Raw genomic sequence first — 57,207 nt, forward strand, 5'->3', positions numbered from 1 at the left:
GGTTCGTCGGGCTGCCCAGCGCACTGGCGGGCCCGCACCCGTAGCCCGGTCCGTCGGCGCTCAGTCCGTCGGCGCTCGGTCCGTCAGCGCTCAGTCCGTCAGCGTGATCCGGATGCCGACGGTGCCGCGCTCGCCGCGGCGCAGCCGGCTGCCGAGCAGGGTGAGCACGCCGAGCAGGCCGTACTTCTGGCGCAGCAGGGTGCGGTAGGCGGCGGTGCGCTCGGGGCCGAGGAGCTCGGCGGTGGCGGGGTACTGCTCGCCGGTCGGGCGGCCCTTGACGTCGCACGGGCCGACCAGCACGTCGGCGCGGTTGCGGATCCGCTTGACCTTCCAGGAGTCCGCGACGGTCCAGACCCCGAGCGCCTCCCCGTCGCGCACCACCCACACCGGGGTCGGCACGGTGGTGCCGTCCTTCCTGTACGTGGTGACGAGCAGGTAGCTCCCGGAGGAGAGCTGGACGATCCGGGCGAGCCGGTCCGCGGCGGAGGGGTCGGGCGTGGTCATGGCCGGAAGTCTAGAGGGCCCCGGGCACCATCCCGGGCAGCGGAGACGGGCGGTCACCAGAACTGCGCCAGCGCGCTCTCCTTGAAGGGTGTCGGGCTCACGCTGAGGTCCCCGGCGAAGGGTCGGTCCAGCACCAGGACCAGCAGCAGGCTGAACCCGATCAGCGCGGCCACCGAGCCGACGAACAGCAGCCGTACCTTCGGGCTGCGCAGCCCGTACAGCAGGGTCAGCGCGAGGATCACCAGCGCGCCGCCCACGATCAGCACCTGGAGCAGGACCGGCAGTTCGTTGCGGCTCTCGTTGATCCGGTCCCGGCGCTGCCCGACCGCGTCGTTGAGGCTGCCCAACGCCTCGGTGTAGAAGGCCTGTTCGGACTGGGACTGGGGCTCGTACTCGCGCAGCACCTGGTACATCCGGTCCACCTTGGTGGCCGTCACTGTGAAGTCGCCGCGGCCGGCCCTCATCAGCGGCCACTGCTGCTCGACCACGGCGTGCACGTAGTCGTGGATCGAGGCGTTCACGGCGGTCTGGACGTCGGGCGGGAAGGCCTTGGCGTCGCGGGCGATCTGGGAGATCGACGTCGCCTCGGTGGAGACCACCTTCTGGGTGTCCTGGAGCTCGGTCCACAGGTTGACGATGACGAAGGCGAGGATGATGCCGTAGATCGCCCCGAACATGCCGAGCACCACGCCGACCATGTCGTTGTTCTCGCCACCGGTGAGGGCGGGGAAGCGGCGGGTGGTGAGGAGGCTGCAGGCCACGGCCAGGACGACGAAGCCGCCGACGACCAGGAACGTGAGCTCGGTGGTGGAGAAGTGGTTCAGCAGCCAGAGTTCCACGGCCGTCCGTCCTCGCCGGTCAGTCGGGTGTGGTCCCGCGGGGCCCGCGGGTGGTACGGGGAGGCCCGCCGGTACGGGCGGTGCGGAGCAGGGTGCGGGCGCGGCGGGTGAGGCGGTGCCGGCCGTGGCCGCCGACGCCGGTGGCGCCGGTGGCGCCCCCGACGGCGGTCGCCCCGCCCCCGTCGTACGCCGGGGCGGACGCGGCGGACGCGGTGCGGCGGCGGGCGGTGACGCGGGCGGTGGCCCAGGCGGCGAGGGCGGTGGCGAGGACGGCGGCGGTCCAGACGGCGGGGGCGAGGCCCGAGCCGGAGCCGCTGGTCAGCGGCGGACGGGACCAGGGCGGCAACTGCTCGCCGGCCTCGGCCCCGCCAGCGGCGGCGGACGGCCCGGCGGGGGCGGGGGCGGCGGTGTCGTCGACCAGCTTGCCGACCGGCTGGACCTTCCCGGCGGCCGCGAAGCCCCAGTCGAGCAGGCTGGCGGCCTCGTCGTAGACCCTGCCCTGCGCGTCCGGGTGCATCACCGTCACCAGCAGGGTGCGGCCGTCGCGTTCGGCGGCGCCGGTGAAGGTGGCGCCCGCGTTGGTGGTGTAGCCGTTCTTGACGCCGATCAGGCCGGGGTACTTGCCGAGCAGCCGGTCGGTGTTGGCGATGTCGAAGCTGGTGCGCTGGCCGGTGAGCTTGTCCAGTCCGCCGGGGAAGCGCGCGGTGCGGGTGGCGCAGTAGGAGCGGAAGTCGGCGTTGCGCAGGCCGGCCCGGGCGAAGAGCGTGAGGTCGTAGGCGGAGGAGACCTGGCCGTCCATGTCGTAGCCGTCGGGGGAGACGACCTTGGTGTCGCGGGCCTGGAGCGCCCGGGCGCGCTCCTGCATCTCGGTGACGGTCTGCTGGATGCCGCCGTTCATGTGGGCGAGGACGTGGACGGCGTCGTTGCCGGAGCTGAGGAAGACGCCCCGCCAGAGGTCCTCGACCCGGTACGGCAGGTTCTCCTTGACGCCGACCAGGCTGCTGCCGGCGCCGAGGCTGGCGAGCTCGGTCGTGGTGACCTTGTGCTCGGTGGTGCGGTCGAGCTTGGGCAGCACGGTGTCCGCGAACAGCATCTTGAGGGTGCTGGCCGGGGGCAGCGGAAGGTGGGCGTCGCGGGCGGCGAGCACCTCGCCGGTGGCCGCGTCGGCGACCAGCCAGGAGCGGCCGGTCAGGTCGGACGGCAGCGCGGGCGCCCCGGCCAGCGGCGCGACCTGGACGGCCGGGCGGCCGAGCCGCTCCCCGCCGACGGCGGGGACGGAGTCCTGGGCGAGGGAGACCGGGGCGGTGACGGCGAGGACCAGGACGGCGCAGGCGGCGGCTCCGGCCGCGGTCACGGCGGCGGAGGGCGACTTCAGGGGTGTGCGGGTGGGGAACACACGGCGAACGTACCCGCGCCGCCGCCGGGCCGCCGGGCCTGCTGCTCCGTCCGGAGCCGGGCTGAGCCGTCCGGAGCCGTCCGGAGTCGGGCTGAGCCGTCCGGAGTCGGGCCGGGCGGTGAGGAACCGTCCGGAGCCGGGTCGGAGCCGCGTGGAAGGGACGACTTTGGTGGCGCCGGCCCGCACCGAAAGTCGGATGTCCGGCGGAGGGCCGGATTCCTAGGCTCGGGAGCATGAAGACCCTGCTCGGCTACCTCGGCTCCGTGTTGATCGTCGGCGGCGCCTCCGGCCTGCTGTCCACCTGGATCGAGGGCTTCCGGCTGTTCGGCTTCGTCCGGGTCCTGGTGCCGGCCGGCCACGAGATCGCCGGGTACTCCACCCTGGTGGTGCTGGGTGTCCTGCTGGCGCTCCCCGCCGCCCGGCACGGTTAGCGGATGCGCGGCAGGGCTGGAACGCGCCCGGCACGGTCAGCGCACGCCCGGATCGTCTGAGGGCGCCCCCGCCGCGATGCCGTCGAGCAGGACGGCGAGCCCGGCGCGGAAGGCCTCCCGGTGGCCGTCCTCGGGGGCGCCGCCGCCGGTGCTCTGCAGGGCGACGAGCAGGGGGAAGCGCTCCGCGAAGTCCGGTGCCAGCTCGGCGAGTCGGGCGGAGCGGGTGGCCCACCAGTCCTCGTCGGCGATCCCGGTGGCGGCGGCCGCGCCGCGCGCGTCGGCGGTGGTGGCGGCCAGGCCGCGGACGAACTGCCAGAGCGCGGCGACCGCCCCGCGCAGCCGCGCCGGCGCCAGGCCGGCCGGCCGCAGTGCGCGCAACAGCGCCTCCATCGCGGCGAGTTCGGCGGGGCCGAGGACCGGCCGGGCCTGTGAGACCTGGAGCACCCAGGGGTGGCGCAGGTAGCAGGCGTACAGGGCCTCGGCCCAGGCGGTGACGGCTTCCCGCCAGGTGTCGGCCACCGGGAGTCCGCCGGGGAATTCGGCGGGAACTCCCGAGGGGGGTTCGGTGGCGAGTTCGGCGAGCGCCCGGTCGTGCATCAGGTCGAGCAGTTCGGCCTTGCCGGGCACATAGGTGTAGAGCGCCATCGCGGTGCGGCCGAGCCGTTCGCCCACGGCGCGCATCGACAGCGCGGCCATGCCCTCGGCGTCGGCCACCGCGATTCCGGCGGACACGATCGCGTCGACGCTCAGGCCCGGCTTGGGGCCGCTGCGCCCGGCGCGCGGCTCCTCGGGCGCGCCCCAGAGCAGGGCGAGCGCGCGGTGGGCGTCGCCCTGTCCGGCGTAGACGGTCATCCGACATCTCCTTATGGCGTAAAGTATCGCTCCGACGGCAACTCTTTATGCCGTAAGGTTACCAATCGAAGGGGTTTCGCGATGACATTGCCCGTCACCTTCGTCGAGGTCGTCGAGGTCCGCCGGATCACGCCGCGCACCGCCCGGATCACCTTCGCCGCCGAGGAACTCCCCGACGCCGTCGGGACCGCCCCGGACCAGCAGCTGAAGCTCTGCTTCCCGCGCCCCGGGCAGCGCGAGCCGGTGCTGCCCGTCCGGCAGGACGACCCGATGGGCTGGTACCAGGCCTACCTGGCGATCCCCGAGGCCGAGCGCCCGCTGCTGCGCAGCTTCACCCTGCGCGGCCGGCGGCCCGGCACCCGGCTGGTCGAGATCGACTTCGTGCTGCACGGGGACTCCGGCCCGGCCGCCGCCTGGGCGGAGCGGGCCGCGCCGGGGGACCGGCTCGGGATGGTCGGCCCCTCCGCGCTGTACGCCCCGCAGGTCCCCTTCGTCGAGGCCGCCACGGAGGCCGACTGGGTGCTGCTGGCGGGCGACGAGACCGCGCTGCCGGCGCTCGCGACGCTGCTCGGGGTGCTGCCCGAGGGGGTGCGGGCGTACGTGTGGATCGAGGTCGCCGACCAGGCGGAACGCCAGGAGCTGGAGAGCCGCGCCGAGCTGGAGGTGGAGTGGCTGTACCGCGACGGCGCGGCCCCGGGCACCGTGCTGACCGAGGCGTTCCGGGACGGCGTGCTGCCGGGGGGTGAGCCCTTCGTCTGGCTGGCCGGGGAAGCGGGGGCGGTCCGGGAGGTCCGCCGGCTCCTGATCGAGGAGCAGGGGGTGCCGAAGGAGGACATCGACTTCACCGGCTACTGGCGCCACCGGCTGACGCAGGACGACGCGCCCACCGCCGAGGACCTGGCGGACGCTCAGGAGCGGCTGGCCGGCACCTGAGACCGGGCCGGGCGTCCCGCCGCGGCTCCCGCCGCGGGACGCCCGGGCGCGGTGGCGGCCGTTTCGCCGGGCGGCGGCGTGGGAAGGGAGTCCGCCGGGGCTCTCCCGTGCCGGCCGTCCGGATCCGGCAAGGGCCGATCGGCTGAAAGATGCGGATTCGACCCGATTTCCTCTCCGAATTTTACTGATTGATGGTCAACTTTACTTTCTGATGGGGATTTACCCCCTTGTCGTGATCCTCTCAGGTGCGTTGGAATGCGTCAGCTGTCCATCTGACGAGAGGATTTATATGATCGGCTGGCGGAAAACCCAGCTAGCGGCCGCCGTCACGGTGACCGCCGCGTCCATGGTCCTGAGCCTCGGGACCATCGCGACCGCGGCCCCGGCCCCCGAACCGCAGAACGCCCAGGCGGCGTCCACGGACGGGTCCCCGGTGCCGGTGATCGTCATCATGAAGGACCAGATCGCGGACGCCCCGGCCGACCACGGCCACCTCGGCGCCCGGCAGCAGAAGACCGCCGACGCACAGGCGCCGCTGCTGAACAAGGTCAAGGCCGGCGGCGGCACCGATATCAAGAGTTTCGTGGTCGGCAACGCCTTCTCGGCCACGGTCAGCCCCGCCCTGCGGGCCCAGCTCCAGGCCGACCCGGCCGTCTCCTCCGTGGTGGCGGACGCCCAGGTCCAGGTCGCCCCGCCGGCCGCCGCCAAGGCGAAGGCGGCCAAGGACACCGCCGCCGCCAAGGCGCCCAAGGCCGACGCCGCTCCGCAGGCCGTTTCGGGCAGTAACGGCCAGGGGGCGGAGGAGAACGCGACCAACACGGTCTGCCCCGCCGACCCGGCCAAGCCGCTGCTGGAGCCCGAGGGCCTCTACTCGACCCGGGCCGTCACCGGCAACGGCAAGCCCGGCGTGGAGGACCTCGCCACCGGCAAGGGCGTCAAGGTCGCCTACATCGCGGACGGCCTCGACCCGAACAACCCGGACTTCATCCGGGCCGACGGCTCGCACGCCGTGGTCGACTACCAGGACTTCGCGGGCGACGGCTGGGACGCGCCGACCGGCGCGGCCGAGGCCTTCGGCGACGCCTCGGCGGTCATCGCCCAGGGCCGCCAGGTCTACGACGTCTCCAAGTTCGTCAACTCCTCGCACCCGCTGCCGGCCGGCTGCAACATCCGCATCCGCGGCCTCGCCCCGGACGCCGACCTGGTCGCGCTGAAGGCCGGCGGCGAGATGATGTCCAACTCGTCGATCCTCCAGTCGATCGACTACGCGGTGCGGGTCGCCCACGTGGACGTGCTGAACGAGTCCTTCGGCGGCAACGTCACCCCGGACAGCGGCGCGCACGACACCATCTCGCTCTTCAACGAGCAGGCCGTCAAGGCCGGTGTCACCGTCGCGGTCTCCACCGGTGACGCCGGCCTCAGCGGCACGATCGGCACCCCGGCCACCGACCCGTCCGTGATCGCGGTCGGCGCCTCGACGGACAACCAGAACTACCAGCAGACCGGTTACGCGGCCTCCCAGTTCTCCAACAAGACCTGGAGCAACAGCCGCATCTCCGCGCTCTCCTCGGGCGGCTTCACCCAGGCCGGCCGGACCGTCGACCTGGTCGCGCCGGGCGAGTCGGACTGGGCGCTGTGCACGCCCGACACCAGCAAGTACACGGACTGCACGGGCTACAACGGGCAGCCCTCGCCGATCCAGCCGTTCGGCGGCACCAGCCAGTCGGCCCCGTTCGTCACCGGCGCCGCGGCCCTGGTCATCCAGGCCTACCGCGACACCCACGGCGGCGACTCGCCCGCCCCGGCGCTGGTGAAGAAGTTCCTCACCGGCACCGCCACCGACCTCGGCGTGCCGGCCGAGGAGCAGGGCGCCGGCCTGCTGAACGTCCGCGCCGCCGTCGAGGCCGCCCGCGGCTACGACGACGGGGACGGCACCGACGGTGCGAAGACCGTCGTGGTCAACACCGGCCAGGTCGACATCGCCGGCGCCCCCGGCTCGACCCACACCGCCGACGTGTCCGTCACCAACACCAGTGACAGCACCCAGACGGTGAGCGCCACGACGCGCGGCTTCGCGCCGCAGTCGAGCAACCGGCAGACCGTCCAGCTGGACCCGTCCTCGAAGGACACCTTCAAGTACGCGACCAACGGCGCGGACTGGGTGCAGAAGCAGGTCAAGTTCACCGTCCCGGCCGGCGCCGACCGCCTCGCGGCCTCGATCGCCTGGCAGGGCGCGCCCAACCCGGTCACCAACGGGCCGGTGGTCCGGATGACGCTGCTCGACCCCTCGGGCCGCTTCGAGACCAACACCCGTCCGCAGGGCGGCGCCACCCCGGCCAACTTCGGCCTGGTGGACGTCCCGCACCCGGTGGCCGGCGAGTGGACCGCCGTCCTCTACACCCCGGCCGGCCAGGCCGGCTACAACGGCGCCGTCGAGCTCGGCACCGCCACCCAGCGCGCGGTGCCGGCCGGCACCGTGAGCCCCGGCACGACCGACCTGAAGCCGGGCCAGACCAAGACCCTCAAGGTCCAGCTCACCACCCCGGCCACCAGCGGCGACTCCAGCGAGGCCGTCCTGGTCTCCGGTTCCAACGGCAACACCACCAGCGTCCCGGTCGTGCTGCGCAGCCTCGTCCCGGTCAACCAGGGCAAGGGCACCTTCACCGGCACCATCACCGGTGGCAACGGCCGCAGCGCCTCGCCGACGCAGAGCTTCTCGTACGCCTTCGACGTCCCGAAGGGCCAGAAGGACCTGCGGGTCGGACTGACCGTCGGCAAGGACCCGAAGCTGCTCATGCAGGGCGCGCTGATCAGCCCGAACGGCACCCCGGTCGACATCGAGGGCAACGGGCAGTTCGACGCCCAGGGCAACCTGGCGGGCACCGGCAACGGCGTCTCGGCCACCGCCGTCAACCCGGCCGCCGGCCGCTGGCGGTTCGTCCTGAACGTGCTCGGCCCGGTCAGCGGCCAGGAGCTCGCCCAGGACTTCACCGGCACCATCGCGTTCAACCAGAACCAGGCCACCGCGGCCGGTCTGCCGAACGACGTCCGCACCAGGCTGGCGGCCGGCAAGCCGGTCACCGTCCAGGTGAACTACACCAACAACACCGTCGCGACCCAGCGGATCGCGGCCGACGGCCGGCTGGACCGCCGGGTGGACGTGCCGCTGGTGCCGCAGGGCACCTCGGCGACCGTCACCCTGCCGCTGAGCCTCAGCTCCGCGGTGCCGTCCTTCCTGGTGCCGCCGGGCACCGACCGGCTCAAGGCCGTGGCGGCGTCCTCGACGCCGGCGCAGATCGAGCTGAGCGCCACCACCGGCTCGCCGGACCTGTTCGGCGACCTGAAGAAGGCCCAGGACGGCTCCACCGTCTCGGTCGTCACCGACAACGGCACCGCCGAGCAGCCGGTCGTCCCCGGCACCTGGAGCACCTTCGTCCAGCAGATCGGCCCGTTCGGCACCGGCGGCGCGCCGGCCGGCACCTCCACCATCACGGCCACCGCGCACACCCAGGCCTTCGACCCGGCGCTGACCTCCAGCACCGGTGACCCGTACGCCGCCTCGGTGAACGCCTCGGCCGCGGCCGCCACCCCGGTGACCGTCGCCCCCGGTGCCACCGGCACGCTCCAGGTGACGCTGACCCCGACCGGCCCGAAGGGCAGCACCGTCAAGGGCGTGCTGTACCTGGTGTCCGGCCCGACCGGCGTGGCCACCGCCAACAACGCCCTGAACACCACCGGTTCGGTGCTCGCGGCGATCCCGTACAGCTACACCGTGAACTGACGCAACGTCAGCCAACGTCAGGCCGAGGCCGTCCCGGAGTTCCGGGGCGGCCTCGGCCGCGTTCGGTCACCGGGTTTCCGGCCTCGGTCGCGTTCGGTCACCGGGATTCCCGGGGCGGCCGACTGGGCAGGGTCGGGAGTGAACGGATGTTGTCACCGGATGTTGTCACCGGATGGGGAGTTGCGAGTTGAACGACGCGATCAAGCACGGCGAGGTCGTGGTGAACGGCGTACGGCTGCACTACGCGGAGCAGGGCGAGGGGCCGCTGGTCCTGCTGCTGCACGGCTTCCCGGAGAGCTGGTACTCCTGGCGCCACCAGTTCGCGCCGCTCGCCGAGGCCGGCTACCGGGTCGTCGCGCCGGACCAGCGCGGGTACGCCCGCAGCGAGCAGCCCGAGCGGATCGACGCCTACACCCTGCTGCACCTGGTCGGCGACGTGACGGCGCTGATCGCCGCGCTCGGCGAGGAGAAGGCCGTCGTGGTCGGGCACGACTGGGGCGCGCCGGTGGCCTGGGCCGCCGCGGCGCTGCGGCCGGACCTGGTGCGCGGAGTGGCCGGGCTGAGCGTGCCGCCGCTGCCGGCCGGGCCCGGCACCCTGTCCGCGGCCCGGGAGAACTTCGGCGAGGGCTTCTACCAGATCTACTTCCAGGAGCCGGGCCGCGCCGACGCCGAGCTGGCGGCCGACGTCAAGTCCAGCCTGCGCCGCATCCTCTGCGGCATCCAGCCCGACGGCGAGCCGCGACCGTGGATCGTCCCCGAGGGAAAGAAGCTGCTGGACACCGTCCCGGAGCCGGAGAGCCTGCCGGACTGGCTCACCGACGAGGATCTCGACGTGTTCGCCGCCGACTACGCCCGGCACGGCGAGAACGCCTTCACCGGGGGCCTCAACTGGTACCGCAACATCGACCGGAACAGCGAGCTGATGACGGCGTTCGTCGGCCAGCGGATCGACGTGCCCGCGCTGTTCGTGGTCGGCGAGCGGGACCTGGTGAACGCGATGATCGCCCCGGAGGCGGTCCAGTACCTGCTGACGCACCTGACGCCCCGGCTGCACCGGCACGTCCGGCTGCCGGACACCGGCCACTGGACGCAGCAGGAGCGCCCGGCCGAGGTCACCGAGGCTCTGCTGGACTTCCTGGCGCACCTGGACAAGTAGCCGGCGGGAGCACCGGGCGCGGCCTCGGGGGCCGCGCCCGGTGTCAGACCGGCAGGAGGCGGGCGATCAGCTCGCCGAGGCGGCGGGCGTTGCGGCAGGAGTGCATCTCCACCACGCCCGCGTAGACGAGGGCGGCGGAGTCGCCGGTCGGCCAGAGCGAGGGCTGTTCGGGGTTGAGCCAGAACACCCGGCGGGCCCGGGCGGCGATCCGGCGCAGCGCGTCCGGGTTGGGGTCGCGGTGGTTGTTCCTGGCGTCGCCGAGGACCAGGACGCAGGTGCGCGGGCCGACGGCGTCCAGGTGCCGCTCGGCGAACTCCCCGAGTGCGGAGCCGTAGTCGCTGTTGCCGTGGTAGCCCGTGACCTCGGCCTCGGCGAGGATCCGGGCGGCCAGGCGTGCCGGGTCGTCGCCGCCGCGCAGCAGGCCGGTCACCTCGGCGGTGCGGTTGACGAAGGCGAACACCCGGACCTTGCTGAACTGTTCGCCCATCGCCTGCACCAGCAGCATGGTGAAGTCGGCGAAGCCCGCCACCGAGCCGGAGACGTCGCACAGCAGCACCAGCTCCGGGCGGGCCGGGCGGCGCCGCCGGTACGCGGGGCGCAGCGGCACCCCACCGGTGCCCAGCGAGCGGCGCAGGGTGCGGCGCAGGTCGATCTCGCCGCGGGCGGCGCGGCGGCGCCGGGCGGCCAGCCGGGTGGCCAGTTTGCGGGCCAACGGGTGGACGGTGCGGCGCAGTTCGGCGAGCTGGTCGCGGCCGGCGTAGAGGAATTCGACCCGGTCGGCGGTGGGGGCGACGGCGCGTTCGGCGATCCGCTCGGGGCCGCGCAGCTCGGCGACCCGGCGGCGGGCCTCGCCGGCGGCCATGGCGCGGAAGTCCCGGATGCGGCGGCGGATCTCGTCGGCGAGTACCCGGTCGGAGAGGTCCTGGTCGGCGGGGCCCCGGTCGCCGGGCCGTTCGCGCAGGGCGGCCAGGACGCGGGCGAGCAGCGTCTCGGGGGCGAGCCGGCCGAGCGCCTGCTGGGCGGACCAGCCGCCGGAGCCGGGGGAGCCCCCGCTGCCGGGGGAGCCTCCGGTGCCGTACCGGCCGAAGGCCTCGATCAGCTCGCCGGCCAGCCGGGCCTGGGCGGCGCGGTCGTCGGCGGCCAGCGCGGCGGCGAGGCGCTCGCGCAGCTGCTCGCGCAGCGGGTCGGGGCGGCCGAAGCGCGGCGGTTCGGGGTCGTCGGGGACGGGCGGCGGGTCGGCCCGGACGGCCTCCGGGGTGCCGACACCGAGCGGGAAGAACAGGTCGAAGGCGGCGTCGTAGACGGTCCGTTGGGCCTCCGAGCGGAGCAGGGCGGCGGCCAGGCCGGCCCGCATCTGCTCGCGGTCGGCGAAGCCGAGGACGTCCAGGACGGCGGCGGCGTCCACCGTCTCGGCCGGGCCGATCCGCAGGCCGTGCCCGCGCAGGGCGCGGACCAGGCCGGTGAGGCGGGCGGCGGTGTCGGCCTCCCGGGGCGTCGTCATGCGAGGGTGAGCTTCTGGGCGGCCTTGCGGACGTCGTCCTGGTGCTTGAGGATCACGCCGAGGGTGTCCCGGACGACCGTCTCGTCCAGGGTGCCGGCGCCGAGCGCCAGCAGGGTGCGGGCCCAGTCGATGGTCTCGGCGACGGACGGGGCCTTGCGCAGCTCCATCGCGCGCAGCGCGCCGACCACCCGGACCAGCGACTCGGCCAGCGTCTCGTCCAGTCCGGGCACCTTGAGCCGGACGATGCGGCGCTCCAACTCGGCCTCGGGGTAGTCGAGGTGGAGGAAGAGGCAGCGGCGGCGCAGCGCCTCGGAGAGCTCGCGGGTGGCGTTCGAGGTGAGCAGCACGAAGGGGCGGCGCTCGGCGGTGATGGTGCCCAGCTCGGGGACGGTGACCTGGAAGTCGCTGAGCACCTCCAGCAGCAGCGCCTCCACCTCGACGTCGGCCTTGTCCATCTCGTCGATCAGCAGCACGGTCGGCTCCTCGCCGCGGATCGCGGTGAGCAGCGGGCGGGCGAGCAGGAACTCCTCGCCGAAGATGTCGGTGCGGGCCTCCTGCCAGCCCTCGTCGCGGCCGGCGGTGATCCGCAGCAGCTGCTTGGCGTGGTTCCACTCGTAGAGCGCGCGGGCCTCGTCGATGCCCTCGTAGCACTGGAGCCGGACCAGCCGGGCGCGGCCGATCGCCGCCACCGCCTTGGCGAGTTCGGTCTTGCCGACCCCGGCCGGGCCCTCGACCAGCAGCGGCTTGCCGAGCCGGTCGGCGAGGAAGACGGTGGTGGCCACGGAGGTGGAGGCCAGGTAGCCGGTGGCGGCCAACTGCTCGGCGGCGTCCGCCACCGAGGTGAAGAAGCCCGTGCCGTGCCCGCCGTTGTCGCTCATCCGTCTGCCCCGTTCCGGTTCGCCGTCTCCGTGCGGCGCCACCCTACCGGCCGGTCACTTCGCTGTCTCGGGGGCGGGCGTCCGGGGTCGGGGGCGGGCGTTCCGGTTCGGGGACGGGTCCGGTGCAGCGGCGTACGGCCCGGTGAGGGTGCCGTACGCCGCCGTCGTCAGGACGGGCCGCGGGGGCCCCGGCGTCAGTTGACGAAGAGCGCCGGGCTGCCGGCGACGGAGCTGTCGAGGACCGGGCCGTAGGTGGCGCTGAAGTAGCCCGTCGAGAAGCACAGGCTCGGCCCGGACACCAGGGCGAACGGCTGGCCGGCGAAGCCGATGGTGTTGCCGGTGTTCGAGGTGGTGCCGTTGATCCCGGTGCTGTTCTGGTAGTTGCAGCTGATGCTGCCCAGGATGGTGTTGAGCACCACGGTGGTGCCCATCACGCCGGCCGCGCCGGGGGTGAGCTTGACCGGGTTGCCAGGGGCGTCGCTGACCGTGTTGGTGAACGGCAGGCTGGTGACCGTGACGCTCTTGACGCCGGTGACACCGATGACGTTGGAGGTGCAGGAGCCGAAGGTCTGGGTGTCGAGCCGCTCGACGGCGCTGCCCGGCGCGGCCGGGTTGGCGGTGACGGTCGCCGAGAAGGAGGAGGCGGCACACTTGACGCCGGTCGACCCGGTGGCGCTGTTGTTGAAGTTCGCGGTGGTACCGGAGACCAGGTTGGCGGTCAGCACGTCGCCGACGGCGACGTCCGGGCCGCTCGGACTTCCGGTGGTCAGGACCGCGCCGGCGGCCTGGGCGGGGGTCACGGCCGCGCCGGTGAGGGCGAGTGCGGCCAGGGCGGCGGTGGCGAGGGTGCGGCTGATGCGCATGAGGGTACCTCTCTCCGTCCGGTGGACGGGGGTGGGGGAAACCCGGCGTGCGGGTGTGGTGGTGTGCACGACGGGGGAGGGGCATGGCGGGTGCCGGAGGCTTCGCACCGGAGACGTCGTACCGTTCCCCGGGTCGCTCTCCGGGCCGCGCTCCGGTCTTCACACCGGATGCCTCGGCCCATGCCGAGGGCGGGCGGGCCCGGCGCCACGGGCCCGTCCGTGCGGTACGGCGGTGCGGACGTACGCGAGGGTGGGCGTACGGCGGTGCGGTGGAACTGCGGTGGTACGGCGGTGCGGTGGAGCTGCGGTGCGGCCTTGCGTGTGGCCTTGCGTACGGACGGCGGCGTGGAACACCGCGGCACCGCGCCGTTCGGTCGGGGACGTGCGGTGCCGTCGGGGCCCTCGACGACTGCCACCGTCGCGGTCCCGTCCCCGCCGTGGTCCCGTGGCCCGGGCTTTCGCCCCGGTCCGCGGAGCCCCCGGAGGTCCGGCCGGTGGGCGCCTGCTGGCCCGCCGGTTGGAAACCTGTCAGTGTTGTAAACCCGGTGTTCCATCAATGTCAATACAGGACACAGGAGTTGGTGATGGATCGGAAACACCTCCGCGGAGCCGACGTGGTCCTGCTGCCGGGTGCCCGGACCGGCCGCGATCCGGCCCGCTCGATCAAGCCGGGCCCGCGCCGGCTGCCCGCCGGCGTGGTCGCCGCGACCCAGCGCGATCGACTCCTGGACGGGCTGGTGCGGACCGTCGCCGAGCGCGGCTACCAGCACGCGACGATCAGCGACATCTGCCGCGCGGCGGGCGTGACCAGGCCGGTCTTCTACGAGCTGTTCAACGGCAAGGAGGACGCCTTCCTGGCCGCGCACCGGCACGGCACCGGCGTGGTGATCCGGCGGATGGCGGCGGCCTTCGCGGCCGAATCCGACTGGTGCCGGGGCATCCGGAAGGCGCTCGGCGTGATGCTGCAACTGCTGGCGGGGACACCGGCGTTCGCCACGATGGCGGTGATCGAGATCGAGGCGGTCGGTCCGGCCGGCCGCCGGGAGCGGGCCCAACTGCTGACCAGGTTCCGCTCGTTCTTCGCCGAGGTGCCCCAACTTCCGGGCGGGGTCGGGTCGAAGGAGATGGTGGACGCCGTGGTCGGCGGCGTCTACAGCGCGATCTACCGGCGGATCGACTCCGGCCGGACCGAACAACTACTGGAGCTCCTGCCGCTGTTGAGCCTGTTCTGCCTGTCGCCCTTCCTCGGCCCGGCGGAAGCGGCCGAGCGGCTGGGGGTGCGGGACTGGCCGAAGCGGGTCGCGGATTGGTGAAGATCCTTCGTGCACCTGTATTGACCCGGCCAATACCGGGCAGTAGCTTCCCAGTTACCTACCGGCGCCGACCGGTCCGCCCCGCTGCCGAGGGGCGGACAGCCCGGTCGGGCCGGGGAACGCTGTCCGCGCCAGGACAACGTGCCAAGTGCCTGCACACCCATTCCACCCACAGGGAGCACACACATGGCCATGTCCGAGGACGCCGCCACGGCGGCCGAGACCCCGCAGACGCCGAGCGGACCGAGAAGAGGACGGGTCCGGCTGAAGCGCAGCGCCCTGATGGCCGTACCGGCCATCGCGGCCGGTGGCGTCCTGATGGCGCTCACCGCCCAGGGCGTGCTCGCCGCCCAGTTCTCCATCTCCGGCATGCCGTTCACCATCACCGCCGACAAGCTGGACGGCGAGGGCTTCGCCCAGTTCGGCTCGCTGGACTCGATGATCCCCGACAGCCCCAACGCGGGCTCCACCGGCGGCCAGGTGCTGGTCGCGGTGTCGGCGATCAAGAAGGCCGAGATCACCAACCTGTGCCAGAGCGTCGACCTCGGCGGCATCAACCTGGTGATCCACGCGGGCGACGGCGGCACCCCCGTCACCGCCTCCGACCTCACCACCGACTCCGACATGCTGTCCGGCGACGCGGAGTTCAAGAACATCGAGATCGGCGGCGACGCCAGCACGTACACCAAGGCCGGCCCGGTCGGGAAGGGCAACCCCGGCGTGTTCGGCCAGCAGGCCGACCACGTCACGCTGACCCACCTGAACCAGCACAACTACGCGAGCACCGCCGTCGGGTTCAAACTGCCGAACCTGCGGCTGAGCTTCAGCTCCACGGGCTGCTGAGCATGGCGGAGTCCGTACCGGAGCCGGCCGGCACCGGCGAGGGCACCGCGGCACGGGCCGAGGGGGTGGCCGCCGAGGGGACGGCGGCCGCGCCCGCCCAGGCCGTGGCGGCCCCCGTCGCCGAGCCCGCCGCACGCCCGGTCACACGCGACTGGCGGGGCCGGCGACCGTTCTGGGGCGGGCTGCTGGTGACACTCGGCGGCGCCGAGGTCCTGTTCACCCTGAAGGCCCCGCTGCCCGTCATCCTGCACATCGGGATGCAGGGGCTGGCCGGGTACCTGGTGCCCGCGGTGATGCTGCTGTGCGGCCTGCTGATCCTGTTCAATCCGGCGCAGCGGCTGTTCTACTCCATCCTCGCCGTGCTGGCCTCGCTGGCCAGCTGGGTCACCTCCAACCTGGGCGGCTTCGTGATCGGGATGCTGCTCGGGGTGGTCGGTGCCTGTCTCACCTTCGGGTGGCTGCCCGACCAGCCGCTGCGCCAGGGCCGGCAGCGGCGGCTGGAGCGCCGTGAGGCGCGCCGGGCAGGGGTCTGACGACGGCGGTGCCCCGGGTCCTGGTGGTAGGAGAGCACCGGGGCGCGGGGCACCCTTCCGTCCTGCCCGCCCGTTCCGGGGGTGCGTGCGCGCGATGGGGCCCGTGCGCGGTGGGGGTGCGTGCGCGCGGTGGCCGAAAAGCGTCCCGGTCCGGACGTACCACCGCAAGGGGTCGTTGGTCCCGGGTCTCTCCGGGGCGATCGGCCCTTCTCGTGTCCGGCGGCCCGGCAGTTCACTGGGCGGGACATGGACAACAGCAGCAGCATGAGCACTGGCACCGCCACCGCCACCGCCGAGTACGACCGCCTGATCGCCCGCCATCACGCGATGCGCCTGCGACGCCAACTCCTCGCCCCCTCCACCTCGGCCGGCGGCGACCTCGGGTGCAACGCGTACGGGGAGGAGGGCGGCTACGACGGCGCCGCGGACCAGCACGTCATCCGGCGCGACCTCGACCTGATCTCCCCGCTCGCGGACCTGATCGACCACCTCTACGCGGTGATGTTCAGCCACCGCCCATACCTGCGACCGCTCTTCCCCGCCTCGATGGAGTTCCAGCAGCTCCACCTGGAACGGATCTTCCACCACCTGATCGACCACCTCGACCGCCCGGTCGAACTGGAGCAGACGCTCCGCCAACTCGGCCGCGACCACCGGAAACTGGGCGTCCGGCCGGTGCACTACGAGGCCTTCGAGGAGGCCCTGTGCGCGGCCGTCCGGCACCGGGCCGGCGAGCGCTGGACGGAGGAGCTGGAGGGCGCCTGGGTGCGGATGCTGCGCTTCGCCGTCGGCGCGATGGTGGCCGGCGCCGACTCCGCGCTCACCGAACCACCGTACTGGCACGCCGTGGTGACCGGCCACGAGCGCCGCCGCCCCGACCTCGCCGTGCTGCGGGTGCGCACCGGCGAACCGTACCCGTACCGGGCCGGGCAGTACGGCACCGTCGAACACCCGGCGCTGCCGCACACCTGGCGGCAGTACTCGATGGGCTGCGCCCCGCGCGCCGACAACGAGCTGGAGTTCCACGTCCGCCGCACCGCCCCCGGCGGGGTCAGCGCCGCCCTGGTCGAGCACACGGGCATCGGCGACCGGCTGCGCCTCGGTCCGCCGCGCGGCAGCCTGCTGCCCGACAGCGACGCCCGCGACCTGCTGCTGGTCGCGGGCGGCACCGGCCTCGCCCCGATGAAGGCGATCATCGAGCAGCAGACCGCCCACCGGCCGACCGGCCGCCGGGTCCACCTGTTCGTCGGCGCCCGGGACCGCCGGGACCTTTACGACTGGCAGTCGCTGTCCGAACTCGGCCTGCACAAGCCGTGGTTGACCGTCACCCCGGTCACCGTCGGCGAACTCGCCGACGCCGTCGCGACGGCCGGGGACTGGCGCGAGCACCTGGCCTGCGTCACCGGGCCGGCCGGCATGGTCGGCTCCGTCCGCACCCGGCTGACGGCGGCGGGGCTGCCGTCGGCGCAGGTGCGGTTCGACCAGGCGCTGTTCCGGTGACGCCCGCCTGACCGGTGACGCCTGCCCGTCCGGTCGGGTCGGCTCAGCTGGTGAGGACCGCTCAGCGGAAGCAGTAGGAGTCGGAGGAGGCGTCGCCGCCCGCCAGGTGGGTCTGGTGGACGCGCAGGCCCCGGAAGTCGGCGCCGTGCGGGAAGAAGCGCTCGTCGACGCTCAGCCCGCCGGCCTCCGGGTCGGCGTCCAGCTTGACCATCCAGGGCTCGATGCCGTCCGGGTAGAACTGGTCGTCCCAGGCGCCGTAGAGCGAGTTGGTGAGGTAGACCCGCCGGCCGTCCCGGCTGATCTCCACCATCTGCGGCGCCCCGCTCAGCGGACGGCCGGGCTCGGCCGGGTGCGGAGTGCGGGCGGTGATCCCGCCGAGCCGCACCGAGCCGGCCAGCCGGGGGTGGAACGGGTCCGAGACGTCGTACTGGAACAGCTCGCCGGTGCCCCAGGCCGACACGTACAGCCAGCGGTCGTCCACCGACAGGTTGATGTCGGTGACCAGCGGCGGCACCGCGCCGAACGGCCGCAGCGCGGGCGGCAGGTCCTCGGCCGCGGCCGGCTCGGCGGGGATCTCGATCACCTTGCGCGCGGTGAACGCCGGCCCGTCCCGGTACCAGAGCCAGACCGAGGAGGACAGGTCCTCGACGTTGGTGACCACCCCGGCGAACCCCCACTCCGCCTGCGGGTCGTGCGCCGGGCGCAGCTCCAGCACCATCTGGTACTGGTCGCCGAGGTCCACCCGCTGGAGGTGGCGGCCGGAGTCCAGCTCCCAGAAGTGCAGCGCGTGGCCGTACTTGCGCCCGAGCAGGAGCTCCGGCACCACCCCGCCCTCGACCATCGACGGGGTGCCCCACTCGCTGGTGATGCCCACGTTGGTGCCCAGGTGCCACCAGACGTCGTAGGCGAAGTGCTGCGGCCCGCGCTCGGTCTCCCAGGCGCGCAGCACCTCGAAGGTGGTGTGGTCGAGCAGCGCCACCCCGCCCGGGCCGTCGTCGCCCTCGGCGCCGCCCAGGCAGGACAGGAAGACGCCGTCGGGGCCGCAGTGCAGGGTGTGCGGGCGCGAGTAGCCCGCCTTGGCGGCGAGCTCCTTCGCCTCCACCGTCTTGACCAGCCGGGGGCGGACCGGGTCGGGGTAGGTGTCCATGACGTGCAGCCGGGAGGAGCGCAGCCCCGGCAGCAGCAGGTAGCGCCGCTCCGGGTTCTCGTGGCAGGCGTGGGCGAGGGCGCTGGAGCAGGCGTTCCAGCCGAAGTGGTGCAACTCGTCGCCGAGCGTGGGGAGTTCGGCGAAGTTCAGGACCTTCCCGTAGCTCGCCGAGTCCGGATCGGTGTCGACGCTCAGCAACGCGTCCGGCCGCCGCCCCGACCGGTCGAACCCGGCCACGTACGCCAGCCTCTCCGGCGGGGCGGCGATCGCCTCGGCGGCCGAACGGTAGAGCGACGGATCGGTGTGCCCGTGCTGCATGCAAACTCCCCAACTCGCCTGGTCTGTCCCGGAAGCGTTCCACAGAACCACCGGCGCACAGCAGGCGCACGAGGGGCGGGCGGCTACGCTCACGGGGTGCACAACAGCATTCGCGGGGGGACCTTCCACGCCCCGGTCGTCCAGGCGGACACGGCGCACGTCACGGTCACCGCGCGCCCGCCCACGATCGCGGGGCTGCCGCCGGTCACCTCCGCCTTCACCGGACGCGACCAGGACCTCGCCGAACTCCGCGCCCTGCTGGCCCCGGACGGCCCGTCGACGGTGACGGTCACCGGCCTCGGCGGCATCGGCAAGACCACCCTCGCGCTCGCCGCCGGCCACGCGCTGCTCGGCGAGGGCCACTACTCCGCCGCCCTCTTCGTCGACCTCCGAGGCTACGACGAGACCCCGGTCGAGGCCGGACAGGCCCTCGACACCCTGCTCCGGGCCCTCGGCGTCCCCGCCGAACACATCCCGCCGGAGCAGGAGAGCCGCGCCACCCTCTACCGCGCCCGACTGGAGCAGCACGGCGGCGGCGTGCTGGTCATCGCCGACAACGCCTCCGCCGCCGACCAGGTCCGCCCCCTCCAGCCACCGCCCGCCACCCGCCACCGCCTCCTGGTCACCTCCCGCGAAACCCTCCCCGGCCTCGGCGCCCGCCTCCACCGCCTCGGCGTCCTCGACGCCGAGGCGGCCGTCGCCCTCCTCGACACCGCCGTCCGGGCCGCCCGACCAGCGGACGGGCGCGTCGCCATCGACGCGGAGGGCGGCCGGCGCACCGCGAGACTCTGCGGCCACCTCCCTCTGGCACTGAGGCTCGCCGCCGCCCAACTGATCCTCGACCAGCACCTCGGGGCGGCCGAACTCGCCGACGACCTGGCCGGGGGGACGGGCCGCCTCGACCTCCTGCACGACGGCGAGACCGGCATCCGCCTCACCCTGGACCGCTCCTACCGTCGCCTCACCCCCGCGCAGGCCGAGCTCTTCCGGTTCCTCCCGGTCTGCGTCGGAAGCGACGTCTCGACCGAAGCCGGGGCGGCGCTCATCGGAAGGACGGTCCGCGAGACCCGGCCCCTGTTCGCCCAACTGGTCGGCGCCGCACTGATCGAGCAGAGCCCGTCGAAGGGCCGGTGGTACCTGCACGACCTGGTCCGGCTCTACGCCCTGGAACAGCTGGGGAAGGACCCGGAGCTGGGGGCGCGCGGGCTGAGCCGGTTGACGGAGTACTACGTGACGACCGCCCACGCCGCCAATCGGCGGGCCGCGTCATCGCCCGGGCGCTCGGACGCCGGCCCATTCCCGGAACGGGCCGCCGCACTGGCCTGGCTGGACCGCGAGCGCGCCAACATGGTGGCCATGATCCTGGGGCTGGCGGAGGTCGGAATCCACCGAGGGGTCGCGCGCCTCTCGCCCGTGGTGGTGCCGGGGCTGATCCACGGCGGCAGGGCCGATCTGGCGATCGCCGTCACGGAGGCGGCACTGAGGGCGGCCGACTCCATGGGGACCAGCGACGTCGAAGCGGAGGTCTGGAACAACCACGGGATCTCGCTCGGCCTCGCGAGCCGTTGCGAGGAGGCGGTGGAAGCCCATCGACGTGCCCTCGCCGTCGCGCGCAGCCGTCGTGACCGGGAGGGTGAGACGATCGCGCTGCTCAACCTCGGCGAGCGGCTGAGGGTCATGGGCCGCCTCGATGAAGCACTCGAGTTCCTCGAACGCGCCTGTGTGCTCTGCGAGGAGTGCGACGACCGGTTCTGCCAGGCCATGGCCTGGGAGAGCACGGGATCGGCTCTCCGGGCACTGGACCGGAACGACGAGGCGGCCCGGGCGCAGGGGCAGGCCCGCGGGATCTTCCGGGCCCTCGGGGTGGAGCGGGCGGACGCCAGGTGGCTGCGGGCCCCCGACACCACCCGGGCCGCCGCAGTGTGGATCCACGCATGACGGCCCACCGCCGAGCGGCCCGCGGCTACCGGCCGGTATGGTCGGGGATGGAACAGGCGGTCACCTGCCGGTACAGGCAGACAGAGCAGAGGACGGGTGCGGCAAGCAGATGGAGTTCCGTGAAGACATCCTGGGTGCCCCCTACGAGGCCGCCGAGCTGACGCTGCGGCCGGACGACGAGGGGCCGGTGTGCGCGACCCTCGTCCGGCGGCCGGTGCCCGGGGCGGAGCGCGCCGTGCTCTACATCCACGGGTACAACGACTACTTCTTCCAGACCAACCTCGCCGACCACTACGCCGCGCTCGGCTTCTCCTTCTACGCCCTCGACCTGCGCAAGTACGGCCGCTCCCTGCGCCCGCACCAGTCGCCGAACTTCGTCCGCGACCTCGCCGAGTACGACGAGGAGATCGACGAGGCGGTCCGGATCATCCGCGAGGTCGACGGGCACCGGCAGCTGCTGCTGAACGGGCACTCCACCGGCGGGCTGATCGGCGCGCTGTGGGCCGCCCGGCGCGCCGGGCGCGGCCTGGTGGACGGGCTGTTCCTCAACTCGCCGTTCCTGTCGATGCCGGCCGGGCCCGCCGTCCGCACCCTCGGCGGCCCCGCCGTCACGGCGCTCGGGCGGCTGGCGCCGACCCGCGTCCTGCCGTCCGCGCTCAACCCGCACTACACCCACAGCCTGCACAAGGACCACCAGGGCGAGTGGGACTTCGACCTCACCCTCAAGCGCCCCGAGAGCTTCCCGCTGTACGCGGGCTGGCTGTCCGCGATCCACCAGGGCCACCGGCGGCTGCACCGGGGACTGGGCATCGACGTGCCGGTGCTGCTGATGGCCTCGACCCGCTCCATCTCCACCACCAAGTGGCACAGCGCGCTGCACCACGCCGACGCCGTGCTGCGCGCCGACGACATCGCCGCGCAGGGGCCGCGGCTGGGCCGGCACGTCACCATCGTGCGGATCAAGGGCGGGATGCACGACCTGGTGCTCTCCGGGGAGGCCGCGCGCACCGAGGTGTTCGCCGAGCTGGACCACTGGCTCGCCGCGTACCTCGACGTCGAGCCCGTCGGAGAGCACGCGTGACCTCCGAGCACGATTCGCGGGACGAGCGGGACGAGCGGGACGAGCGGGACGAGCGGGACGAGCGGGACGAGCCGGTGCCGGTCGGGCGGCGGACCGACCTGGGCTTCGCCAAGCTCATGCCCGACCTCGACCGGGACGGCGGCTGGCTGCTCACCCTGGACGGCACCCCGCAGTCCTACGTCGACCTCGCCGACCCCACCCACCTGGAGTTCGAGTACACCCGGCGCCTCGGCCACCTCGCCGACGCCCTCGCCCCCGCCGGGCAGTCATTGGACGCGCTGCACCTCGGCGGCGGCGCGCTCACCCTGCCCCGCTACCTGGCCGCCACCCGGCCCGGCTCGCGGCAGCGGGTGGTGGAGGTCGACGGGCCGCTGCTGGAACTGGTCGCCGAACACCTGCCCTGGCAGGGCCCCGGCGCGGACATCACCGCGACCGTCGGCGACGCCCGGGCGGCCCTCGCCGAGACCCCGGCCGGCTCGCAGGACCTGGTGATCGCCGACGTCTTCCACGGCTCGCGGACCCCGGCGCACCTCACCTCGGTGGAGTTCCTGCGCCTGGCGGCCGCCGCGCTGCGCCCCGGCGGCTGCTACGCGGCGAACCTGGCGGACGGCCCGCCGCTGGCCTTCGCCAAGGCGCAGGCGGCGACGGTGCGCGCGGTGTTCCCGTACGTCTGCCTGGTGGCGGAGGCACCGGTGCTGCGCGGCCGCCGGTACGGCAACATCCTGCTGGCCGGCTCGACCGCGCCGCTACCGGTGGCCGAGCTGACCCGGCTGCTCGCGGGCGACATCTTCCCGGCCCGGCTCACCGACGGGGACGACCTGGCCGCCCTGGTCGGCCGGACCGCCCCGGTCACCGACGCCGAGGCCACCGACTCCCCGCCCCCGCCCGACGGCGCCTTCAGCATCGGCTGAGCCTCCCTCTGTCGGGGCGCATCGTCCCCGGCCCATGCGGCCACGTGCAGACGGCTCCGTTCGTAGGTGGTCGTCAGACGGCAGGGGTCTTGCCCGTAACGATCAGAGTTCCGATGTGCCCCTCGGCCGGGGCGTCGAGAACCGTCGCGTCAGCCGACTCGAATCCGCTCTGCCGAAGCAGATTGACCCACCTGCGGGACGTGTAGGAGTAGCGGTACGTGTACAGCGCCCTCCCGGCGAACCCCCCTTTGTACATGCCCTGTGGGCCGTAGGCGCCGGGGATGGCGGGGGGCTGCGAGAAGGCCAGGATGCCGCCGGGGTTCAGGCGGGAGGCGATGAGAGGAAGCAGCTTCAGGGGGTCCGTGAACCAGACCGCTCCGAACACCGAGTAGACGGCGTCCCACGTTTCGTCGGTGCCGCTCAGGTAGTCCAGGACCTCGGCGCAGTGGATCCGGACGCCGGAAAGCCCCCAGCGCGCCGAGACCTTGTCGACCATGACGGGCGAGAGGTCCACGCCGGTGGCCTTCACACCTTGCTCGGCCAGCGTGGCGAGTGCGCGGCCCGTGCCGCATCCGATCTCCAGTGCACTGGTAGGTGACCCGAGCAGTTCGGGGCCGGGCCCGTGGTCGGTGTACTGGGTCCAGCGGAAGACCGGCCCGGCGTCGAAGACGTCGTCCTTGATGCCGGCCGCGTAGGTGTCCCAGAGTTCGCGCTCGGATTCGATGTTGTGCTGTGCGGGCAACGGACGTCCCTTGCTGAAGAGTTGGCAGGCGGGTGCCCCTGCCCCAAGATACGAGGCAGGGGCACCCTGGTGTCCGGTCAGTGGCTGTGGGGGACCTTGTCGTCGCACGGGGAGCAGTTCGCCTCGTCGATCGCCCACAGCTCCTCGTCGGCGTCGAACCCGTTGCCGCGCAGGAACTCGGCGGTACGGACCACGGTGCCGTCGCTACGTCGCTACGTCGCTGGATCAGCGGGGCGTGGTGCTTGTACCGGCCGGCGTTGTACGCCTCGCAGACGGCGAAGTACACCGGCGTGTACAGAAGGAGCTGGTGCACCCCGATGTCCACGATCTTGCCGACGCCCAGGTGCACCTGCGGGTGTTCCATGGCGGTGATCGTGTACGCGATGGCGTTGTCGAGGATGCGCTCGGCCATGTTGCGGATCATGGTGTTGTCGCGGAGCAGGAGCGCGATCTCGCGGTCGTAAAGGTCGCCGGTGTTGCCGGGTCCCTCGAACACGTTGTACGTCAGCTCCTTGACGTACGGCCGGACCGCGATGAGGAGCGCGCGGGGATCGCGCAACTCGGTGTCCGCGGGCGCTTCCAGCGCAACGGTCATGGTTCGTTCCTCTCTTCTCGGTGGCGCACTGACTTGCGTGATAGACCGTAGGGAGGCGGCTACAGGCGGTGCCACAATCTTGCATCGTCTTGCACGGATTCACCCGAGCGCGTGGATTGCCTGCTCAATGAGGGTCCGAGCTTCACGGCCGTGCACTGCCATGCCGGAGAGGGCCTTGAACGCCTTCGAGTACGCGGCGATCTCGGTCGGCGTCGTGATCTTGACGACGGCGGTCAGCAACTCGGCGTCCACCTGCCGATCATCGAACATGTAGAAGGCTTCGAGCGGCCACATCACGCGAGGCGCCCGGAAGGGAATCACCCCGAGACTGACGCGCGGCAGGGCCATGACCTCCAGCAGGTGGCGCAGTTGATCCGCCATGGCCTCATCGTCGCCGAGCGGGTAGTAGAGGACCGTTTCCTCCAGGACGAACGCGTAGGTGCAGCTTCCCTGGTGGAGGTAGCGTCCGCGCTGGAGCCGGCTCTCGACGGCAGCCTCCACGTCGTTCGGAGTGTTCTGGAAGGCCGTGATGGTCTCCATCAGCGCACGCGCGTACTCACGGCGCTGAACGATCCCCGGCATGACGTTGGAGCAGTACATACGGATCTGCCGACTGTTCCTGAACAGGGGCAGGATGGCGTCCTGGGCGTGCTTCATCCCCGTGCGGTGGAGGCGCTTCCACTCGACGTACATCTCGTCGGCCGCCCGACTCGCGGCGACCAGGTCCGCGGCCTGGTCCTCCGCGCCGCAGGCTGCGCACCATCGTTGGATGTCGTCAGCTGACGGTGGGGTCTTGGCACCCGCGATGCGTGAGACCTTCGACTCGCTGAAGCCCGTTCGTAGGGCCAGATCATGCCCTGTGAGGCCGGCACCCTGCTGAAGTGCTTTCAACCTCTTGGCGATTGTCTCGCGGGCGCTCTGCGCACTGGAGGAGGGAGACAGGGACATGATCTGGCGGTCCTGCGTGCTGAATCAGACGGCGAACTTCTCGTGTTCCACTCCGCGCTCCCATACCGCTTCGAAGGCATTGGCGCAGAGCCCGACCACCACCGGATCCTCGGAGTACTGCGGGTCCAACGCGGCCCCGGGCCCGTCGAACAGGTTGAAGCGAACGGCGCGCCCGTCCACCAGCCAGAAGTCGTTGCCCGGCAGAGCAAGGCCCGACGCCTCACTCCGGGGCAGCCAGCGGACATCCTCCCCGATGGCCAGGTTCACGCTGGTGATGTGGTGCTCGTACCGCACGTAGTCCGTCACCGGCACCGAGACGACGCGGGCCCGGCGGACCTGGACGCCTCGGGCGACGGTGCGGCGTACGAGGTCGCTCCACCCGCTCCAGTACTCCGAGTCGGGGTCGACATCGACGGCTTCACCACGGTGCCACTTGGCGAGTTCGGCCGTCTCCTCGGCGACGCTGTACTGGTCACGCAGTTCCAGGTGCACCGCCGTGCTCCTCGCCGAGTTCAGCATCTCGACGAAGCTGGGAACGCTCTGCCTCATCACACGCCCTCCTGAGAATCGGCACCATTCGGGCCGGAATCCGAAACACTCCCTCGTGCGACGGGATCGTGTTCTCGTGGTCCGGACCGTGGCCGGCCGCGAGCACGCCGGCGATCGACGCCTCGTCGGCGACGTAGCTCTGGACCAGCAAGTCCCCGACCCCCTCGTCCACCCAGACGGTCGGCCTGTTCCCCTGACCGGTCTCCGGGTCGATACCAAAGAACCGTATCGCCGTGCCCACCCCTCCTGTCACTTCACTTGCGCTACCTTGCATGGCTGTTGGTGCAGGAACAGGATCGCGCGCGGGCCGGATGCCGTGTCAGGCGTTTCACTTTCTGATGAGCAGCCAGCTCAGCGACTTCGAGTCCAGCACTGCGGTAACAACCCTCGGCTCCAAGGCAAGGCCTCGTCCATACCGGCGCTCAAGAAGGAGCGACAGAATCCCGCGCATCGTTACCCAAAGTAGCCGATCGAATCCCTTCTCGACGGTGCCGACCTGTTCTCCGAGGCCGCTGACGCCCGGTGGCGACCTCTGCGGTCTTCTCCCGGGGCACAATGGCATGGTCCGGCAGGGGGAGGGGCCCATGGGGAAGGCGGACGGACCGCGGGACCGGCGCCCGTGGCGCGGGCCGACGGCGGGTCAGGTGCTGCGCGGGCTGATCGCCGTGCTGGGGCTGGCGATCGTGGTGTTCGGCTTCGTTCGCTACCACGACGCCTACGACGAGGGCGGGGCCTACCTCGACGCACCCGTCTGCGGTGCCACGGCCGACGGGGCGGCACAGGCGGACTGCCTGCGTCCCGAGAGCGGCCGGGTGGCGAAGAAGTGGGTGGACGCCAACAGTGACTCGACCTCGTACCGCCTCGCCGTTCTCCGGGAGGACGCGCCGGGCCGCACCTACACGGTCGACCAGTCGTTCTACGACGCGGTGGACGTCGGCTCGGCCGTGGAGCTGCGCTTCTGGCGGGGCCGGGTGGCCGAGATCATCCACCAGGGGCACCGAACCGACCCGCAGACCACCCCGTGGGCCCTGATGTTCCGGATCGGGCTGCTGGTCGTGGCGGGCACGGCGCTGTTGGCCGGCGGGCTGGCCGGGGCGTTCCTGGGGGCGTGGAGGATCCAGGCGGTGATCCTGGTCCCGCTGTTCCTCCTCACCTGGGGCGTCGGTGCGCGGCTGCTGGCCTGGCGCTGGCCGCAGGCCCTCACCGTGGGCCTGTCGGCGCTGGCCTGGCTGACCGCCGCCGCCCTGGCGACGGCGGTGGCCGTGGTGGCGGCGGAGGACTGAGCGGCCGGGGACCGATTCTGGGCGCAGCTGCGGGTGGGCATCGTGCTGGCCGAGCAGGCCTGGGCCGGGCCCGCTACGTCCTCCTGGCGCAGAACGGGGACAGGGGCAGCCGCAGGGGGTGGTCAGGGGCGGTCGAGCAGTAGCTCCACCCTGTCGAGTGCGGTCTGCGTGGACTCGATCAACTCGCTGTCCCCCTTGGCGATCCGCAGTCGCAGTGCCTCCTGCAGATGGGTCCGGGCCTGCGCGAGGTCACCGTGTTCCATCAGGTGTTTGCCGGTGTGCTGGAGTGCGAAGTCGAGGAGTTCCGGGTGCCGGGTTCGCGCGGTGTCCAGCGCGCTGCGGTAGAGCGCGTCCGCGGTCCGCACGTCACCGGCGTAGCGGTGTGCGTCGGCGAGGTTGAGTCCGGTGGCGACGACGGCCCGGGTGTTGCCCGTCTCCGCGGCGAGGTCGAGTGACTGGCGGAGGAGTGTACGGGCCTCCTCGTGGTGGCCCAGGCACAGGTGGCCGATGCCGATCCACCTGGTCAGGAGGCGGGCACGGGCGGGGTCGGTCCCCTCGGGCAGGGCCCGGAGTTCCTCGTGGAGACGGCCGACCGAGGTGGTCAGCTCGTTCCGGTTGGTGGGGACCATCCGCAGGTCGTGGTCGTGAGTGATGAGGTGCTCGAGCACGTGGCCCTCCGCCGTTCGGTTCTCCACCCCGTGGGGTGAGAAGTGCCCACGCGGGAGAACGAGTTCGCGCGCTCCAGGTCGCCTGGATGGCCCGGTCGATGGTTGGCGTCGTAGAGCTCCACCGGTCGGTCAGTCGGCGCGTCGGCGGGAGGGGAGGTGCGGACGGGGTGTCAGAATCGGCGGGTTCATGCCCATGACGGGAACACGGCGGGACCGCGACGGACCGCGACGGAACGCGTCGGACCGCGACGGGACCACGTCCGAAGGAGCGAGCGATGAGTGGCGGCGGGGAGCGGCCGGAGCTGGGGCAGGTGCCGGAGACGGCGCTGTGGACGCTGTGGCACCGGGCGGTGGAGGCGCGGCGGCCGGACACCGTGCTGCCGGACCCGAAGGCGGTCGAGCTGGTGGAGCGGATCGACTACCCGTTCGCGGCGCGGTTCGGGGAGAACGCTCTGGTGAGCCAGCTCCAGGCGCTGCGGGCCGCCTGCTTCGACCGCGAGGTGGCGGACTTCCTGACCCGCTGCCCGCGCGGCACCGTGGTCGGGCTCGGGGACGGCCTGGAGACCCAGGCCTGGCGTGTCGACAACGGGCGGGCGAGCTGGCTGTCGGTGGACCTGCCGGAGACGGTCGCGCTGCGGCGGCGGCTGCTGCCGCCGGACGAGCGGCACCGGATCGTCGCCCACTCGGCCACCGACCCGGGCTGGATGGACGAGGTGGACCCGTCGAACGGGGTGCTGATCAGCACCGAGGGCCTGCTGATGTACCTGCGGCCGCAGGCGGTCCGCGCGCTGATCGCGGCCTGCGCCGAGCGCTTCCCGGGCGGGGCGATGGTGCTGGACGCGGTGCCGCGCTGGTTCAGCCGGCGGGCCGTCGAGGGCAAGCTGCGGGACCGGTACTACCAGGCGCCGCCGATGCCGTTCGGGATGGACGCGGACGAGCGCGGCGAGCTGGCCACCGCGCACCCGGGGGTCACCGACGTGCGCGAGGTGTACCCGGAGGGCGGACGGTGGCCGGTGAGCGCCCTGTTGCCGTTCGCGCGCCGGATCAAGCAGCGCCCGTCCGTGGTCGCACTGCTTTTTGCCGAATCTTGAAGAAACGGTGGTCGAGCTGGAACCATGGCGCGGGGGCGTACGTCGTAACCACGGGTGATCGGCCGGGGGGACAGGCCGCCCGGCACGTTAGGCTCGTTTCCGGGGGAGCGGCCTGGGTGCCGCCATCGGACGAACTGCCGGGACGGGCACGCGGCTCCAGGGGGAGCGCGGCCGGTCCCGTCCTGCCACGGAGGGACTGGCCTTGCATATCGACGCCTGGATCGAGGGGATTCCGCCGACAGCGGTGTACGCCGTGGTCGGTCTGATCATCGGGCTGGAGTCGCTGGGCATTCCGCTGCCCGGCGAGATCGCCCTGGTCACGGCGTCTCTGATGGCGGTCAAGGGTGTGGTGAGCCCGTGGGGCGTCGCCATCTGCGCGATCGCCGGCGCGATCATCGGCGACTCGATCGGCTACTCGATCGGGCGCAAGGGAGGCAAGCCGCTCTTCGAGAAGCTGGGACGCAAGTTCCCCAAGCACTTCGGGCCCTCCCACCTGGCCACCGCCGAGCGCTCCTTCCAGAAGTGGGGCATGTGGGCGGTCTTCTTCGGCCGGTTCATCGCCCTGCTGCGCATCTTCGCCGGGCCGCTCGCGGGCGCGCTGAAGATGCCGTACTGGAAGTTCCTGATCGCCAACGTGCTGGGCGGCGTGGTCTGGGCCGGCGGCACGACGCTGCTGGTCTACAAGGTCGGCAAGAGCATCGAGCCCTGGCTGGCCCGGTTCTCCTGGGCGGGCCTGGCGGCGGCCCTGGTGATCGGCCTGCTCTCGGCCTGGATCATGAAGCGCCGCGCCGCCAAGACGCACGCCAAGATCGAGGCGGAAGAGGCCGCCAAGGCCGCCGCCGCGACCAAGGAGCCGGTCGCCGACTGACCTCCCGGACGGCCGGTCGTCCGACCGGCCGTCCACAACCACCGTCGTGGTGCCCTCGGGCCCTCGGAGTAGCATCGGCCGGGTAGCTGCCGATCTTGCACTCTGGAGGGCCCGATGTCTTCGCAGCCGACCTGGGACGCCGTGGACGCCTACTTCTCCGAGCAGCTGGTCGGGCACGACCCGGTGCTGGAGGGCGCCACCGCCGCCGCCGCCGCGGCCGGGCTGCCGAAGATCGCGGTCGCCCCCAACCAGGGCAAGCTGCTCCACCTGCTGGCAGTGACCCAGGGCGCGAAGCGGATCCTGGAGGTCGGCACGCTCGGCGGCTACAGCGCGATCTGGCTGGCCCGGGCGCTGCCCGCGGACGGCACCCTGCTCACCCTGGAGCTGGACCCCCGGCACGCCGAGGTCGCCCGGGGCAACCTGGCGGCCGCCGGGCTGGCCGGGGTCGCCGAGGTACGGGTCGGCCGGGCCGCCGACTCGCTGGCCGCGCTGGTCGAGCAGGGCGTGGAGCCCTTCGACCTGGTCTTCATCGACGCCGACAAGCCGAGCAACCCGGAGTACTTCCGCCGGGCGCTCCAGCTGACCAGGCCCGGCTCGCTGATCATCGTCGACAACGTGGTGCGCGGCGGCGCGGTCGCCGACGCGGACAGCACCGACCCGGCGGTGGTCGGCACCCGGGCGCTGCACGAGCTGATCGCGGCCGAGCCGACGGTCACCGCGACCTCGGTGCAGACGGTCGGCAGCAAGGGCTACGACGGCTTCACCCTGGCCCGCGTCCGGGGCTGACCCAGGGCGCGCGCCGCGAATCACGCGCCGCGAGCACGCGGCGGCGTCGCGACCATGCGGCGGCGTCGCGACGGAACACGAACGCGACGGAACACGGACGTCGCGACGGAACACGAAGGAAACGGAGACATCGTGCGGATCGGACTGCTGGGAACCGGCCCCTGGGCGGAGCGGGTGCACGCGCCCGTCCTGGCCGAGCACCCCGGGCTGGAGTTCACCGGCGTCTGGGGCCGCCGACCGGAGGCGGCCGAGGCGCTGGGCGCCGCGCACGGCGTGCCCGGGTACGCGGACCTGGACCGGCTGCTGGCCGAGGTGGACGCGGTCTCCATCGCGCTGCCCCCGACCGTGCAGGCGGGCCTCGCCGTGCGGGCCGCCGAGGCGGGCTGCCACCTGCTGCTGGACAAGCCGGTCGCGCTGACGGTGCCGGACGCCGAGGCCGTGGCCGAGGCGGTGCGCGAGCACAAGGTCGCCTCGGTGGTCTTCTTCACCGTGCGCTTCGGCGGCGAGCAGATCCCGTGGATCGAGCGGCAGGCGGAGCTCGGCGGCTGGTTCACCGGCCGCTCGGACTGGCTCGGCTCGGTGTTCGCGCCCGGCAGCACCAGCCCGTACGCGGCCTCGCCGTGGCGGGTCGAGAAGGGCGCGCTGTGGGACGTCGGCCCGCACGCGCTGTCCGTCCTGCTGCCGGTCCTGGGCGACGCGACGCACGTGACGGCGGCGGCCGGCCCGCTGGACACCGTCCACCTGGTGGTACGGCACGCCGGCGGCGCCTCCAGCACACTCGCGCTCAGCCTGACCGCACCGCTCGCGGCCGGCGGGACGGGCATGGAGCTGCGCGGCGAGCACGGCGTGGTGCAGCTGCCCCCGCGCGGCGAGGGACCGGCCGCGGCGCTGCACCGGGCGCTGGACGCCCTGCGGGCCTCGGCGGCCTCCGGCGAGCCGCACCCGTGCGGGGCGGACTTCGGCCTGCGAGTGGTGGAGATCCTGGTCGGCGCCGAGCGTTCGCTGGCGATCGGCGCCACGGTGGCCGTCTGAGGCCTGCTGTCGGGCAGGGCCCTGACAGTCCCTGACAGTAGGGAAGGACGCCGGGCGGGGCACCCACGTGCCCCGCCCGGCGTCGTCCGTCAGATGCCGAACGGCGCGGCGTAGCGGACGGTGCCCGCGGGCAGCGGGTGGCCGGCGTCCAGGGCGAGGGCCATCAGCGCCTCGTCCGGGACCTCGATGCTCAGGCCGATGCCGTGGGCGGAGGCGCGGGTGAAGCCGAACCGCGGGTAGTAGTCCGGGTGCCCCAGGACGACGACGTGGCGCTCGCCCAGGTCCCGTGCCGCGTCCAGTGCTGCGCGGACGGCGGCGGAGCCGGCGCCGGTGCGCTGGTACGCGGGGAGCACGGCGCACGGGGCCAGGCACAGGGCCGGGACGTCGCCGATGTGGCAGCGGGTCAGCAGGGCGTGGCCGACGGCGGTGCCGTGCTCACCAGTGCCCTGCTCGTCGGTGCCGTGCTCGGTGGTGGCGACGAGGGACAGGCCCTCGATCCAGGAGGCGTCGGCGCGCAGCGCGTCGACGAGGTCGGCCTCGGCGGGAGTTCCGAAGGCGGCGAGGTTGATGTCGCGGATGGTCGGGATGTCGGTGCCGGTCTCGGCACGCGTGATCCAGTTGCGCATGGTGGACGGAGATCCGTTCCTGAGGAGTGTTCGTGCGGGCCCCGCGGGCTCACGCCCCCGGCGAGGCGGGACAGGAGGAGGTCAGGCCGCGGCCCGGGACGTGAGGGAGACCCGGACGCTGCGCATGGCGGCCTTGAGCGCGGTCATCAACCCCACCTCCCTCTTCTTCCTCTGCTCCTGCGTGCTCCTGAACGGCACGTACTGCGGACGAGTGTACCCGGTCCGCCCGGGTCGGTCCCGTCCGCCCGCTCCGCCCGGTCGGTCTGGTCCGCCCGCTCAGGCGGGCGGCAGCGGTGGCAGCGGTGTCCCCGGCGGCGGGGTCGAGGACGGGCGGCGGTCGGTGGGGCGGCTCGGCGGGATGACGGGGGCGCGGAAGTCGCGCGGGCCGGTCCACAGCGCCGGGACGGCGTCGCTGCGCCGGGCCAGTTCGTACGCCAGCGCCTCGTAGTTGACCCGCCAGCCGTGGAAGTGCGCCCAGGCGTCCTCGACCGGGCGCTCGCGCGGGAACCCGGCCGCGGTGATCATCGCGACGGCGCCCAGGTACTCGGCGTAGGTCAGCCGGATCGGGATGTCCGGGTCCGGGTCCGCTTCGAAGTCGATCCGCAGCGAGCGGCCGATGTCGCGCATCGCGGTGAAGCCGGCCCGGATCACCAGCCGGGCCTCGGGTGGGGCCGAGCGCGGGCAGAGCGCCAGGTGCAGGGCGGCGGCGTCCATCACGGCGATCAGCCCGACCACCCAGCTGCGGTGGGGCTGCGGGGAGCGGAAGGAGAGCAGCACCGGGTAGTTGGAGTGGCTCTCGCCGATGTCGGCGGCCAGCCGCTCCCAGTCCCGGTAGAGCTGGGGGAGCGCCGTCTCGGTGTCCACCAGGGACTGGCGGGCCAGCAGCTCGGGGCCCCAGGCGGGCTCGCCGGCCCGGGACTGCAGCAGGGTCACCTCGGTCTCGCGGCGCTGGTAGGCGGCGTAGAGGGTCGGCAGGTAGGCGATCTGGAGGGCGATGACCAGCGGGCCGCTGGCGGCGGCCAGGAAGTCGATCGCGGAGAGGTGGAGCCGCTCGCCGCTCGCGAAGCCGAGGGTGAACAGGCTGGACCCGGCCTCGCGCACGGAGACCGACCAGCTCAGCTCGGAGGTGCCGTGCAGCAACAGGGTGTAGGCGGTCAGCATGCAGCTGAGCCAGACGCCGAGCATGCCGAGGAGCACCAGCGGCGCCAGCCAGGTGAGCGCCCGGTCCTGCGCGAGGTAGCCGCGGTTCGGCCCGGCGGACAGCCGCAGCAGCGTGCGCAGCACCCGCCAGAGCCGCATCACCAGTGCCGAGTAGAGGCCGCGCGGAACGACCAGCGTGCGCAGGATGCTGCCGATGATCAGCAGGAGCAGCAGTGTGCCGAGCGCGGTCTGGATCATCCTCATGGCGCCATTCTGGCGGCACGCCGGGGCTGGCGCGGACCGGGTTCGGCGCGGGTGGCCGTCCGCGGGCTGTTCGTCCACGGTCCGCGGCCCGCCCGTCGGACGCTCACGTCCCACCCGTCGAGCGCAGTATGACCATGATCACACCAAAGCCAGGCATACGTACTGATGTTCTCATCACGTCTATGTGTACGGAGGGTCAGCCCACGAGCGAATCGGAGACCGGACTGTGCGTGCTCAGCAAGACGGCGGGGCCGAAGACGTGGCCGAAGACGGGGCCGGGGAGACGGCCGAGGGCGTGGCCGAGGAGACCGCCGAGAAGACCGCCGGCGAGACCGCCGAGAAGACCGCCGGCGAGACCGCCGAGAAGACCGCCGGCGAGACCGCCGAGAAGGAGACGCCCGGGCGCCGACGCCGACGTTTCCTGCCGCGCCCGCGCCCCCGGCCGTTACGCGGGTCGCGTCCGTTCCGGGGCCGGCGCCCGTCCCTGCGGATCGACTACCCGCGCCGCGGCCGGCGCGGCGTCCGCCGCTGGCTCCCGTCCTGGCGGCAGCTTCTGCTGGTGGCCGGGACGGGCGCGGCCGGGCTGAGCGGCTGGCTGCTCTGGTTCTACGCGCACACCGCCGTCCCGGAGGACCTGAACTCCTTCGCCACCCAGCAGAACAACGTCTACTACTGGGCGGACGGCAGCGAGATGGCGCGGATCGGTCCGACCAACCGGCAGGAGGTGCCGCTCGGCCAGGTGCCGGAGCCGGTGCAGTGGGCGGTGCTGGCCGCCGAGAACGAGACCTTCTACGACGACCCGGGCATCTCCGTCACCGGCATCGGGCGCGCCGTCGTCCAGATGGTCACCGGCGGTGAGACCCAGGGCGGCTCCACCATCACCCAGCAGTACGTCAAGAACATCTACCTGAACCAGCGCCAGGACATGTCCCGCAAACTCAGCGAGATCGTCATCGCGATCAAGCTGGACGACCGGATGAGCAAGCAGGACATCCTGGCCGGCTACCTCAACACCAGCTGGTTCGGGCGCGGCAGTTACGGCATCGAGCGCGCCGCGGCGGCGTACTACGGCAAGGACGTCTCCCAGCTCGACCCGAGCGAAGGCGCCTTCCTGGCAGCGCTGTTGAAGGGCGCCGGGCAGTACGACCCGGCGGTCAGCGCGGAGAACCGGGAGCGGGCCGAGGAGCGCTGGTCGTGGATCCTGGACCGGATGGTGGAGGTCGGCAAGCTGTCCGCCGCCGAGCGCGCCAAGTACACCGTGTTCCCCGAGCCCAGGCCGCAGCCGAAGTCGGCGGGGCTGAGCGGCCAGACCGGGTACCTGGTGGACATGGCCCGCGCCTACGTGGAGAGCCACAGCGACATCACCCCGGCCCAGTTCGACCTCGGCGGCCACCAGATCCGTACCACCTTCGAGAAGCCGAGGGTCGACACCCTGGCCGCCGCCGTACGGGAGGGCACCGCGGGGATCGACCCGGAGAACCGGGATGCCGACAAGTTCCTGAAGGTCGGCGCCGCCTCGGTGGCCCCGGACGGCCGGATCGTCGCGCTCTACGGCGGCACCGACTACCTCAAGCAGGGCTTCAACAACGCCAACACCACCACGGTGCCGATCGGTTCGGCCTTCACACCGGTGGTGTACGCCGCCGGGCTCGGCCAGGGAGTGCAGCGCCAACGGGGCGGCGACCGCACCCCGGTGACGCCCGCCACCCCCTACAACGGCGACGACGGGGTGAACGTGATGACCCCGGAAGGGCCGTACTGGGGACGGGACGGGAAGATCGTCAAGACCGCCAACGACGGCAGGCGGAACTGGGGCACGGTCACCCTGCGGAACGCGGTCGAACAGTCCGTCAACGGGCCGCTGATGCAGCTCGGCATGGACGTCGGCCTGGACCGGGTGCAGAAGACCGCCACCGACCTCGGCCTGCTCCCCAACAGCCTGGGCGAACTCGTCCCCGCCCTCGGCGTCGGCAACTCCACCCCCAGCGCCGTCCGCACCGCCGACGCGTACGCCGCCTTCGCGGCCGGCGGCAGCCACACCGACCCGTACTCCGTCCTCAGGATCTCCCGCAACGGCGCCCAGCTCCCCCTGCGCCTGCCGGCCGCCAACCAGGCGCTGACCCCGTCGGTCGCGGCCGAGGTGGACGCGGCACTCAAGGGCTCCGTCCGCGACGGAGCCGCCAAGCCGGCAGCGGAGGCCGGCCCCGGCCTGGCCGCCAAACCCGGCACCACCGCGGACCGTACGGCAGGGTGGTTCGTCGGCTACAACGGGCAGCTGTCGACGGCGGTCACCATCTTCCGCGCGGACCTGAAGGACATGAAGCTGCTCTCCCTCGAAGGCCTCGGCGGCGCCACCCCGGACACCTCCGACGCCGCCCTCCCGACCCGCATCTGGAGCACCTACATGAAGACGGCGGCACAGTAGGCCGGGCCTGTCTGTCAGTGCCGTCTGGTAGACAGACACCGTGCCGTCTTCTCCCGCCTCCACGGGACACGCGGCACTGCCCGTCCGAACCAACCAACTCCCCGGGCCCGTCCGGCAGGGGGAGTCGAACCGAGGAGGATGCACGACGTGTCCGTCGTTGCCGTGTACGTCCCCGCCGCTTCGAAGCGGAACTTCGAGATCGGCCTGCGCGAGTCCATATGGGGCTGGAAGCCCGAAACCGCCGAGAAGGCGAACACCCCGGAGGTGCTGGACGGGCTGAAGCCCGGTGACTACGTCCTGTTCGGCCACCGGGGGCCGAACGCCCGTGTCCCCGAGGGGGGCTGGGCCGACGCGGTCCTGCGCGAGCTGGCTGTCGCCCAGGTCACCGGAGCGGTCTACAAGGACAAGGCCACCGTCTGGCCCGACGGCGTCTACCCGGTGCGCGTCCGCCTGGACGTTCTGGACCTCGAGGCCACCATCGCGGGAGGGCAGCTCGGCGCTGCGGCGATGGAGGCCTTCCGGCTCTCCGCCAACAAGCAGGGCGCCCCGGTCCCGGTGGCCGACCCCGAGGTGATGACCAGGCTGGTCGACTCCATCGAGCAGCAGCCGGTCGCGTCCTCCGACACTAGGGGGCCCGCCGCCGCCTGGCACGGTCCGAACACCTCGCAGGCCCCGGACACCTCGCAGGACCCGGACCGCTACCTCGAGCTGGGCGACAGCCTGGACCGCCCCGTGGTCGCGCTCGCCCGCCGCGAGCAGGCCCGCGTGCGGCGTGCCAAGTTCAACGGCAGGAGCTCCATCCGCTGCGACCTCTGCGGGCGGGAGCTGCCCCAGGCGCTCGTCCGTGCGGCGCACGTGCGGAAGAGGTCGCAGAGCAACCTCGAGCAGCGCTCCCACCTGGCGAACGTGATGGCCGCCTGTGTGCTCGGCTGCGACGCCCTGTTCGAGGACGGCTACATCAGGGTGTCCTCCGACGGGATCGTGGAGGTGTCGGAGAAGGGCGCGGCCTCCGCCGACCTCCTCGCGGCGGCGAGGACCCTCGAGGGCAGGCGGTGCACCGCCCACACCCCCGATAGCGCGCAGTACTTCGACTGGCACTGGACCAACTGGGCCGCGCCGTCGGCGGCCGGGGCCGTCCAGGCCGGGCCGGAGACGCCGGCCGGCTGAGCGGACCGCGGGCGCGGACACCCGGCGGCCCATGCCGTCGGGCGTCCGCGCGGGCTGTCGGCGTCGTCGGCGCTCTCGGCGTTGTCGGTCGGTGATGGTATCCATCGGTCATGTACGTACACCGGGGGATCATCGACGACATGGCGCGGCGGGCCGCGCGGCCGGAGTTCATGGACGCCTGTGCGACGCGGTTCCGTGCCCTGCACGGCGCGGCGCCCGGGGAGGAGGAGGCCGGCAGTTGGCGGCGGAGCTGGCCCGTCCTCCTCGACGCGCTGGTGCGCGCCGGTCTGGGCGGCCTCGACGTCCTGCTGGAGCTGTCGCTGCCGGGAACGGGTGAGCGCGTCGACGCGGCCGTCGTCGGCCAGGACGCGGACGGCGCCCTGACGGTCGTGGCCGTCGAGTTGAAGCAGTGGACCGGGGCGCGGCCCGTACCGGGCCACCCGGGGATGCTGGAGGCCGGACGGCGGTCCGTGCAGCACCCCGCCCGCCAGGTCGGCGGATACGTCCACTACCTGCGGGGCTGGGCCGACGGCGGGAACGGCGTTCGGGCGAGGGGCACGGTGGTCCTGCACAACGCTTCCGCCGACGTGATCGAGCGTCTCCGGAGCATGGTGTCGCCCGACTCCCCGAGCGCCGAGTTCCCCCTGCTGGGCCGCGACGACCTCGCGGTCGGCGTGCCCGCGGGAGACCTCGCGGAGCGCCTCGGCTGCGCAGGCCTGTCGCCCGCGCCGGGGGAGGCCGTCGACCGGTTCCTCGCCGGTGAGCACCGGCCCTCCGAGCAAGCCATGGAGCGGCTGGCCGCCAACATCGAGGACCAGCGCCCGTTCCGCCTGATCGGGGAACAGGACCGGGCCCGGCTGGCGATCCTGGACGCCGTCCGGGAGGCGGACGCGCGCGAGGGCAAGCTCGGCGCGGCCGGGGCGCACGGGCCCGGGGGCATGGTCGTGGTCACCGGCGGGCCCGGCACCGGCAAGACGGCGATCGCCGCCCGCCTCATGGGCGAACTGTGCCGCGAGCCCCGGCGCAACCCCCGCCTGCTGACCCCCTCCGGCACCCTCACCCGGCAGCTCCAGCGGCTGCTGCGCGAGGAGTCCCGCGGCCTCGTCGCGACGTTCAAGAGCAAGACCCCCGGCGGGCTGGACAAGAACAGCGTGGTCCTCCTCGACGAGGCGCACCGCGCCGCCACCTACCCGCACCAGCGCGGCACCGGCTTCCCCGCCGTCCTGCGCAACCTGCTCGACCGGGTCGGCGTCCTGGTCCTGTTCCTCGACGAACGCCAGATCGTGCGTCCCAGCGAGGGCCTCACCCTGGACGAACTGACCCGCCACGCGCAGGAGTCCGGGGCGGCGTTCCGGCACGTCGACCTGGAGACCCAGTTCCGCTGCAACGGCTCCCAGGCCTACCACCGCTGGGTGGACCTCCTGTTCTCCCCGGCCGGCGCCGCGCGTCCGTGGAACGGCGGAAGCTACGACCTCGCCCTGGCCACGGACCCGGACGCGCTCGCCTCCTGGGTCGACGGCCACACCGCGCAGGGCCGCAGCGCCCGGATCACCGCGGGGTTCTGCTGGCCCTGGGACACCGGTGAGGTCCCCCCGCTGGAGCCGGAGGTCGCCATCCGCTGGCACGGCCCCGACCACGGCGAGCGCTCCTGGGCCCGCCCCTGGAACCTGCGATCCGAACAGCCCGTCCCCGGCTTCCCCGACATCCCGGCCCGCCCGTACTGGGCGACCGACCGCGGCGGGCACGACCAGGTCGGATGCATCTACACCGCCCAGGGCCTCGAGTACGCCTTCGGCGCCGTCATCCTGGGCGGCGACCTCGTCCGCCGCCACGACCGCTGGCGGGCGCGCCCCGAGGCCAGCTACGACGCCGTACAACTGCGGACGCTGCCCCCGGAGCAGTACCTGCCGTACGCGCTGAACACCTACCGCGTCCTCGCGACCCGGGCCACCCACGGCACCCGCCTCTACTCCACCGACCCCGAGACCCAGGCCTACCTCGCCTCCCTGCTACCCGGCTCCTGACCCGGCCTGGGGCGTCTCCCGGCAGACCGGCCCGGCCTCCGGCACGGCAGGCCCCGAGACGATCCTTGACGACGCGACGTCCGGACCTGGCCGAGGCCACGGCGGCCGAGTTCCGCGCGGCCGGGGCCAGCGTGGAGGTGCGGCGCTGAAGGGGAGGCCGGACGGTGTGCGTGAGAGGTAGGGCGCCCCGGTCCGGCGAGGGCTGGTGAATGCCGGTCGGGCCGTGTCCGTACTAGGGTCGTGGGCGGGCCGAGGGCGGTCGTGGGCTCTGAGGGACTGAAGCGGATGCAGCGGATGAAGATGACGTTCGGGCTGTTGGGGCCCCTGGCGGTCGCCGTGGACTCCGTGCCGCAGGTGTTGCCGCGGGCCGGCGTGTTGCGGGGGCTGTTGGGGGTCCTGCTGCTGGCGGAGGGGGAGCGGCTGTCGGTGGGGCGGCTGCTGGAGCTGGTGTGGGCGGGGCAGGCGGACCGGGTGGGCCGGGGTGCGGTGCACACCGGGATGTCGCGGTTGCGCGGCTGGCTCGGCGGGTTCGGGGACGAGTCGGTGGTGCTGGAGTCGGACGCGCAGGGGTACCGGCTGGTGACCGGGCCGGGGGCGGTGGACCTCGGACGGTTCCGCGGGTTCGCCGCCGACGGGGATGTGGCCGGGGCGATCGGGCTGCGGCGCGGGCCGGTGCTGGCCGGGCTGGAGCGGGTGAACCGGGAGGACCCGCTGGTGGCCGCCGTGGAGGACGAGGTGCGTGCCACGGTCCTGGCCCTGGCCCGGGCCGCGCAGGCGGACGGGGCGGCCCGGGCGGCCGTTCCCGCGCTGACGGCGCTCGCCGAGGAGTACCCGTACGACGAGCCGGTGCAGGCCGCCCTGTTGGAGTTGCTGGCGGCGGACGGGCGGGCGGCGGAGGCGTTGCGCCGCTTCCAGGCGTTGCGCCGGCGGCTGTCCGAGGAGCTGGGGATCGAGCCGGGCGAGCAGGTGCAGGGCGTCTTCCTGGCGCTGCTGGCGCACGACCGGGAGGATGCCCGAGCCGTTCCGGGGTGCTCCCGGGTGCCTTCCCAACTCCCGCGTGACATCCCGGACTTCACCGGTCGTGACGAGCAGGTGCGGCTAGTCCTGGACGCCCTGGCGGCCGGCCGGGTGCCGGTGATCGCCGGGATGGGCGGCATCGGCAAGACGGCGCTGGCCGTCCACAGCGCCCACCGCGCCGCCGTCGACTACCCGGACGGCCGGCTGTACGCGGACCTGCGCGGGGCCGACGAGACGCCCGCCGACCCGGCCGGCGTCCTCGCCGCCTTCCTGCGCGCCCTGGGCGCGGACCCCCGGGAGATCCCGGCCTCCCTGGAGGAGCGTTCCGCGCTGTACCGCACGCTGCTGGCCGGCCGCCGCACGCTCGTCCTGCTCGACAATGCCGCCGGGGAGCAGCAGATCGGCCCGCTGCTCCCGGGCACCCCGGCGGACCCGGCCGGGCACGGGCCGGACCGCCCGGCCGTCCTGGTCACCAGCCGCGCCGCGCTCACGGCGCTGCCCGGCTCGCACCTCGTCGACCTGCATGAACTCGACGCGCCCCACGCCCGGACGCTGCTGCGCCGCATCCTCGGGGACCGCCGGGTCGCCGCCGAGCCGGTGGCCGCCGCCCAGATCGTCGAGCTGTGCGGCGGCATGCCGCTGGCCGTCCGCATCGCCGGGGCCCGGCTGGCCGCCCGGCCGCGCTGGACCCTGGCCCGGCTCGCGCACCTGCTGCGCGACGAACGGCGCCGGCTCGACGAACTGGCCGCGGGGAACCTGGCCGTACGGGCCGGCTTCGCCGTTGGCTACGCCCGGCTGCCGGAGCCGACCCGCCGGACGTTCCGGCTGCTCGGACTGCTCGACGCGCCCGACTTCGCGCCGTGGGTCGCGGCGGCGGTGGCGGACATCCCGCCGGAGCGGGCCGAGCGCCAGCTGGAGGAGCTGATCGACGCCCAGCTCCTCCAGGAGACCGGCGCGGAGCCGCACCTGCGCTACCGCTTCCACGACCTCGTCCGGCTGTACGCGCGCGAGCACGCCGAGGCCGCGGACGAGCCGGCCGCCCGCACCGCCGCGCTCGGACGGGCCTTCGGCGCCTGGCTCTGGCTGGCCGAGCAGGCGGCCGACCAGGTGCCCGGGCCGTGCTTCGCGCCGATCCACGGCACCGCGCCTCGCCACCCGATGCCGTCCGGCGTCGCGGCGGCGCTGCTGGACGACCCGATGGCCTGGTTCGACGCCGAGCAGCCGGCCCTGGACGCGAGCGCCCGGCAGGCCGCCGCGCTGCGCATGGTGCCGGTGGCCTGGGACCTCGCCGCCTGCCAGGAGAAGTACTGCGACGTGCGCGGCCTGTACGACGAGTGGCGCACCACCCACCTGGCCGTCCTCCAGGCCTGCCGGTCGGCCGGTGACGGCCTGGGCACCGCCGTGCTCACCCGCGGCCTGATCGAGGTGACGACCTGGACCACCCCGGCCGACGGCTCCGGCACGGCCGTCGACCTGGCGGACGGCGCCCAGACGATGGTCGCCCTGGAGGAGCGGGCGCGGCACCTGCGGCGCCTGTTCGAGGAGGCCGGGGAGGTGCGCGGGGCCGCCGACGCCCTCGTCCTGACGGCCTGGAGCCTGGTCGCCCAGGGCCGCGCGCAGGAGGCCCTGGACGCCGGCCACCGTGCCCTGGACCTCGCCACCGCCCACGACCACCCGGGCGGCGAGGCCCGGGCGCACCAGATCATCGCCATCGCCCACGGGGAGACGGACCTCGACCGCACGATCGAGCACCTCACCGAGACGCTGCGGCTGGCGCGGCTGATCGGCAACACCCGCTTCGAGGCGACCGCGATCCAGTTCCTGGGAGCCGCCCACGGCCGGGCCGGCCAGGTGGAGCGGGGCGGCGAGCTGCTCCTGCGCTCGCTCGCCATGGCCCGCTCGCTCAAGGACCGCTACGTGGAGGCGTTCTCGCTGCTGTACCTGGCCACGCTGTACGCGGCCACCGGCGACGGCCGCGCCCGGGAGACGGCCGAGGCCGCGCTGGCCATCGCCCGCCGTTTCGACCTGGGGCACCACCTCGCCCAGGCCCTCGGCATCCTCGGGGAGCTGGACCTGGCGGCGGGGGACCGCGCCTCGGCCGTCGCCCACCTGGAGGAGTCCGTGCTGGTGTGGCGCGCCCGCGGCTGGCGCTCCTTCCTCGCGGAGGCGCTCCGGGCGCTCGGCCGGGCCTACGAGGCGGCCGGGCTGCCGGAGTCGGCCGCGCGGGTGCTCACGGAGGCGCGGGAGCTGAGCGACGTCCGGTAGCGGCCGGGGCCGTTGCCGCAGCCGTACCGGTTGAGGGCCACAGCCGTCAGTGATTGGTAAGCGATCGGTAAGCGCTCCTGCCTAGGCTCGATCCCCACGGCACGGGACAGGCGTACGCGTCAGTCCCGTACGCGCCGCATGGGCTGCCGGTCGGGTCCGCGCAGGGGACGGACCCGGCCGGAGGTGCGGCCGTCGGGACCGCGGCATCCGTCGGTGCGCGACATCTGTCGGCCGACGGGATCCGTCGCCCGGGCCGGGGCTCAGGCGAGGGCGGCGTCGAGGAAGGCGTGCCAGGCGGTGTGGACGCGCCGGGCGTGGGACCCGTCGGAGCTGTCGGACTCGTCGTCGACCCCGGCGAGCAGGTCCAGCAGCAGGCCGCGGAGGACGGCGAGCACCACGGTGGGGTTCGCCCGGGTGCCGTCGAGGACGCGTTCCAGCGGTGGCAGCCACTCCTCCAGCGAGGCGGTGCCGAAGTCCGGCCACGGCTCGCGCCGGCCGAAGGCGCGGACGTACCCCTCGAAGAACAGCCGCAGCGCCCCTCGGTGTTCGGGCTGCGTCAGCCACTCCCAGAGCAGGTCGAGGGTCTCGCGGGCGCTGCCGCCCTCGGCCTCGGACCGTTCCAGCAGCGCCAGTTGCTCGGCCCGTCCGACCGCCAGGACCTCCCGGACCAGCTGCTCCTTCGACCCGAACAGGTACAGCAGCACGCGCGGGCTGGAGCCGATCCCGGCCGCCCGGGGCCGGGGGCTGGGCCGCCGGATGCTGGAGACGGCCCTGGACGAGGCCCGGGCCCGTGCGTACGAGGGCGTGCTGCTCTGGACGGTCGAGGGACTCGGCGCCGCCCACCACCTCTACGCGACGGCCGGGTTCGAGCTCACCGTCTCCCGCCCGGCCCGCAAGTTCGGCGTCGACGCGGTCGAGCAGCGGATGGACCTGCGGTTCTGAGGGGACGGCGGTCGGGCGGGCGCGCGGGTTCGCCCCCGTGCTCGGCGCGCGCCGTCGCCCACCGCCGTCCCGTCCGGCGGTTCCCGCCGCTCAGATCTTCACGGTGAGCCAGGCGCCGAGGCCGCTGCAGCCGCGCGCGTCGTAGGTGGTGCTGCGGTACCCGGCCGGGATCGGCGAGTACGGGCAGGTCCAGACGCCGTTGCGGACCAGCTCGTGGTACCAGGCGCCGACGCCGCTGCACCCCCGGGAGTCGTAGTTGGTCAGTACGTAGCCGGAGACGATCGGTGAGCCGGAGCAGGTCCAGAGGCGGTCCTGCGCGGGCCGCTGGTACCACGAGCCGTGGTTGTTGCAGCCGCCCGCGTTGTACATGGTGATGACGTAGCCGGCCGGGACGGGCGCCCCGGAACAGCTCCAGCTGCCGGGCGCCGCGGAGGCCGTGCCGGCCGCCGTCGTGCCGGTGAGGGCGGCCGCGAGCACGGCGACCGTGGCGGCCGCCCTCCCCGTACGGGTCATCAGCTTGCGGAGGATCGTGGTCACGGCGACACCGTTCCGATCGGTCGTCTCCCCGCCGTCGGTGCGGCGCGGGGAGGGTGTAACAGCGGGGATGCGCCGCACCTTAGCGGCGGTGATCAGGTCGCTGATAGATCCAGATCGATACATCGACGGACCTGACCGAAAACGATCCCAACTGACCGTCATCGCGCCGCCCGGCCATGCTCCGGACGGCGGTCGCCGGATGCGTCCGGTTGGTCGTCCCACGCGCTGCCCGCCCCTGCCCGGACCTCCCGCCGGACCGTCCCGCTGACCAGGGCGTTCGGGCGGATCCGGCAGGAAATCCGTCACGCTCCGTAGTGCTTCCGATTGCCGCGCGCCTCCGGCCGGAGAAATCTTGTGGATGCTCGACCGCCCGATTCCTCCCGATTCTCCCAAGGAGCCCCACGTGTCATTCCCAGCCCGCCCTCGAACCCGCCCGTCCGCCTGGCCGGCGACCGTCGCCGCCCTCCTCTCCCTCTCCGGGATCTGGACCGGAGCCGTGACGGCCGAGGCCGTTCCGACGCCGTCCGCCCTGCCGGCGGCCGCCGGTATCACGGCCACCGGTCAGACGCCCGGCGCCTATTCGGACTGGACCTTCAACACCACCGACACCGTGACGGACGTCGACTTCCGCAACACCGTGGTCACCAGTCCGGGAGACGGCGACGTGTACTGGGCGCACCAGTTCAACTTCGACGGGAACCTCTCCTACACCGGCTTCCAGCTCGGCAAGCAGAACAGCGGACAGTTCCTCTGGTCGACCTGGGCCGACAAGGACCTCCAGTTCAAGGACGGGACCGAGGGCTCGCACTGCTGGAACAACGAGGGTGAGGGCCAGCACCTGCAGTGCTCCAACACCACCGTCAACCACGGCCGTCCCGTCACCGGGGACACCTACGCCTTCCACGTGGAGATCGACCCCGTGACCCACTGGGCGAAGGTCACCGTGAGCGACGAGACCGCCGGCACCAGCTTCGTCCTGGGCGAGGCCCTGCTGCCGAACTCCTCGAAGATCCAGCACAGTTGGAGCAGCTGGGTGGAGTACTTCGACTGGAACGACTCCCGGTACGTGTGCGACGACAACGCGTACGCCGAGAACCGGTGGGGCAAGATGACCGGCAATGGCGGCACCCTCACCGCCGAGAACACGGGAACGTCGACCAGCGGCACCTGCCAGGACATGGTCCGGCAGCAGAAGCAGGACGACGGCACGCTGATCACCGAGACCGGCCTCGGCCAGTCCGCCCGCTGGCCCCTGCGCTTCACCAACGGCGCCTGTCTGGACCGCGGCGGCGCCACCGGCGTGATCACCTACGGCTGCGCCGAATCGCCCAACGGCAACCAGCTGTTCGTCTTCGCCCGCGACGGCAGCATGCGCAGCGCCGAGGGCAACGAATGCCTGGCCGCGCCGTCCTCCGTCGGCGGTCAGATCACACCCGCCGCGTGTGACGGCTCGGCCGCCCAGCAGTGGACCTACGACGTGATGAACGAGGCCGTGGTGAACTCCGCCGGCTGGGCCATGACTTCCAGCACCTCCGGGGGCAGCGGCGACCCGGTGACCGCGCAGGTCTTCGACGGGCGCGCCGAGCAGACGATCACGCCCTTCGAGGTGTGACGAGCCACCAGGTGTCAACGCTCCACGAGGTGTCATGAGGTACGAGGTGCCGACGCCCTGCGGGGGGTGAACGAGCCGACCCGCCCACGGCCGCGCCGGAACACCCGGCGCGGCCGTTCGTACCCACCCTCTATGATCCCGCCCGGGGGGAAGGTCGCTGAGCTGGGGTACGACACCGCTGTGTCCGCTCTCCCCTCGGGGGCGCACACCCGCGTCGCCGATTCGACGACCGGGAGACGAACACTCGGTGATACTCACTCAACGCCTGGGCCGCGGGCTGCTCGCCGGCGCCTCGGCGCTCGCCCTGGCACTGCTGCCCGCGGGCCTCGCACCCACCACGGCGGCCGCCGCACCCGCCGGCTCAGCACCCGGCGGCTCGGCGCCCGGCGCACCGGCCGGTGACGGGTCCGGCCCGGCCCCGGTGGACCTCACCACCACGCGCGCCTTCGCGGACACCTTCCGGCTGGACCCGGCCCAGGACACCGACCCGCTGTACGGGCTGAACGTCGGCCTCGACGCCCGGCAGTCGCCCCCGGCCGGGCAGCACGGGATCTCCTACACCCGGGTCTCCGGCCGCTGGGACACCTCGACCGCGCCCGACCAGTGGTTCGTCCAGACCAGTCATCCGGACCACCCCGACAGGCTGCTGTTCGCCAAGGGCGTCTCCGCGATCATGCTCGGCGCGCCCGCCGTCGCGGACGGCACCGGCCACTACACCGTCTCGACGGTGGTCGACCCGGTCGTCGGCGACACCGGCGGCGCCGACTGGGGCTCGATCGTGCTGAGCCGCAGCCACCGCGGCAACGGCTACGTCACCGGCGGCGACGTCGACCTCGGCCTGACCGTCACCTCGGGCGGCAAGCTCGCCCTCTTCCACGGTGGCGGCGGCGAGAATCCCTTCTGGACCGGCACGGTGGCGCCCACGGCGCAGTACGCCGTCTCGCTCACCGTCTCCACCGGCGCCGACCGCGCCGTCACCCTGACCGTGAACGGCACCCCGTTCACCGTCTCCGCGCCGGCCGGGGTGACCCGCTGGCCGGGCAGCGAGTTCCTCTACCTCGGCGCGTACCTCTCCGACCCGAACCGCGTCACCACCTTCGGTGACGGCGCCGGCCACGGCCTGAACGTCAGCCGGATCGACACCAGCGCCACCCGCAGCGCCAAGCCGTTCGTCGACACCTTCGACGGCGCGCCCAACGCCACCGCCGACCACGGCCTCAACCAGGACCTGGCTGCCCGCCAGCCGAGCCTGATCTCCGCCAACTACACCGCCGTGTCGGGCGTCAAGGGCCTGGCCCTCGACCCGCCGGCGGGCTCGGTGCAGGTCAACAGCCCGGCCCACCCGAACGTGCTCTCCTTCCCCAAGGGCACCTCGGCGGTCCGCCTCAACAAGCCGGCCACCTCGGACGTCCAGAGCGGCGCCTACACGGTGCACGCCGTCCTGACCCCCGTGGTCGGCAGCACCTCCGGCCAGGACTGGGCCTCCCTCGCCGTCGGCAACGCCTCGGGCGGCACGGGCGCCGTCGACGCCGAGGACATCGCGCTCGGCCTGCGCGTCCAGGCCGACGGCGGGCTGACGCTCTTCCAGGGCGGCACCCCGACCGCGCTGCCCGCCGTCCCGCCGGCCGGCTCCTACGAGGTGTCGGCCGCGCTGGCGACCGGCGACCGGCAGCAGGCGACCGTCAGGGTCAACGGCACGACGGTGTTCTCCGGCCGCACCGCCGCCAAGCTGCCCCGCGACGGCTACGTCTCGCTCGGCGCCCACCACTCGGCGGCCGGCCAGGTCACCACGGCGGACGACCTGCGGGTCTCCATGCTGGGCGGGCTCGGCTACTACGGGTTCTTCGACATCCGGGACCCGAACGAGCCGAACTTCAGCGCCAACCACGCGCCGGAGGTGGCGCAGTGGACCAACTTCAACAACTACCTGCGCGACCAGGACCCCCGCCTGGAGTTCCTGGACCAGTGCCGGCCGGCCGCCTGCGTGATCGACCTCAACCAGGAGACGGTGGTCCCGCGTTCGCCGGGTTCCTGGGCCGTCGACCCGAACCCGAACGCCGCGCAGAACCTCCTGGACCTGGTGCGGCGCATCGGGCCGAACATCGACAAGATCGGCGCCGTCGACGTGAGCGACGAGCCCTACTCACACGGCCTGAGCCCCGCGCAGGTCCAGACGCAGGCGGAGCAGATCAGGGCCGCGTTCCCGGACAAGACGCTGATCATGAGCCTCGACCGCTGGAACGCCGAGCAGACCGCGCCGATCCCGTCCACGGTCGACATCGTCGGCTTCGACTACTACTGCGAGGGCCGCGGCGAGATCCAGCGGCTGCTGGCGAACCTGAAGACCTTCCTCTCCTCGCCGGACCAGCACCTGATGCTCTTCCCGGAGTCCACCAACGAGTACCGGGTCGCCGACGGCTGCTACTCCGGCAAGACCGACGCCGACATCGCGGCGTACAACGCCGAGTACCGCGCGATCGCCGCGCAGGACCCCCGGGTCGTCTACCTGCAGAACTTCCGCTGGCTCGGCCCGGACCAGCCGAACAAGGTGCCGCTGACCGTCGCGGCGCAGCAGAGGATCGGCAAGGCCGTGGTCGACGCCACGCCCACGCCGGCGCCCGCCTCGGTGGGCGTGTACCGGCCCTCGGACGGCAGCTTCGGCCAGGCCGCCCACAACGGCTGGTACACCGGCCAGGCCGTGTTCGGCGGCGGGGGCGGCGACGTCGTCCCGCTGACGGGCCACTGGAACGGGCCGGGCACCGACACCGTCGGCGTCTACCACCGCGACACCACGACCTTCCAACTGTCCTACGACAACGCCACCGTGGCCGCCACCTTCCCGTTCGGGGCCCCCGGTGACGTCCCGCTGGTCGGCGACTGGAGCGGGCAGGGGCGGAGCACGGTCGGCGTCTACCGGCCCAGCGACCAGTACTTCTACCTGTCCGACGACAACGCCACCGTCAGGTACCGGATCAAGCTGGGCAACGAGGGCTGGAAGCCGCTGGTCGGCGACTGGGACGGCAACGGCACCACCACCGTCGCCGTCTACGACCCGCAGACCCAGACCTTCTACCTGAACGACTCCAACGAGACGGAACACCCGCGCCCGGGCGTCAGGTTCGGCAACCCCGGCGACCGCCCGGTCAAGGGCGACTGGGACGGCAGCGGCAAGGAGACCATCGGCGTGTACCGGCCCGGCGACCAGACCTTCTACGGGGCCGCCGAGAACTCCGACCTGGTGGTCTACAGCAGGAAGTTCGGCAACCCGGGCGACATCCCGCTGGTGGGCAACTGGGGCTGACACCCCGTCCGCCCGTCCGACACGGCGCCCTCCCGACCGCCGCGCGGCGATCGGGAGGGTGCCTTCGGGCCGGCCATGAGGTGCGGGTCAGCAGCGCCCCTCGCCGAGCATGATCCGCGCGATCAGCTCCTGGCGGCTGCCCACCCCGGTCTTGGTGAACACCGACTTCAGGTGGTCCTGCACCGTGTACGGCGTCATCGCGAGGGCCCGGGACACGTCCCGGGTGTCGCCGCCGCGCACCAGCAGCAGCGCCACCTCCCGCTCGCGGGCGGTCAGCCCGTACGCGGCCAGGTACAGCGGCATCACCTCGGCCGGCGAGGCGGGCGAGGCCACCACCGTCACCGCGCCCGCCGCCCCGCCGTCGCGCAGGGCGGAACCGTGCAGCAGGTACCAGCGGTCGTCCCGGCTCCACACCCGCACCGGGGCCTGCGGTACGGGCAGCCCGTGCGCCGCCCGGCGGGCCTGCTCGGCGGCCATCGCCACGCCGGTCGGGACGGTCAACGAGGTCGGGGTGGGGTCGGCCAGCCGGGCGAGCAGCTCCTCGGCCGGTCCGGACAGCGCCTGCAGCCGGTTGCGCCGGTCCAGCACCAGCACCGCCGGCCCGGCATCCGCCTCCTCGGGCGGGCCGGCCGGTACGTGGCACGCCCTCAGCGCGTGGCCCAGGTGCCGGGCGGCGGCGTCGGCGAGCTGCCGCTGGCCCTCCAGGTACGGACCGCGGTCCGGAGCCCGCAGGAACGCCGCGCACCCCCACATGCCGCCGGCCGCGTCGAACACCGCCCGCAACTCGTCCCCGAACCCGGCCGGCCTGACCTGCTCCCGGAACCGCACACTCTCCCGCAGCGACCCCCGGGTCGCCCGGCTCAGCGTCTCGGCCTGCACCCCGCTGCGCCGGATCTCGGGAAAGGTCGCCACGTCGTCCGCCCACACCTCCAGCCGCACGGCGTGCTCGAACGCGTCCAGGGTGAGGTCCTCGCTCTGCACCGAGTTCACCAACCCGGTCGCCGGATCCGCGGTGTGCCAGCACACGGCGTCGAACTCCAGCACCGGTCGCAGCAGTTCATCCGCCCGCCGGAAGACCTCGGGTGCCGTCAAGCCCGCCCCGGCAAGCTCCCGCACCCCCTCGATCGCCGCCCGCCCCGCCACCCCACGTCGCCCCATCCGGTGAAGCTAGCACGACAGTTCGCGCCCCACCCACGCACCGAACGGCAGCGCGGAGGCTCCCTCCCCGGGGGCGGAGAGGGCCAGGGGCGGTCCGAACCGCCGCCCCGGGCGCGGGCCGGGCGAAATCCGCATGACAGCGGTGGAAGGCTCCGGGATCATGGGCCGGTGGCCACGGAACCGGACATCCTCGACCTGAACATCCTCTGCCCGCCGCCCGGCGAGGGCTACCTGGAGGTCCGCCCGGTCGTCAGCGGCCGGGACCTCCTGGCCGAACTGACCCTCCGCAACAGGGAATCGGGCGGCCCCCGGTTCATCGGATCAGGCCCCCGGTACCTCCTGGGCCGGGGCGGGCGCTTGCACGCCACGGCCGTGCCCCGGGAGGTCCGGCTCGGTGTGTCCGGGTGCGGCCTGGAACAGTGCTGCAGCACCCTGTACGTGACGGTCGCTCGGGACGGGGAGCACGTCGTCTGGGCGGGCTGGCGCGACCCGGCCGAACGGGGCTTCGACCTGCCGGAGTTCCGGTTCGCCGCGGACCAGTACGAGGCCGAGGTGCTGCGAGCCGAAGCGGACCGCGGCTGGGAGTGGCCGGGGGCAGTGGTCGCGACGCTGCTGGAGGAAGGGCTGAGGGGACGCGAGGACTGGCTCGCCAGGTGGGAGTGCGAGCTGGAGGCCGTCTGGGCCTCCCGCCTGGAACCCGACCGGATCGACGTCATCCTGCGGCATCCCCCCGGCCGGGAGGAGACGGCTCTGCCCTGGGCCCAGTTCTCGATGATCCTCCCGATCTCCGCGGAGGACCCGTCGGACCAGGCCGAGCGCCTCGAAGCGCGGCTGACCGCGGGCGACCCCCGTGCCACCGCCGAGCTCTGCGGAGGCTACGAACCCGAACAGGTGGGCTACCCCTGGCCGTAGCGCCCTTAGCCCTGGCCCGCTGCCGGCGACGCTCCGCGGCTGCCCCGCCCGTTGCTCGGGGCGGCCTGGGCTTCCGGTCGTTGGTGTCGGTTTTCCGCCGGACAACGGTGGCAGCCGCTGGTTGCCTTGGGGGCATGATCAACGCCAGCAAGTCCGCGCTCTTCCGTTCCCTCCACACGCCCGCTCGTCCGCTCGCGCTCGCGAACGCCTGGGACGTGGCCAGCGCCCGCGTCATCGAGGCCGCGGGGGCGACCGCGATCGCCACCACCAGCGCCGGGGTGGCCTGGTCGCTCGGCGCCCCGGACGGGGACCGCGTCGCCCGGGGCCCGGTGCTGGAGGCCATCGCCCGCATCGCGGCGGCGGTCGCCGTCCCGGTGACCGCCGACATCGAGGGCGGCTACGGACAGAGCCCCGCCCAGGTCGCGGAGACCGTCACGCGCCTGCTGGAGGCCGGCGTGGTGGGCGTCAACATCGAGGACGGCACCCGCCCGCCGGGCACGCTTGCCGACCGGATCGCGGCCGCCCGCGGTGCGGCGCGGCGGGCGGGCGTCGACCTGTTCGTCAACGCCCGTGTCGACACCTACCTGCTCGGGCTGGGCGACCCCGCCACCCGGCTGCGGGAGACGCTGGGACGGGCGCGCCGCTACGTGGACGCCGGTGCGGACGGGATCTTCGTCCCCGGTGTCGCGGACCCCGGCGTCATCAGGGACCTGGCCGCGGGTCTGACGGTGCCCCTCAACATCATGGCGGGGCCGGGCACCGCGCCGGTGGACGAACTGGGGGCCCTGGGCGTGGCCCGGGTCAGCCTAGGCTCGGGGGTGGCCCAGGCCGCCTACGCCGCCGCACGGCAGGCGGCACTCGACCTGCACCGCGCCGGCGGCTACGACTCCCTCCGGCGGACCATCGACTACCCGGAGCTCAACGGCCTGTTCACCGTGAGCGGCTGACCGCGCCCCGGCTGCGGCGGTCCGGTTGGAGACCCGGCGCCGGCGCACGCGCGCCGGGTCTCCGGTGGCGGTCCGCCGGGCTACTTGGCCAGTCGGGACCAGTCGGCCGGTTGGGCGGGGTCGAGTTGGCGGAGCTGGTCGAGGACCTTCGGGTCCTGGGCGTCGAGCCAGTCGGCGACCTGGCGGAAGGAGACGCAGCGGACGCCGTCGCGCTTGCAGACGCCCTTCATTACGTCCTCGATGGCCTGCATGTAGATGCCGCCGTTCCAGGACTCGAAGTGGTTCCCGATGAACAGCGGGGCGCGGCTGCCGTTGTAGACGCGTTCGAAGCCGGCGAGGTAGCTCTCGCGGGTCTCCTTCTCCCAGGTGTCGTACTTCTTGGGGTCGCCGTTGGTGGTGTTCCCGGACTGGTTCGCCAGGAAGTTGAAGTCCATCGAGAGGCTCTGGGTGGACTTGCCGGGGGTGGGGAGCAGCTGCAGCGGGAAGTTCCAGATGCCCTCCTTCTTCGTCGGCCAGACCTGGAACTCGCCCGGGGAGCTGGCGTCGTAGCGGAAGCCCGTCGCCTTCTCGGCCGGCAGCAGGTTCTTCTGGCCCTCCAGGCAGGGGGCGCGGCCGCCGACCAGTTCCTTGGTGTAGTCGAAGGGGAGCGGCGGGAGGTCCTTGAAGCCGGTGTTGGTCTTCCAGTTGGTGACGAAGGAGACGGCCTGGTCGAGTTCGCTCTTCCACTCCTCGGTGCTCCACTCGCCACCGCCCTTGGCGTTGCAGAAGTGCCCGTTGAAGTGGGTGCCGATCTCGTTGCCGTCGAGCCAGGCGAGGCGCAGCTGTTCCAGGGTGTCCTTGATGTGGGGGTCGGTGGCGTAGTCGATGGAGGCGTCGCCGGGCTTGTGCTGCGGTGGCTTGTAGAGCGTGCTCTTGGACTTGGGGAGGGTGTAGAGGCCGCTCAGGAAGAAGGTCATCTGGGCGTTGTTCTCGGCGCCGAGCTTGCGGAAGCGGGAGAACTGGCGGTCGTCGCCCTCCAGTGCCCCGTCCCAGGAGAAGACGACGAACTGCGGCGGCTTCTCCCCGGGCTTGAGCTTCTCCGGCACGGGCTGCTTGGGCTGCGGGCCGGTGTCGGAGGTGGAGCCGTCGCCGAGCACCTTGACCTGGCCGTCCCAGGTGGGGGTGGGGGCGGGCGGTGGCGGGGCGGGGGCCTCGGTGGTGGTGCTCGGGGCGGGGCTGGGCGGGGTGGTGCCGGTGGTGGCGGCGGGTCTGCTCGGTGTGCCGTCGCATCCCGTCGCCAGGGCGGAGGCCCCGAGGACCCCCATCGCCAGCAGGATGGCCGAGCCGCGAGCAGTCCGCACGGGACCCCATTTCTCTGATCTTCAATCAGGAGCTGTTCGGAAGATGATCGATGAATGTGATCATCAGAACACTTTTGATCGACCTCTGTCGAGGTCGGGAAGGTGTGGCTTTGGTGGGGGTGGGCCGGGTGAGCAACTCCCTTGTGGGGCACGGGAGATGGCGCGCCGAGCGGGCTCCGGTGGAGGCCCCCGGAGGGTGTGGGGGTGAGGGGTGGTTCATCGTCGCCACCACCGCAACGGCCGCGGCCGCCGATGGGTTCAGCGACTGATCGGGCGTCACGCGGGTTTCGGCCAAGTTCGTGGCATGGGCATGGCGCTACGTGCCCGGCCGTTCCGGCCCCGGCTAGGGTCGCTCCAGCTCAGCGAACCTCCGGCGCCCCACGGCCCTCGTGCGGCGTCCCGTGGACCTTCCCGATTGGACTGGTGTGCCATGAACAGGACGTACTACCGCCCGCTGGACCGTCCCTCGACCACGAGCGTCCGCAGCCGGCTCGCCGCCGCGGCCGGGGCCGCCGCGGTGGCCGCCTGCGTGCTCACCGGCGTCGCGGTCGCCGCCGCCGGTGCCGCGACCGCCGCGCCCGCCTCGGTCCCCAAGCCCGCCGTCACCGTCTATGGCGTGGCCGGCGCCACCCAGCCCGCCGCACCCCGCTAGACCCGCCCCTTCGACGCGCCCGGGTGGCGGTTCGTCCGAACCGCCACCCGGGCGTCGCCGTTCCCGCCGGAGGGCCCCCGGACGGGCTTCGCGGCATTGACAGGGGACATCCTCGGGCTGAATGCTAAGCAAGCGCTTAGTCAATGAGGATCCACCCCGAGGAGCCGCCCGATGGCCGAGACCCCCGTCGACCCGCCCGGACTGGACCTGGCCCGTCTCCGGTCCCGGCTGGAGCGCGAGCTGCCCGGCCTCCTCCAGGGGCCGCTGCGGGCCGACCTCGTCGAAGGGGGCCGCTCGAACCTGACGTATGTCCTGGGCGACGGCGCCTCCCGCTGGGTCCTGCGGCGCCCGCCGCTCGGGCACGTCCTCGCCACCGCCCACGACATGGGCCGCGAGTACCGGGTGATGACGGCGCTGCGCGACACCGGGGTGCCCGTGCCCCGGACGCTCCTGCTCGACCCGGACGACGAGACCCTCGGCGCCCCCTGGTACCTGATGGAGTACGTCCCCGGCACCGCCCACCGGGACGTCGCCCCGCTCGCCGCCCTCGGCGAGCGGCGGGTGCACGCGCTCGGGCAGCGGCTGGTCGACACCCTCGCCACCCTGCACCGGATCGACCCCGCCGCCGTCGGCCTCGCCGACTTCGGCCGGCCCGAGGGCTACCTGGAACGCCAGCTGCGCCGCTGGTCCAAGCAGTTGGCCGCCTCCCGCAGCCGCGACCTGCCCGAGCTCGACCGCCTGCACGCCAGGCTCGCCGAGCGTCTGCCGGCCTCGCCCACGCCCGCGCTCGTGCACGGCGACTACCGCCTCGACAACGTCCTGGTCGACGACGCCGACACCATCACGGCCGTCCTGGACTGGGAGATGTCCACCCTCGGCGACCCGCTCACCGACATCGGCCTGCTGGTGATGTACACCGAACTCGCGGGCGTCGGCGGCGGCATCATCCCCTCCGCCATGACCGCCCCAGGCTTCCCGAAGGCCGACGAGATCGTCTCCCGCTACGCCGACGCGACCGGCCGCCGGGCCGAGGACCTCGACTGGTACGTCGCCTTCGCCTCGTTCAAGCTGGCCGCCGTCGCCGAGGGCATCCACTACCGCTTCCGGCAGGGCCGCACCCTGGGCGCCGGCTTCGAGCGCGCCGGCGAGATGGCCCCGATCCTCGCCCGGCACGGCCTGAGCACCCTCAAGGAGAGCTGAGAACCGATGGACTTCGCCTACGACGCCCGGACGGAAGAACTCCGCGAGCAGCTGCTCGCCTTCATGGACGAGCACGTGTACCCCGCCGAGCCCGTCCTCGCCGCCCAGCTCGCCGACCCGGCCCGCGACCGCTGGGCCGTGCCCCCCGTCGTCGCCGACCTCCAGGCCGCGGCCCGCAAGCAGAAACTCTGGAACCTCTTCCTGCCGGGTGAGCTCGGCGCCGGCCTCACCAACCTCCAGTACGCCCCGCTCGCCGAAATCACCGGCCGCAGCATCCAGTTGGCCCCGCCCGCGCTCAACTGCGCGGCGCCCGACACCGGCAACATGGAGCTGCTCGCCCAGTTCGGCAGCGCCGAGCAGCGCGAGCGCTGGCTGCGCCCCCTCCTCGACGGCCGGATCCGCTCGGCCTTCGCGATGACCGAGCCCGAGGTCGCGTCCTCGGACGCCACCAACATCGCCACCCGGATCGAGCGGGACGGCGACGCGTACGTGGTCAACGGCCGCAAGTGGTACATCACCGGGGCGATGAACCCCGACTGCCGGATCCTCATCGTGATGGGCAAGACCGATCCGGCCGCCGAGCCGCACCGCCGGCAGAGCATGCTGCTCGTCCCGCGCGACACCCCGGGCGTGACCGTCCGGCGCGGCATGACGGTGTTCGGGTACGACGACGCCGACCATGGCGGCCACGCCGACGTCCTGTTCGAGGACGTCCGCGTCCCGGTGGGGAACCTGGTCGGCGAGGAGGGTACGGGCTTCGCCATCGCCCAGGCCCGGCTCGGCCCCGGCCGGATCCACCACTGCATGCGGGCCATCGGCATCGCCGAGCGGGCGCTGGAGCTGATGTGCCGTCGGGCCAACGAGCGGGTGGCCTTCGGGAAGCCGCTGGCCGAGCAGGGCGTGGTGCAGGACTGGATCGCCGAGTCCCGGGTGCGGATCGAGCAGCTGCGGCTGCTGGTGCTGAAGACCGCCTGGCTGATGGACACCGTCGGCAACCGGGGGGCGCACACCGAGATCCAGGCGATCAAGATCGCCACCCCGCGCACCGTCGAGTGGATCCTGGACAAGGCCGTCCAGGCGCACGGCGCGGCGGGCGTCAGCCAGGACACCCCGCTCGCCCAGCTCTGGGCCGGCAACCGCACCCTGCGGCTGGCCGACGGCCCGGACGAGGTGCACAAGCGCTCGCTGGCCCGGAGGGAACTGCGGCAGTACCGGCGCTGACCCGTAGGGGTGTGATACCCGGGTATTCCGGGGCCGGTTGGCCCCCAGGTATGACGGCGGCGGCCCGTTCCCGACCGTAGTGTCCTGCGTGTTCGATCGATCGGAACGCGGAGGGACACCATGGGAATTCCGGGACGGGCGGTGGCGGCGGCGGTGCTGGCGGCGGCAGCCGCGGTGGGCACGATCGGCACGGCCGCGGGAGCGGTCCTGCCGCCGCCGGGGGAGACGAGCCCCGGGCGGCAGGCCCGGGCCTGGCTGCCGGAGCCCAGCGGGCCGTACCCGATCGGGACCACCGCCGTGCACCTCACCGACACCGCACGGGAGGACCCCTGGCACCCCGGGCAGCGGCGCGAGCTGATGATCAGCCTCTGGTACCCGACCTCCCGGCCGGCCGCGGGCGACGACCGGGCCCCGTACATGGAGCCCGCCGCCGGGCGGCACTTCGACGGCCCGGACGGCGTCGGCCTGCTCAACTACGGCACCACGCCCGGCCGCACCGACTGGTCGGCCATCCGCACCCACGCCCGCCGGGACGCCCCCGCGCTGCCCGGCGGCCCGCGCCCGGTGGTGCTGTACTCGCCCGGCCTCGGCGACCCGCGCACCTGGGGGACGGCGCTGGTCGAGGACCTCGCCTCGCGCGGCTACCTGGTGGTCACCGTCGACCACACCTACGAGGCCTCCGAAGTCGCCTTCCCCGACGGCGACCTGGCCCCCTCGGTGCTCCCCGGCATGCTCGGGCAGCCCGGCCTGGACGTCGGCGCGGTGCTGCGCAAGGCGATGGACACCCGGGTGGCCGACACCCGCTTCGTGCTGGACCAGCTCGCCGCGCTCGGTGAGCGGCCGGGCCTGCCCGCCGGGGTCGCCGGGGCCCTCGACCTCGGCCGGATCGGCATGGTCGGCCAGTCGGCGGGCGGCTTCACCGCGCTCCAGACCATGCACGACGACCCGCGGATCGCGGCCGGGATCAACATGGACGGCCAGCTGCACTTCCCCGGCCCCGACGGCCACACCGGCGTCTTCCTGCCCAGCGTCGCCGAGGACGGCCTCGACCGCCCGTTCCTGCTGATGGGCACCGGCAGCGAGGACTCCGGCGGCTACCGAGACCAGCCCGGCTGGAACGCCCTGTGGCGGCACAGCACCGGCTGGCACGCCGACGTCACCCTCACCGGCTCCCGGC

48 protein-coding genes and 1 pseudogene (2 of these 49 only partly in view) are annotated in these 57,207 nt (G+C 73.2%); 30 read left to right on the forward strand and 19 right to left on the reverse strand.

Features of this window, described 5'->3' with window-relative positions; all coding sequences use genetic code 11:
• Nucleotides 1-44, forward strand: partial view of an MBL fold metallo-hydrolase gene (locus ACFVXH_RS16340; RefSeq protein WP_375873666.1) — the 3' portion only. 736 nt of this gene lie to the left of the window's left edge; only the last 44 of its 780 coding nucleotides appear in the window; the start codon falls outside the window, past its left edge; it ends in the stop codon at nt 42-44.
• 46 nt (nt 45-90) lie between these two features.
• On the opposite strand, the gene ACFVXH_RS16345 is transcribed toward ACFVXH_RS16340, so the two are convergent.
• From ACFVXH_RS16345 to ACFVXH_RS16355, 3 genes are read right to left on the reverse strand one after another with little or no spacing between them, the layout of a single operon-like run.
• Nucleotides 91-504, reverse strand: a complete 414-nt coding sequence (locus tag ACFVXH_RS16345) for a PPOX class F420-dependent oxidoreductase (protein WP_074003707.1) — start codon at nt 502-504, stop codon at nt 91-93.
• A 53-nt stretch (nt 505-557) separates the two neighbouring features.
• Nucleotides 558-1,343 carry a DUF4239 domain-containing protein gene (locus tag ACFVXH_RS16350; protein ID WP_074003706.1) on the reverse strand — a complete coding sequence of 262 codons (786 nt, stop codon included), beginning with the start codon at nt 1,341-1,343 and terminating at the stop codon, nt 558-560.
• 19 nt (nt 1,344-1,362) lie between these two features.
• Complete coding sequence (locus tag ACFVXH_RS16355) at nt 1,363-2,739, reverse strand: D-alanyl-D-alanine carboxypeptidase family protein (protein WP_387824042.1); 1,377 nt, start codon at nt 2,737-2,739, stop codon at nt 1,363-1,365.
• A gap of 233 nt (nt 2,740-2,972) precedes the next feature.
• On the opposite strand from ACFVXH_RS16355, the gene ACFVXH_RS16360 reads away from it, so the two are divergent.
• Entirely contained in the window at nt 2,973-3,170 is a 198-nt protein-coding gene (locus ACFVXH_RS16360) for a hypothetical protein (RefSeq protein WP_049660802.1), read from the forward strand.
• 36 nt (nt 3,171-3,206) lie between these two features.
• Here the strand turns inward: ACFVXH_RS16360 and ACFVXH_RS16365 are convergent, their stop codons facing one another.
• A complete protein-coding gene (locus ACFVXH_RS16365; RefSeq protein ID WP_387824045.1) occupies nt 3,207-4,022 on the reverse strand; it encodes a TetR/AcrR family transcriptional regulator in 816 nt (271 codons plus the stop codon).
• Nucleotides 4,023-4,103: 81 nt separating this feature from the next.
• On the opposite strand from ACFVXH_RS16365, the gene ACFVXH_RS16370 reads away from it, so the two are divergent.
• From ACFVXH_RS16370 to ACFVXH_RS16380, 3 genes are all read left to right on the forward strand, one after another.
• Entirely contained in the window at nt 4,104-4,955 is an 852-nt protein-coding gene (locus ACFVXH_RS16370) for a siderophore-interacting protein (RefSeq protein WP_387824048.1), read from the forward strand.
• A gap of 289 nt (nt 4,956-5,244) precedes the next feature.
• The gene (locus ACFVXH_RS16375; protein WP_387824051.1) at nt 5,245-8,736 is read left to right on the forward strand and encodes a S8 family serine peptidase; all 3,492 of its coding nucleotides are present in this window, start codon (nt 5,245-5,247) and stop codon (nt 8,734-8,736) included.
• Between the two features lie 187 nt (nt 8,737-8,923).
• Nucleotides 8,924-9,892, forward strand: coding sequence for an alpha/beta fold hydrolase (locus tag ACFVXH_RS16380; RefSeq protein ID WP_380739456.1), 969 nt, complete (start codon nt 8,924-8,926; stop codon nt 9,890-9,892).
• 43 nt (nt 9,893-9,935) lie between these two features.
• On the opposite strand, the gene ACFVXH_RS16385 is transcribed toward ACFVXH_RS16380, so the two are convergent.
• The 3 genes from ACFVXH_RS16385 to ACFVXH_RS16395 form a co-directional block, all read right to left on the reverse strand.
• Nucleotides 9,936-11,393 (reverse strand): VWA domain-containing protein, encoded by a 1,458-nt coding sequence (locus tag ACFVXH_RS16385; RefSeq protein ID WP_387824054.1) that lies wholly within the window; start codon nt 11,391-11,393, stop codon nt 9,936-9,938.
• Nucleotides 11,390-12,271, reverse strand: a complete 882-nt coding sequence (locus ACFVXH_RS16390; protein WP_380780564.1) for an AAA family ATPase — start codon at nt 12,269-12,271, stop codon at nt 11,390-11,392. The genes ACFVXH_RS16385 and ACFVXH_RS16390 overlap by 4 nt, the downstream gene beginning before the upstream one ends.
• A gap of 194 nt (nt 12,272-12,465) precedes the next feature.
• A complete protein-coding gene (locus ACFVXH_RS16395; RefSeq protein ID WP_049650670.1) occupies nt 12,466-13,134 on the reverse strand; it encodes a hypothetical protein in 669 nt (222 codons plus the stop codon).
• A 584-nt stretch (nt 13,135-13,718) separates the two neighbouring features.
• Between ACFVXH_RS16395 and ACFVXH_RS16400 the strand changes: the two genes are divergently transcribed.
• The 4 genes from ACFVXH_RS16400 (at nt 13,719) to ACFVXH_RS16415 (ending at nt 17,323) form a co-directional block, all read left to right on the forward strand.
• Nucleotides 13,719-14,447, forward strand: a complete 729-nt coding sequence (locus ACFVXH_RS16400; RefSeq protein ID WP_049650671.1) for a TetR/AcrR family transcriptional regulator — start codon at nt 13,719-13,721, stop codon at nt 14,445-14,447.
• A 186-nt stretch (nt 14,448-14,633) separates the two neighbouring features.
• On the forward strand, nt 14,634-15,290 hold the full coding sequence (locus ACFVXH_RS16405; protein WP_049650672.1) for a DUF6230 family protein: 657 nt from the start codon (nt 14,634-14,636) through the stop codon (nt 15,288-15,290).
• Between the two features lie 2 nt (nt 15,291-15,292).
• The gene (locus tag ACFVXH_RS16410; protein ID WP_241852985.1) at nt 15,293-15,823 is read left to right on the forward strand and encodes a DUF6114 domain-containing protein; all 531 of its coding nucleotides are present in this window, start codon (nt 15,293-15,295) and stop codon (nt 15,821-15,823) included.
• A 264-nt stretch (nt 15,824-16,087) separates the two neighbouring features.
• The gene (locus ACFVXH_RS16415; protein ID WP_387824060.1) at nt 16,088-17,323 is read left to right on the forward strand and encodes a globin domain-containing protein; all 1,236 of its coding nucleotides are present in this window, start codon (nt 16,088-16,090) and stop codon (nt 17,321-17,323) included.
• Between the two features lie 61 nt (nt 17,324-17,384).
• Here the strand turns inward: ACFVXH_RS16415 and ACFVXH_RS16420 are convergent, their stop codons facing one another.
• Nucleotides 17,385-18,788, reverse strand: a complete 1,404-nt coding sequence (locus ACFVXH_RS16420) for a selenium-binding protein SBP56-related protein (RefSeq protein WP_387824063.1) — start codon at nt 18,786-18,788, stop codon at nt 17,385-17,387.
• 96 nt (nt 18,789-18,884) lie between these two features.
• On the opposite strand from ACFVXH_RS16420, the gene ACFVXH_RS16425 reads away from it, so the two are divergent.
• The 3 genes from ACFVXH_RS16425 (at nt 18,885) to ACFVXH_RS16435 (ending at nt 22,718) form a co-directional block, all read left to right on the forward strand.
• Nucleotides 18,885-20,726 (forward strand): NB-ARC domain-containing protein, encoded by a 1,842-nt coding sequence (locus ACFVXH_RS16425; RefSeq protein ID WP_387824066.1) that lies wholly within the window; start codon nt 18,885-18,887, stop codon nt 20,724-20,726.
• Between the two features lie 109 nt (nt 20,727-20,835).
• Entirely contained in the window at nt 20,836-21,807 is a 972-nt protein-coding gene (locus ACFVXH_RS16430) for an alpha/beta hydrolase (protein ID WP_074003694.1), read from the forward strand.
• A 116-nt stretch (nt 21,808-21,923) separates the two neighbouring features.
• A complete protein-coding gene (locus ACFVXH_RS16435; RefSeq protein ID WP_074003839.1) occupies nt 21,924-22,718 on the forward strand; it encodes a spermidine synthase in 795 nt (264 codons plus the stop codon).
• A gap of 73 nt (nt 22,719-22,791) precedes the next feature.
• On the opposite strand, the gene ACFVXH_RS16440 is transcribed toward ACFVXH_RS16435, so the two are convergent.
• From ACFVXH_RS16440 to ACFVXH_RS16455, 4 genes and pseudogenes are all read right to left on the reverse strand, one after another.
• A complete protein-coding gene (locus ACFVXH_RS16440; protein WP_387824069.1) occupies nt 22,792-23,460 on the reverse strand; it encodes a class I SAM-dependent methyltransferase in 669 nt (222 codons plus the stop codon).
• Nucleotides 23,461-23,537: 77 nt separating this feature from the next.
• A pseudogene (locus ACFVXH_RS16445) lies at nt 23,538-24,055 on the reverse strand (hypothetical protein).
• Nucleotides 24,056-24,154: 99 nt separating this feature from the next.
• Entirely contained in the window at nt 24,155-25,003 is an 849-nt protein-coding gene (locus ACFVXH_RS16450; RefSeq protein ID WP_387824072.1) for a helix-turn-helix domain-containing protein, read from the reverse strand.
• Nucleotides 25,004-25,027: 24 nt separating this feature from the next.
• Complete coding sequence (locus tag ACFVXH_RS16455) at nt 25,028-25,552, reverse strand: DUF6879 family protein (protein ID WP_387824075.1); 525 nt, start codon at nt 25,550-25,552, stop codon at nt 25,028-25,030.
• Between the two features lie 584 nt (nt 25,553-26,136).
• Here ACFVXH_RS16455 and ACFVXH_RS16460 point away from each other — a divergent pair.
• Nucleotides 26,137-26,835, forward strand: coding sequence for a hypothetical protein (locus ACFVXH_RS16460; protein WP_387824078.1), 699 nt, complete (start codon nt 26,137-26,139; stop codon nt 26,833-26,835).
• A 122-nt stretch (nt 26,836-26,957) separates the two neighbouring features.
• Here the strand turns inward: ACFVXH_RS16460 and ACFVXH_RS16465 are convergent, their stop codons facing one another.
• A complete protein-coding gene (locus ACFVXH_RS16465) occupies nt 26,958-27,503 on the reverse strand; it encodes a tetratricopeptide repeat protein (RefSeq protein ID WP_387824081.1) in 546 nt (181 codons plus the stop codon).
• Between the two features lie 275 nt (nt 27,504-27,778).
• On the opposite strand from ACFVXH_RS16465, the gene ACFVXH_RS16470 reads away from it, so the two are divergent.
• The 4 genes from ACFVXH_RS16470 to ACFVXH_RS16485 all read left to right on the forward strand — a co-directional run bounded on the left by ACFVXH_RS16470 (nt 27,779) and on the right by ACFVXH_RS16485 (nt 31,280).
• Nucleotides 27,779-28,594 carry a class I SAM-dependent methyltransferase gene (locus tag ACFVXH_RS16470; protein WP_387824084.1) on the forward strand — a complete coding sequence of 272 codons (816 nt, stop codon included), beginning with the start codon at nt 27,779-27,781 and terminating at the stop codon, nt 28,592-28,594.
• 202 nt (nt 28,595-28,796) lie between these two features.
• The gene (locus ACFVXH_RS16475; RefSeq protein ID WP_387824086.1) at nt 28,797-29,462 is read left to right on the forward strand and encodes a DedA family protein; all 666 of its coding nucleotides are present in this window, start codon (nt 28,797-28,799) and stop codon (nt 29,460-29,462) included.
• Nucleotides 29,463-29,576: 114 nt separating this feature from the next.
• The gene (locus tag ACFVXH_RS16480; RefSeq protein WP_387824089.1) at nt 29,577-30,248 is read left to right on the forward strand and encodes an O-methyltransferase; all 672 of its coding nucleotides are present in this window, start codon (nt 29,577-29,579) and stop codon (nt 30,246-30,248) included.
• A gap of 132 nt (nt 30,249-30,380) precedes the next feature.
• Nucleotides 30,381-31,280 carry a Gfo/Idh/MocA family protein gene (locus tag ACFVXH_RS16485; protein ID WP_387824092.1) on the forward strand — a complete coding sequence of 300 codons (900 nt, stop codon included), beginning with the start codon at nt 30,381-30,383 and terminating at the stop codon, nt 31,278-31,280.
• 89 nt (nt 31,281-31,369) lie between these two features.
• Here the strand turns inward: ACFVXH_RS16485 and ACFVXH_RS16490 are convergent, their stop codons facing one another.
• Entirely contained in the window at nt 31,370-31,906 is a 537-nt protein-coding gene (locus ACFVXH_RS16490; RefSeq protein WP_074003688.1) for a GNAT family N-acetyltransferase, read from the reverse strand.
• A 276-nt stretch (nt 31,907-32,182) separates the two neighbouring features.
• Entirely contained in the window at nt 32,183-33,310 is a 1,128-nt protein-coding gene (locus tag ACFVXH_RS16495) for a hypothetical protein (RefSeq protein WP_074003687.1), read from the reverse strand.
• Nucleotides 33,311-33,569: 259 nt separating this feature from the next.
• Between ACFVXH_RS16495 and ACFVXH_RS16500 the strand changes: the two genes are divergently transcribed.
• From ACFVXH_RS16500 to ACFVXH_RS16515, 4 genes are all read left to right on the forward strand, one after another.
• Nucleotides 33,570-35,735 carry a transglycosylase domain-containing protein gene (locus ACFVXH_RS16500; RefSeq protein WP_387824096.1) on the forward strand — a complete coding sequence of 722 codons (2,166 nt, stop codon included), beginning with the start codon at nt 33,570-33,572 and terminating at the stop codon, nt 35,733-35,735.
• Between the two features lie 147 nt (nt 35,736-35,882).
• Complete coding sequence (locus ACFVXH_RS16505) at nt 35,883-36,902, forward strand: hypothetical protein (protein WP_387824099.1); 1,020 nt, start codon at nt 35,883-35,885, stop codon at nt 36,900-36,902.
• Between the two features lie 110 nt (nt 36,903-37,012).
• Nucleotides 37,013-38,926, forward strand: a complete 1,914-nt coding sequence (locus ACFVXH_RS16510; protein WP_387824102.1) for a DNA/RNA helicase domain-containing protein — start codon at nt 37,013-37,015, stop codon at nt 38,924-38,926.
• A gap of 294 nt (nt 38,927-39,220) precedes the next feature.
• On the forward strand, nt 39,221-42,208 hold the full coding sequence (locus ACFVXH_RS16515) for an ATP-binding protein (RefSeq protein ID WP_387824105.1): 2,988 nt from the start codon (nt 39,221-39,223) through the stop codon (nt 42,206-42,208).
• Between the two features lie 260 nt (nt 42,209-42,468).
• Here the strand turns inward: ACFVXH_RS16515 and ACFVXH_RS16520 are convergent, their stop codons facing one another.
• Complete coding sequence (locus ACFVXH_RS16520; RefSeq protein ID WP_387824284.1) at nt 42,469-42,912, reverse strand: TetR family transcriptional regulator; 444 nt, start codon at nt 42,910-42,912, stop codon at nt 42,469-42,471.
• Nucleotides 42,913-42,928: 16 nt separating this feature from the next.
• On the opposite strand from ACFVXH_RS16520, the gene ACFVXH_RS16525 reads away from it, so the two are divergent.
• Entirely contained in the window at nt 42,929-43,150 is a 222-nt protein-coding gene (locus ACFVXH_RS16525) for a GNAT family N-acetyltransferase (RefSeq protein WP_387824270.1), read from the forward strand.
• A gap of 90 nt (nt 43,151-43,240) precedes the next feature.
• Here ACFVXH_RS16525 and ACFVXH_RS16530 read toward each other — a convergent pair whose 3' ends face one another.
• The gene (locus ACFVXH_RS16530; RefSeq protein WP_387824108.1) at nt 43,241-43,687 is read right to left on the reverse strand and encodes a hypothetical protein; all 447 of its coding nucleotides are present in this window, start codon (nt 43,685-43,687) and stop codon (nt 43,241-43,243) included.
• Nucleotides 43,688-44,090: 403 nt separating this feature from the next.
• Here ACFVXH_RS16530 and ACFVXH_RS16535 point away from each other — a divergent pair, with 403 nt between their 5' ends.
• A complete protein-coding gene (locus tag ACFVXH_RS16535) occupies nt 44,091-45,299 on the forward strand; it encodes an RICIN domain-containing protein (RefSeq protein ID WP_143204599.1) in 1,209 nt (402 codons plus the stop codon).
• 247 nt (nt 45,300-45,546) lie between these two features.
• On the forward strand, nt 45,547-48,600 hold the full coding sequence (locus ACFVXH_RS16540) for a hypothetical protein (protein ID WP_387824111.1): 3,054 nt from the start codon (nt 45,547-45,549) through the stop codon (nt 48,598-48,600).
• Between the two features lie 87 nt (nt 48,601-48,687).
• On the opposite strand, the gene ACFVXH_RS16545 is transcribed toward ACFVXH_RS16540, so the two are convergent.
• Nucleotides 48,688-49,758, reverse strand: coding sequence for a LuxR C-terminal-related transcriptional regulator (locus ACFVXH_RS16545; protein WP_387824114.1), 1,071 nt, complete (start codon nt 49,756-49,758; stop codon nt 48,688-48,690).
• A gap of 168 nt (nt 49,759-49,926) precedes the next feature.
• On the opposite strand from ACFVXH_RS16545, the gene ACFVXH_RS16550 reads away from it, so the two are divergent.
• Nucleotides 49,927-50,670, forward strand: a complete 744-nt coding sequence (locus ACFVXH_RS16550) for a hypothetical protein (RefSeq protein ID WP_380782246.1) — start codon at nt 49,927-49,929, stop codon at nt 50,668-50,670.
• Nucleotides 50,671-50,804: 134 nt separating this feature from the next.
• Nucleotides 50,805-51,617: an isocitrate lyase/phosphoenolpyruvate mutase family protein gene (locus ACFVXH_RS16555; RefSeq protein WP_387824117.1), complete on the forward strand. Its 813-nt coding sequence runs from the start codon at nt 50,805-50,807 to the stop codon at nt 51,615-51,617.
• A gap of 80 nt (nt 51,618-51,697) precedes the next feature.
• On the opposite strand, the gene ACFVXH_RS16560 is transcribed toward ACFVXH_RS16555, so the two are convergent.
• Complete coding sequence (locus ACFVXH_RS16560) at nt 51,698-52,921, reverse strand: hypothetical protein (RefSeq protein ID WP_387824273.1); 1,224 nt, start codon at nt 52,919-52,921, stop codon at nt 51,698-51,700.
• A gap of 466 nt (nt 52,922-53,387) precedes the next feature.
• Here ACFVXH_RS16560 and ACFVXH_RS16565 point away from each other — a divergent pair, with 466 nt between their 5' ends.
• The 4 genes from ACFVXH_RS16565 to ACFVXH_RS16580 form a co-directional block, all read left to right on the forward strand.
• Nucleotides 53,388-53,609 (forward strand): hypothetical protein, encoded by a 222-nt coding sequence (locus ACFVXH_RS16565; protein WP_387824120.1) that lies wholly within the window; start codon nt 53,388-53,390, stop codon nt 53,607-53,609.
• Between the two features lie 171 nt (nt 53,610-53,780).
• Nucleotides 53,781-54,809 (forward strand): phosphotransferase family protein, encoded by a 1,029-nt coding sequence (locus tag ACFVXH_RS16570; protein WP_387824123.1) that lies wholly within the window; start codon nt 53,781-53,783, stop codon nt 54,807-54,809.
• A gap of 6 nt (nt 54,810-54,815) precedes the next feature.
• Nucleotides 54,816-56,030: an acyl-CoA dehydrogenase family protein gene (locus tag ACFVXH_RS16575; protein ID WP_387824126.1), complete on the forward strand. Its 1,215-nt coding sequence runs from the start codon at nt 54,816-54,818 to the stop codon at nt 56,028-56,030.
• A gap of 120 nt (nt 56,031-56,150) precedes the next feature.
• On the forward strand, nt 56,151-57,207 hold the 5' portion of the coding sequence (locus tag ACFVXH_RS16580) for an alpha/beta hydrolase family protein (protein ID WP_387824129.1). Its footprint extends 227 nt past the window's final position; only the first 1,057 of its 1,284 coding nucleotides appear in the window; it begins with the start codon at nt 56,151-56,153; the stop codon falls past the right edge of the window.

Origin of the sequence: Kitasatospora sp. NPDC058184 (genome assembly GCF_042883725.1) — a bacterium.
In the GTDB taxonomy this organism is placed as follows: Bacteria; Actinomycetota; Actinomycetes; order Streptomycetales; family Streptomycetaceae; genus Kitasatospora.

What these genes read in the sequence shown, in the direction of transcription:
- ACFVXH_RS16345 (WP_074003707.1), bottom strand. Translation starts at nt 504, where the DNA reads ATGACCACGCCCGACCCCTCCGCCGCGGACCGGCTCGCCCGGATCGTC.
- ACFVXH_RS16360 (WP_049660802.1), top strand. Translation starts at nt 2,973, where the DNA reads ATGAAGACCCTGCTCGGCTACCTCGGCTCCGTGTTGATCGTCGGCGGC.
- ACFVXH_RS16365 (WP_387824045.1), bottom strand. Translation starts at nt 4,022, where the DNA reads ATGACCGTCTACGCCGGACAGGGCGACGCCCACCGCGCGCTCGCCCTG.
- ACFVXH_RS16370 (WP_387824048.1), top strand. Translation starts at nt 4,104, where the DNA reads ATGACATTGCCCGTCACCTTCGTCGAGGTCGTCGAGGTCCGCCGGATC.
- ACFVXH_RS16375 (WP_387824051.1), top strand. Translation starts at nt 5,245, where the DNA reads ATGATCGGCTGGCGGAAAACCCAGCTAGCGGCCGCCGTCACGGTGACC.
- ACFVXH_RS16385 (WP_387824054.1), bottom strand. Translation starts at nt 11,393, where the DNA reads ATGACGACGCCCCGGGAGGCCGACACCGCCGCCCGCCTCACCGGCCTG.
- ACFVXH_RS16390 (WP_380780564.1), bottom strand. Translation starts at nt 12,271, where the DNA reads ATGAGCGACAACGGCGGGCACGGCACGGGCTTCTTCACCTCGGTGGCG.
- ACFVXH_RS16395 (WP_049650670.1), bottom strand. Translation starts at nt 13,134, where the DNA reads ATGCGCATCAGCCGCACCCTCGCCACCGCCGCCCTGGCCGCACTCGCC.
- ACFVXH_RS16400 (WP_049650671.1), top strand. Translation starts at nt 13,719, where the DNA reads ATGGATCGGAAACACCTCCGCGGAGCCGACGTGGTCCTGCTGCCGGGT.
- ACFVXH_RS16405 (WP_049650672.1), top strand. Translation starts at nt 14,634, where the DNA reads ATGGCCATGTCCGAGGACGCCGCCACGGCGGCCGAGACCCCGCAGACG.
- ACFVXH_RS16410 (WP_241852985.1), top strand. Translation starts at nt 15,293, where the DNA reads ATGGCGGAGTCCGTACCGGAGCCGGCCGGCACCGGCGAGGGCACCGCG.
- ACFVXH_RS16415 (WP_387824060.1), top strand. Translation starts at nt 16,088, where the DNA reads ATGAGCACTGGCACCGCCACCGCCACCGCCGAGTACGACCGCCTGATC.
- ACFVXH_RS16420 (WP_387824063.1), bottom strand. Translation starts at nt 18,788, where the DNA reads ATGCAGCACGGGCACACCGATCCGTCGCTCTACCGTTCGGCCGCCGAG.
- ACFVXH_RS16430 (WP_074003694.1), top strand. Translation starts at nt 20,836, where the DNA reads ATGGAGTTCCGTGAAGACATCCTGGGTGCCCCCTACGAGGCCGCCGAG.
- ACFVXH_RS16435 (WP_074003839.1), top strand. Translation starts at nt 21,924, where the DNA reads ATGCCCGACCTCGACCGGGACGGCGGCTGGCTGCTCACCCTGGACGGC.
- ACFVXH_RS16450 (WP_387824072.1), bottom strand. Translation starts at nt 25,003, where the DNA reads ATGTCCCTGTCTCCCTCCTCCAGTGCGCAGAGCGCCCGCGAGACAATC.
- ACFVXH_RS16455 (WP_387824075.1), bottom strand. Translation starts at nt 25,552, where the DNA reads ATGAGGCAGAGCGTTCCCAGCTTCGTCGAGATGCTGAACTCGGCGAGG.
- ACFVXH_RS16460 (WP_387824078.1), top strand. Translation starts at nt 26,137, where the DNA reads ATGGGGAAGGCGGACGGACCGCGGGACCGGCGCCCGTGGCGCGGGCCG.
- ACFVXH_RS16470 (WP_387824084.1), top strand. Translation starts at nt 27,779, where the DNA reads ATGAGTGGCGGCGGGGAGCGGCCGGAGCTGGGGCAGGTGCCGGAGACG.
- ACFVXH_RS16480 (WP_387824089.1), top strand. Translation starts at nt 29,577, where the DNA reads ATGTCTTCGCAGCCGACCTGGGACGCCGTGGACGCCTACTTCTCCGAG.
- ACFVXH_RS16490 (WP_074003688.1), bottom strand. Translation starts at nt 31,906, where the DNA reads ATGCGCAACTGGATCACGCGTGCCGAGACCGGCACCGACATCCCGACC.
- ACFVXH_RS16495 (WP_074003687.1), bottom strand. Translation starts at nt 33,310, where the DNA reads ATGAGGATGATCCAGACCGCGCTCGGCACACTGCTGCTCCTGCTGATC.
- ACFVXH_RS16510 (WP_387824102.1), top strand. Translation starts at nt 37,013, where the DNA reads ATGTACGTACACCGGGGGATCATCGACGACATGGCGCGGCGGGCCGCG.
- ACFVXH_RS16515 (WP_387824105.1), top strand. Translation starts at nt 39,221, where the DNA reads ATGAAGATGACGTTCGGGCTGTTGGGGCCCCTGGCGGTCGCCGTGGAC.
- ACFVXH_RS16545 (WP_387824114.1), bottom strand. Translation starts at nt 49,758, where the DNA reads ATGGGGCGACGTGGGGTGGCGGGGCGGGCGGCGATCGAGGGGGTGCGG.
- ACFVXH_RS16555 (WP_387824117.1), top strand. Translation starts at nt 50,805, where the DNA reads ATGATCAACGCCAGCAAGTCCGCGCTCTTCCGTTCCCTCCACACGCCC.
- ACFVXH_RS16560 (WP_387824273.1), bottom strand. Translation starts at nt 52,921, where the DNA reads ATGGGGGTCCTCGGGGCCTCCGCCCTGGCGACGGGATGCGACGGCACA.
- ACFVXH_RS16565 (WP_387824120.1), top strand. Translation starts at nt 53,388, where the DNA reads ATGAACAGGACGTACTACCGCCCGCTGGACCGTCCCTCGACCACGAGC.
- ACFVXH_RS16570 (WP_387824123.1), top strand. Translation starts at nt 53,781, where the DNA reads ATGGCCGAGACCCCCGTCGACCCGCCCGGACTGGACCTGGCCCGTCTC.
- ACFVXH_RS16575 (WP_387824126.1), top strand. Translation starts at nt 54,816, where the DNA reads ATGGACTTCGCCTACGACGCCCGGACGGAAGAACTCCGCGAGCAGCTG.